Genomic DNA, 50,829 nt, shown 5'->3' with positions numbered 1-50,829 from the left:
AATTGATTTTCCGATGTAGCGGTTTCCGACGTCTCGGAAAACCAAGTAGTTCTCTCAAAGTTACTTCTATTAACGACTCGGATTTCAGAAGCTTTAGAAAAAAATCAAAAAAAGTGTATTTGCGAGATTTGGCTAGAAAAATGAGAGAAAAGTAGAAAAAAAGCCTCAAGTTTCTGCAGCTTAAGCCGAGCGCTCTAAATTGAGCAAAGAACAACCAAAAACAGCTAGAAAGCAGTGAGTTAGATGAAAGAAAGGAATGTTTTATCTGGGAGGTAGAAAAGAAAAAGCCCCTTTTCCTTTGAGAGAACTGGGGCTAGGTTGGTAGCCAGAGCCTATGTGGAGATCAAGAGAAATGAACACATAACCGGCACACCGGGTGCAACTTTACATTGAAAATGATTGGCAGGTGAGAGATGAGAGAGCCGCACATTCTATTATAAAGTTGCTTGCCATAAGCCTGCATTCCCATCCACGTCTGAATGTATTGAATACAGGCTAGGTAAACTACTGCAATAGTGACATCGCAGAGTTTGGCAACTGTTTCGCTTGAGCAAGAATCGAAGTACCTGCTTGTTGCAAAATTTGAGCTTTGGTCATTTGCGTCGTTTCTTTCGCAAAGTCTGTATCTTTAATTCGGCTGTTCGATGCATCAACGTTTTCTTGGATGTTTGCCAAGTTATTGATGCTGTGGCTTAGACGGTTCTGCTTCGCACCTAGGTCAGCACGTTGTGAATCAACATACTTAAGCGCTGAATCCAGTACAGAAATCGCGTTCTGAGAACCTTGCACGGTTGTCATGTCGATATCTTGCACTGATGTGCGTACCGCTTCATCACTTAGACCTAGATCCGATGCTAGGCCACCAGAGATTGAAATCTCGCCTTGAACGTTCGGGTGCGCAACAAACACTTGTAGTTTGCCGTCTTCACTTACCGACGCATTGATCATATCAGATTGGCCGTTGATGTACGTTGCCAACTCTTCAATATCATCACCTGCTTTCGCATTGATGCTGATTTCTAGATCGTCTGGGTTGCCGTCTTCGTCTTCACCCATGCCTGGAAGCGTGATTTTTAGATCCGCTTTAGTTGGATCCACGCCCCAATCTTTGTCTTTGCCATTCTCAGAGAAGAAAGTCACACCGCCCATACGCTGGTCATCCGCACGGATGCTGGTTAGTGCCATGATCATCGCTTCACCAGAGCTTGAACCGATTTGGAATGCCGCTTCACCGAACGAACCGTTCAATAGACGACGGCCACCAAATGATGTCGTTTCTGCGATACGATTTAGTTCGTCAATCAATGCCGATGATTCTTCGTTTATCGCTTGGCGCTCTGCTGGAGAGTTAGTACCGTTTGAAGATTGGATCGCCAAGTCACGCATACGTTGCATGACTGACGTCGCTTCGTTCATCGCCCCTTCTGCCGTTTGGGCAATCGAGATACCGTCGTTTGCGTTGCGCATTGCCACATCTAGACCACGAGACTGAGCCGTTAGACGGTTAGAGATCTGTAGACCTGCCGCGTCGTCTTTTGCACTGTTAATCTTGTGACCAGATGATAGACGCTCCATCGAGGTGTTTAGCTCGTTGGTCGCCTTGTTTAAATAACGCTGCGCGGTCATCGCGGAGACGTTAGTACTAACTGTTACAGCCATTTTGCTCTCCTGTTGAGTTCGCAAGCTTTTGCGAAGCGGCCAGCTTTACTCTCATTTGGATAAGCACTGACCGTAAAAAATTACTTGCTAAATCTGCCCTATGGCAGGGTTTAGAATCTCGTAAGTCTGTTCTGACAACATCAATACAATTTGTGTGCCAACTTGTTTCAAACTATTTGCTCTTTTAATAATGAACAAATAAACAACAAGTTATTGGGCATACGGGGCAAGAGCCTTGCCTTACTCATATTTTGTTGTGTTGCCGAATCGCTGTTTCTTTATTGCCGCCTAGATTACCGTTGGTCTGATTGCCGCTTTCGGTCAAATCATGCCGCTTGGATCGCATTACTCAGTATTTTTCGTTGATTTCTCGCACTTAAGGCTTGGCACATAAGGCATTAAAATCGAACGGTTGAAATACCGAGCTCACCGCATAAACGGTAGGCGCATCAAATATAGTTAAACAACGTCAGGTCTTTGGTTTTACCAAATGCCTGTTGTGAGGCTTGCAACGCACGTGAGTTCTCACTGAACTCAATCACTGCCTTGGAGTAATCCAAGTCCTCAAAATTGCTCTTCGCTTTCGCCAGAGACAAATTAAAATCTTCGTGGTTTTGCTCTTGAATATCGAGCGTGCTCAACTTAGCACCCAAGTCGGTTCTGACTTTGTTCATGTGAACAAACGCCGCTTGGAATTCTTCCGTCATTTGATGCAGCTTTGCTGTCGCCGACGCGTCAGATACTGAGCTTTCCGACCACTGCATGGTTTCTTTGAATGCATCAAAAACACTGAAGGTTTGGCGCGGCTCTAGCGTAATGCTATCCCCTGCGGAAACCTGCCCTTTCAGTTGAATATTGATGCCTTCGTATTGGATGCCATCAATTGGCGAGTAGTCATCGACTTGTACGATGCTGCCATCTTTTTCCAATTGGTAACCAAACTTGCCGTTACTCATGTCCACAAAGGTCACTTTGTAGTTTGAGTTATCTTCTGACGCACTCGTTGCTTGACCAAGCAACAGCTCAGAGCCTTCTTGTAAATCGTATTGCGGCTCGAAATCACCAAACGGGTTTGGGATCTCCGAAAACAGATGATTACCCGGATAGTTGATGCCGAGCTCAATGTTGCTGGCGATCTTCATCTTGCGTTGGTAATCGTCACCGGTATAAACCACGCTGCCATCGTAATCACGAAAGAAAGGCTGCGATTTTGGCTTCGTGCCAGCAAAAACGTAGTTGCCCGATTCGTCTTGCGTATTCACTAACGCCAAGAAGTTGTTTGCAATCTCTTCCAATTCGCGCTTTTTCGCCGCACGGTCTTCCGGAGAAAACGCACCGTTGATCATTTCCATCGAGATACGTTTCGACTCATCAGTAAATTGCTCAGCGTTGGCAATCACCACTTCTTGGTTTTCTAGTCGGTTACGAACCAGAACAATGGCATCAAGATATTGTTTTAACTGCTCTTCTTGTTGACCAATGCTCTGAATATAGTGCGTCGCAAGTGGATCATCACTCGGCTTGGTCAACTGTTTACCAGAAGCCAATTGCTCCTGATTATGGTGAACTTTGTTTTCCTGACGGCGCAGGTCGTTCTGCACCGACTGGTAGTTATGGAAGCTAGAAATTCGCGTTAACATCTAAGGCCTCCTTTATCGCAACTGCAAGATGGTGTTGAAGGTGTCATTGGCCGCCTGCATCACACGAGAAGAGGCCATATACGCCTGTTGGAACTTCATCATGTTTGCCGCTTCTTCATCGAGGTTTACCCCCGATATCGACGCCACGCGCTCTTGTGCCGCTTCACTCTCTAACTGAGCAACATCGGCGAGTCGACTTGCGGTTGACGTTTTCAAACCCACATCAGTGTTCAAGTTGAAGTACAAGCTCATGATCGTCGATTCATTGCCGTTCATCTTCTTGTCGGTTTGGATGTTTTGCATCTTACGCAAGTTGCCGTTGTCACCTTCAGATGGCACTAGGTTCGCGGTAAATTTATCGTTCGCTAATGCGCCCGCACTTAACTCAAATACGGTTGCGCCGCCGTTTTTATAAGCGGGATGATTGCTTGGCAAACTGACTGAAACCGGTCCGGTCGGTGGATATGGCTGGGGCGCCATGATTACGTTGCCTTTGGTATCGGTTACCGCAAATTGGTCTCCGGTTGGAGAAACAACCACTTCAAATTCACGTAAATCACCCGCATCAACAATCTCAAATTTGGCATTACCTTGAGCAAAGGTCGTCGACGCTTCATAACTTTGCGCAGCAATGGCTTTCGGATCCGTGGTTTCAACTTTCATTTGCGCTGCACTACTACGGGTAGGACGAAGTAACACATGCTCACCGACTTTAGGCTCATTACGAACTTCAACCCGCATTCCGTCGATGTAGAGCGCATTACCAGCATCGGTATTAAGCTTAACGGTTTCACCATTTGGCTTAGTCACGGCGTAGCTGTCGCCATCGTAGCGTAATGAGTATTCGCCACCTTTCAGCGCGCTGATATCATTGATGTAAACCGCCATATCAGCCGTCGATTGAGGGCCTGCAACGACACGGGATTTCGCTAGTCGCTCTGAGTTCACATCAGTAAACAATGGGTCACCCACATTACCGTAGTGATCCAAACCTTGCGATTGCAGGTGGTTTACTTCACTAGAAAACGCAGTCGCTAAGCGGCCAAGCTCATCCATCACTTGTGGAATGTGTTCGTCACGCATCTTAAGTAACGCGCCAATTTTGCCGTCAATATCGTCTGATTTGATGGCTTTAATGCCACCACCTTCAACCATAGCAAGGCGACGTTGATGAACATCTGGTGAGCCATCAATCATCTTCAATTGGCTGGCTTCTGTTCCCGAAACAAGGGTGTGCCCATTACCGATATGGACATTAAAACCTTCCGAATTTTTACGTGGCGTTACCGTCACCTTGGTGTATTCAGAAAGCTCTTTGATCAGTTTCTCATGTTGGTCCATCAAGTCGTTATGAGGACCAGGAGTACGCATCATCAATCGATGAACATCGCGGATCTCAACAGCAAGTTGGTTCACGCGTTCAATGCCCATATCCAGTGATTTATTGGCCACATCGGATTGCTGACGCACAGTTTCATGAAATTCGTTTAGGGTATCGCTGAGTAACTTGGCTTTTTCCAACACGACTTTGCGCGCCCCCATGTCATTTGGGGTATCCGCCATGGTTTTTACCGCATCAAACCATTCGTTCATGTTTTCTGGGATTTTTTTCGATGCCACCGAAGACAACATGCTTGAGAGCAGATCGAGGTTCTTCTCGTTATCAAGCTTACTGGCGTAATTCGTGGTGGAAAGGTTTAGTTCTTTAACGGCAAACTCATCCCAAGAGCGGCGAACATTTTCCACATGCACGCCCATGCCGTAAGTTGACCCACCAAATTGACGCGGATCGTTGGTGCCTTGGATAACAGACTGACGGCTGTAACCCTCTGTATTCGCATTAGAAATGTTATGACCAGTCGTATTCAACTGTCGCTGAGCGGTAAGCACACTTTGTGTACCTACATTCAACAAATCTGACGCCATACATGCCCCCAAAAACGAAATAAAATCGGTATTGACCGATTACCTAGTTAGCAATTAGCAAAAGGTGTGCCAGTTTAGAAAAGAAAGAGAAAGCACGAAAAAAGAAAGGCTTGCACTGTGGCAAGCCTTCTCAAAATATCTATCAAGCATTCGTAATCGGATGAATCACATACTCTCGATTTTTTGTTTTACCTGCAGCACTTTGTCTGCGTAGCTTGGGTCAGTTGCGTACCCTGCGCTGTGAATGCCACGAATGAAGGATTCAGAATCACCACCTTGCTGAAGGGCAGTCTCGTAGCGCGGGTTCTCATTCAAGAAGCGGACGTAGTCGTTAAAGCTGTCTTGGTAATTGGAGTAAGAACGGAATGCCGCCGTCTCTTTCACAGGCGTGTTATCGTGGAACTCTAGCGTTTGAGTCGTCACTTTATCACCCTGCCAACTACGGTCAGCTTTAATGTTAAACAGGTTGTTACTGCTACCACGTGCGTTCTTAACGACTTTTTGTCCCCAGCCTGTTTCTAGCGCGGCTTGGGCCAATAGCAATGAAGGTTCAACACCCAAGGCTTTTGCTGCACGGTCTGCGTATGGCTTCATTGAATTAACAAAAGACTCTGGCGAATCAAAACGTGATGGCTCTGAGCCTGGTCGTGATAGCTGACCTGACTCAATCAAACGCTGCTCGATTTCACGCGCTTTCTTCGGATCCACACGACGGTATTCCACAGCATTGTTTGCTGCATCGCGCATGGCAGTTTCAGCCTTGTCGTCGCCTTGCCCAACCGTCAACTGCTTAACAATCATGTCAGCCAAACCCATCGAACCCGATGCACTTAAGTTACTCGCCATTTGCTCGTCCAGCATTTGACGGTAGAACTTTTCGTTTTGGCTGTTCATCAAGTTCGACTCAAAGCCTTCGTTCGCTTCGCGCATCGACTTCAACATCATCGAAGTAAAGATCGATTCAAACTGGCGAGCGGCCGCTTGCAATGCTTCATGCTCACCATCTTTGCCCTCTTTCACCGCTTTTTGACGAAGGGTATCAAGGGAACTGATGTCATGAATGAAACCGATATCGTTAGGATTGTTGACCATGGTTTCTCTCCTAATCGATTAGATGATGATCAGCTGGCCTTCAATGGCACCAGCTTGTTTCAATGCTTGCAGAATCGCCATCAAATCCGACGGAGCTGCACCGACTTCATTCACCGCACGGACTAGGTCATCTAGTGTCAAACCCGGTTCGAACTTGAACATCTTGCCTTTCTCTTCATTCACTTCGATATCAGAGTCCGGCACAACAACCGTTTGGCCACCAGAGAAGCCGTTTGGTTGGCTCACATTAAGGTTTTCTTTGATTGCTACCGTCATGCCACCGTGCGTCACTGCCGCAGGTTTCAGACGAACATGCTTGCCGACCACAATCGTACCAGTACGAGAATTCACAATGATTTTCGCCGCGCCATCTGCAGGGTCGAACTCTAGGTTTTCGATTGCCGATAAGAAGGCAACACGTTGGCTCACATCACGTGGAGCACGAACACGAACAGACGTCGCGTCAACCGCACTGGCCATTTGAGGACCAAGGAAGTTGTTTACCGCATCCGCCATACGTTGCGCAGTGGTAAAGTCAGAATCAAGCAGGTTGAATGTGATGTAGTCACCACGTCCGAATGGGTTTGGAATTTCACGCTCTACGGTTGCACCGCTTGAAATAAGACCAACCGTTGGGTTGTTGCCGACGATTTTAGAGCCATCAGCGCCTTCTGCACTGAAACCACTCACGACTAAGTTACCTTGTGCGACAGCGTACACTTGGCCGTCTAGACCTTTTAGGAAGGTTTGTAGCAAGGTGCCACCACGCAAGCTTTTTGCACTGCCGATCGAAGAGACCGTAACGTCCACTTGCTGACCCGGTTTTGAAAATGGCGGCAATGTTGCCGTTACCATAACCGCGGCAACGTTCTTAATTTTTGGTTTGGTACCCGGCGGCATTTGAATGCCGAAGTTTTGCAGCATTGCCGCGAAGCTTTGTTCTGTAAACGGGTTTGATTCACCCGTACCCGGTAAGCCTGAAACCAAGCCATAACCCACAAGTTGGTTGCTACGCACACCTGCCACTTGCGCGACGTCTTTGATACGTGCGGCTTGGGCTGTGGTTGCAAATAGCGCAACGCTCAACAGTGCTAATAGGATTCTTTTCATGCTTACTCAATCTCTTGCAGTCAATTTGCCGTCATTTCGACGTCTTACAGGGCTACATTAAAGAATCGTGCCAAGAAACCTGGCTCTTGCATATCTTGTGGTGAGCCTGTGCCAGAGTATTGGATTCTTGCGTTAGATACGCGATTTGACGCAATAGTATTGTCAAAATTGATGTCATCAGGGCGAATTGTGCCGCTTAGACGAATGTACTCATCACCCGTATTCAGCGTCATCCACTTCTCACCGCGGATCACTAGGTTGCCGTTTGCCAGCACCTCAATGACTTCTACCGTGATGTAACCGCTGATGCTGTTGCTTTGCTTAGCCGAAGAGTCGCCTGCAAAGGTGTTGGTGTTGTTCAGATCGTACGAGAAGTTGTATTTGCCGCCAATTTGCAGCTCTTGACCACCGACAGACAGAGGCTCCATCTTCGCATCGTTGGTTTTTGATAGATCGGCGTTGGCACTCTTAGTCGCACGAGTCGTTTCGTCGAGTGTTACGGTAATGATGTCGCCGATGCCACGTGGCTTAGAATCGTCGTATAGGTCGGTAATGTGCTCGGAGCTAAACAAAGAACCCGTTGCTGCCGCATAGTGCTCTGGTTTTTGTTTAGGGTGAATCGGTGCCCATGCCGGATCGCCTGCCACCGGATCGGTTCTGCCGCGCAAAGTATCAATGATGCCGCTGCTCTCTTCTTTCGACTTATCGCCTTCAACCGCATCCACCACCGTTGTCGCTTGGCTGACTTCGTCGGTTTCAATCGGCTCTAGCATCGCACAACCAGACATGGTCGTGATAAGTGCAAGTAGACAAATACGTTTCATCATTGGCTCCCTAAATCCCGATCTTAGTGATTACAACTGCTGGTTAACGAAGCTCATCATCTTGTCGACCGATGAGATTACTTTTGAGTTCATTTCGTACACGCGCTGCGCTTCGATCATGTTGACCAGCTCTTCCGTCACGTTCACGTTAGATGCTTCCAGCATGGATTGACGAATTTCACCCAAACCATCAAGACCAGGGACACCTTCTTGTGGGTCACCACTTGCGCCAGTTGGTAGGTAAAGGTTCTGACCGATTGGCTCAAGACCACCCGGGTTTACGAAGTCAGTAATGGTTAGCTGACCAACCACAACGTTGTTTTGCTCACCACGAATACGCACAGAGACTTCACCGTCTGTACCAACCGTGATAGAAATTGCATCTTCAGGAATCACAATTTCCGGCTCTACTGGGTAACCAGAGCCAGAAGTCACTAACGTACCTTCACCATCCAACGTGAACTGACCATTACGGGTGTAACCGATGTTGCCGTCTGGCAAAGTTACTTGGAAGAAGCCATCACCTTCCACCATCATATCGAGTGCATTAGTGGTGGTTTGCGCGTTGCCGTGCGTGTGCACTTTTTGCGTCGCAACCACTTTAGAACCAGCACCCAGCATCAAACCACTTGGCAGTTCCGTGTTCTGAGAAGATTGGCCGCCTGGCTGGTTGATGTTTTGGTAGAACAAATCTTCAAATACCGCACGGCTCTTTTTGTAACCAACGGTTGAGGCGTTCGCCAAGTTGTTCGAAATCGTTGCGATGTTGGTCTGTTGGGCGTCTAGACCTGTTTTACTTACCCATAGTGCTGGATGCATTGTGAACCTCTAACTCTGTTAACTCATACGAAGCAATGAATCTGAAGACTTATCCATCTCTTCAGCGGTGCTCATCATTTTGACCTGCATTTCAAACTGACGTTGAAGGTCAATCAGAGCGGTCATTTCACCTACGGCATTCACGTTACTACCTTCAATAGCACCAGTTTGGATGCTGATAGAGCCGTCTGCTTCGTAAGGCTGGTTTGGAGTTTTATGGCGGAATAAGCCATTGGTATCTTTAAACAAGTTTTGATCGTCTGTGCGTACAAGCTTGATACGATCAACCACTTCTAATTCTTCAGCCGGCGCACCTTGAGGCAGTACAGAGATGGTGCCGTCACGACCGATTTCGATTTTGGAGACTGGGATTGGCAAAGTGATTGGCGCATCGTTTTCGCCCAACACCACATGACCACTTGCATTCGTTAGCAAGCCGTTTTGATCCACTTTTAGGTTACCGTTACGCGTCAAACCTTCTTTGCCAGTTTGGTCCATAACAGAAATCCAGCCGCTGCCTTCTACCGTAATATCGAGGTCACGACCGGTTGTGATCACACTGCCTTGCGCAAAGTTATGTCCTGGACGTTCTGTCATGCTGAATACACGTGAAGGCAAACCTTCACCATAAGCTTGCATAGAGCGAGCTTGTGCTAAGTCAGCACGGAAGCCAGTTGTACTCACGTTTGCCAGGTTGTTGGCACGCAATTGCAGGGCCTGCATATTTTGCTTGGCGCCGCTCATTGCGAGAAACAGTGCGCGATCCATAAATTACTCCAAAAGTTCTCTGTACAAGGGAGTAAAAGCAATAGTTATGCCAACATGAAAATAATGTTATTAATCAAAAACTTGAATATAAATTGAGGGTTTTCAGATGGCAATTCAGGATGAATCAGCCAAGAGAGAGGCAATGTTTTGATCCGCCTAGCGGCAACAGCGGCAAGCTAGAGATCAAAGCATGCCCAACCTAAACTGAGGTATTTTCAGGTTGAGCACCAGATGAATGTCATGATGTCATCAAACGATACGGCAAGTGCACGCAGCGTTTGATTAAGCAGATGATAGAGCTATCTAACGAGCGCTCTAGCGAATCTGCAGGATATTTTGTTGTAGCTGGTTGTGTACTTCTAGCGCACGTGAGTTCGCTTGGAAGTTACGCTGAGCAGAGATCAGATCCACCAGCTCCTGAGTCATATCAATGTTTGATTGCTCTAGCATACCGTTGTTGATAGTACCGAAAGAGCCTTTGTTTGATTCACCCCAGATCTTGTCACCAGAGAACTGAGTTGAATCCCATTGAGTGCCGCCTTTCTTATCCAGACCTTGCTCGTTTGGAACACGCACTAGCGCCACACGACCCAATGTTACGTTTTCACCGTTTGAGTAAGTACCCAATACGCTGCCGTTTTCATCAAAGTCTACTTTAGTCAGGAAGCCCGTTGTCGCGCCATCTTCATCGAACTTAGTCAGTTCAAATGGTGCAGCAAACTGAGTCGCTGAGCCTAAACCAAAGTTAAGTGTTTGCGCAGGATCCGCACCGTTTAAATCCACTGGGTTAGTGTTTGTCGCAGGATCGCCCAACGCTACCGATGTGATTGGCTGACCGTTGTTTAGGCTTGCCAACGTACCATCGTTGTTGAACTTCATCGTGTGACCAACGTGACCCGTTGGCGTTGCAGCATCACCGTTAGCAACGTTCAATGGCTTCTCACCGCCTTTGTCTGTCACTGTGTAGTAAGTTTGCCACGTGTTCGGCTGAGTTTGGTCTTTCAAGTAGTAAGTCGTTAGCTTGTAAGACTGACCCATCGAGTCATAAATCGTTGAAGAAGTCGAACGGTTGTATGTATCTGGATCTGAGAAATCAAACTGCGTTGGATCTTTCAAATCACCATTAGCCGGTAAGTTCACACCCACTTCAATGTTCGCTGTTTGCTTTGGCTTACCAAATTCTGCAGGGATATTGATTGGTTGTGGCTCGTAAGACGATACCTCACCAGACTCAGGATTTACTTGGTAACCAAGTAGGAACTCATCGTTCGCTGTTACCATGTAGTTTTCTTTGTTCAAATGGAACGCACCGTTACGTGTCATTTCATTTTGCTGTGGGATAAGGCGATCTTTCGCTACTGCGAAGAAACCTGTACCCGACACACGCAAATCCATTGGGTTGTTGGTGTAAATGCTTGAACCTTCGTGGAACTGTTGTGCCACTTGGTTCGCTTGCGCACCGCCACCCGGAGTGGTTTTTGCGTTAGTGAACAAAGAGTTTGAGTACACATCGCTGAATTCCGCACGAGACTCTTTAAAGCCGTACGTGTTGGCGTTCGCAATGTTGTTACTGGTGGTGTTCAAATCCAGTTGAGCGGAGGACAAACCGCTTAAAGATACATATGACATTCCAAAATCTCCTAACCTGACGCGCTATTGAATTACGCTTTGCCGACTTCCAATACTTCTGCAAGTCGAACTGGCGATTCAAAACCTGCCAGATTGAGTAATACGTTTCCGTCGCCCTTACCTAGCAATACACTGTTCACGTTCGCGTAAGTAGACACTGGGAACTCTTGAGACTCCCCATCTACCAAGCCAGACGCTTTCACATTGTATTTGCCAGCAGGCATTGGATTTCCGTTTTCATCATTACCGTCCCAAAGCACACGAGTGTCGCCGGCTGGTTTCGCACCTACCTCAAAAGTACGCACCAATTGGCCCGCTTCGTTTTCCACTCGAACAAACAGGTTGTCGAGAGGTTGTGCAAGCTTAACCATTGCCGCCATTGTTGCATTGTCTTGCTTTACACCCGCCGCGCCTGGGACCAACACGTCACGACCAACCAAAGAGGAAGCTTGTAACGCTTGGTTTGATGTCATTGACGAGTTCAAACTCTCGAACTGAGAGTTCATCTTGCCGATGCCATCTACGGTCGCAAATGACGCCATTTGCGCAATCATCTGGTCATTACCTACCGGCTTAAAAGGGTCCTGTTGAGACAATTGCTTAGTGAGCAAAGATAGGAAGTCTTCCTGTTTCAGGTCCTGCTTACCTGTGCTCTCTTCAGTCTTCTTGTTCTCTTGTAGGCTCTTAAGCTGGTCGATATAGGACAAGCCGCTTTGACCAACGTTGTTAATTCCGGCCATACGCTACCTCCTTATCCTTATTGACCCATCTGCAGCGTACGCAGCAGCATTTGTTTACTAGAATCCGCTACTTGCACATTGGTTTGGTATGCGCGAGAAGCCGAAATCATGTTTGCCATTTCTTCCATTACATTCACGTTAGGCTTGTAGATGTAGCCTTCGTCGTTTGCAAGGGGATGGTCTGGGTTGTACTCCGCATTCAGCGGTTTATCGCTTTCTACAATACCCATCACTTTCACTGGCACCGTATCACCGCCACGCATGGCGTTACTTAACTCAGCACCAAATACAGCATGACGCGCTTTATAAGTGTCTTTCGCAGAGCTGCTGACACTATCGGCGTTCGCCAAGTTGCTTGAGGTAGTATTCAGACGAACGGATTCAGCGCTCATTGCGGAACCTGTCACATTGAAAACGTTAAATAAGCTCATCTAAATTATTCCCCTTTGATTGCTTTGGTTAAGTTCTTGAATTTGCTGCCTAGAAAGTCGAGTGATGCTTGGTGTCTGATTTGGTTTTGCATAAATAAGTTACGCTCTAAATCCAAATCTACCGTGTTGCCATCGCCCGTATCTGGTTGCGTAGGAAGACGATATAGTTTGTCCCCGACCAACGTCGTAGTGGCAGGAATGTGCCGACCATCTGTACGGCTAAGACCAATGCTTGCCCCAGATGTTGCCGCCTGCAATTCCTTAGCAAAATCTAAACCTCTTGATTTGTAGCCAGGCGTGTTAGCTTGCGCGATGTTGGTGGAAATCACCTCCGCATTGCGCTCACGTACGCCCACCGTGTACTGGTGGATGCCTAGTGCGTTGTCAAAAGATATAGCCATGTTTGCCTCTACATTAAGAACTGACCGTTATTAATAACTAAAAAGCAATTAGCGTGCCAAAAATAGAACATGCCGTTTTGCCGCTTCAGTTATCGAGGTAATGGATTGCAATAAGCAAGCCAAAGTGATTGATGAAATGTCATATCGAGCCAAGTAATCAGCTCGGCTCACTAAAAAATATACACCCGATGCCTGCCCATAGGCAAAAATGACGCTGGCTTTTACAGCAGAGAGGGAGAAAAAGGAAGCAAGAATGAAACGAGAAAAGCGGGAGAAAAAAGAAAAGCCTGACACAAAGGTCAGGCTTTTGAAGTGGTTAAAAGAGTCCGCTATTTTAGCTTGTAAATAATACCTGGGTTGCAGCGCACCATCTCAAATTTGTCTGTCAAACCCGTCAGTGATTCTGACGCACCCAGCAGTAGGTAACCGCCCGGGTTTAGGCTGTTTGCCATTTGGTTCAGTACTTTCGATTTCATCTCTGGTGAGAAGTAAATCAGTACATTACGACAGAAAATGATGTCGAACTTACCCATTAACGCGTAGCTCTCCATCAAGTTTTGTGGACGGAAGTTCACTAGGCGTTTTACGTTGTCTTTCACTTTCATGCGGCCATCACCTGCATCTTCAAAGAAGGTGCGACGACGCTCAGGCGAAAGACCACGACCTAAGGCAAGATTATCGTAAACACCCGCACGGCACATATCCAACATACTTGCAGAAATATCCGTCGCGGTGATCGACACGCTTGGCAATAGACCTGGCTTACGCTGCTGCGTTTCCAGAATGGTCATTGCCATTGAGTAAGGTTCTTGGCCTGAAGAGCTCGCAGCCGACCAAATTTTGATTGGTCGTTTGTTTGCCGCCATCTCCGGCAACAGTTTGTCAGCTAATACCGTGAACGGATAAGTATCTCGGAACCACAATGTTTCGTTAGTCGTCATCGCATCAACAGCGGCAATGCGTAGTTCACGATTGCGGCCTGTCACGACATCACGTAGCAAATCCGACAGCGACGCCAGCTTGAATTTTGTCACAAGCGGGCTCAGTCGGCTGCGCACTAGGTATTGCTTACTGTCACCTAATACGATGCCACATTGTGATTCTAGAAAACGGCTAAAGTCACGATACTCTTGATCACTGATTGTAATAGCAGTCATTAATGTCTCTTTTATTGTGTTAATGCAGATTTAACCGCGTTACCCAATTCATCTGGGTTAAATTTCGCAATGAAGGTGTTAGCACCTACGCGCTCAACCATCGCTTGGTTGAAGACGCCACTCAATGAGGAGTGCAGGATAACATAAAGGTTCTTCAAATCTGCATTTCGGCGAATTTCGGCCGTTAGTGTGTAGCCATCCATCTCTGGCATTTCGATATCTGAAATGACCAAAGAGATCTGATCGTAGATGCTACCTTCTTGTGCCATTTCAAGCAGCTTATTGTACGCTTCTTTACCATCTTTCACAGAGACAACTTCAAAACCGATTGAAGTAATTGCACGCTCAACCTGTTTACGCGCTACCGTCGAGTCATCCGCGATCAATACGCGGCGCACGATTGGCTTCTCTTGTTCAGCAACTGCGATCTCTTCGCCGATGCTTGAATCCATGGTTTCGTCTACTGGTGCAATCTCTGCCAAGATTTTCTCAACGTCCAGAATTTCTACTAGCTCGTTGTCGATGTTTGTTACCGCTGTTAGGTAGTGCGCTTTACCAGCACCATCAGGCGGCGGCAAAATCGCTTCCCAATGCATGTTAATAATGCGCTCAACCGAAGACACCAAAAACGCTTGGATAGTACGGTTGAATTCAGCAATCACAACAAAACACTTATCGATATCTGTCGTTGGACGGCCACCGATTGCCAAACTTAAGTCAATCACTGACACGGTATGGCCACGGATATGAGCGACACCTTTCACTAGCGGGTGTAGGTTTGGCATTGAAGTCAGCTTAGGGCACTGTAGTACTTCTTTTACTTTGAATACGTTAATGCCGTAGCGCTGTCGTCCCATCAACCGAAAAGTGAGTAGTTCCAATCGGTTTTGGCCGACGAGTTGCGTACGCTGATTCACCGAGTCAAGAATCCCCGTCATATGCTCATCTCCATCTCAAACTTTTTGTTTTTAAATGATACTCTACGACTGGCAGGCATAATACCAGAGAAACAGTATGGCGTATCATAATATGAATTCAACACCATTTACTATGACAATATGTAGAGCGTTATTTACAAAGTACGCTAAGTCTATCGGCATTTTGCTCAGTATGTTTAGCTTTTTTGTTCATTCAGCAACGGAAAGTCAGATCGAGCAAATCCGAACCGCCGCCGAGCAGCACATTCTTAGCACGGTAGAGCAACCAGCGGGAGGAAATTTGTCCGTCAATGCGGCAAATATTGATCCACGTATCAAAGCCACCGATTGCCCAGAGCCCCTTGATACATCTGCATCTTCAACCAGTAGCACACGCAGTAACATCAACGTATTGGTTGAATGCCCCGTCGATGACTGGAAGGTTTATGTTCCTGTGAGGATCTCAGCATCGGTTCCGATGATCGTTTCAACGCGTCAACTCGGCCGTGGTGAGATCATCAGCGCTTCTGATGTGACAACTTCAATGATCGAATTACAGCGTTTTCGTAAAAATGGTTTTAGCAATATGGATCAAGTGATCGGTTCAAAGCTAAAACGTAACGTTCGCCTTGGCGATGTTGTAGAACGCAATGATGTCTGCGTGGTATGCCGCAATGAGAAAGTCACGATCAAAGCCGTAAAATCTGGTATGACGATCACCACGCAGGGCACGGCATTACAGGACGGATCCGCTGGAGATCAAGTAAGAGTGAAAAATGATAAGTCCCAACGTATAATAGAAGGAATTGTGACAGGCATTGCGGAAATCACCATCACCTTCTAGGGTTGGTTGGTGTACGGCAAATCGATCAATAAAAATGCAAAAAATCACTAAAGTTATTTTGCCCTTGGTCGATAGTCTGGATACCAGTATTACGATACGAGTTTAAGGTTGAAACATGGCAGGTATAGATAATATACGTTCAGGTCAGATGATGACGACAACAAGTCGCGCACCTGCACGAACGGATTCTAGTGCAACCAGCACAACGGAATCGAAAAAAGCGCCAGCACAACAAGACGCGGTATCACTAAGCCAACAAGGCAAAGCAGTCAGCAAACTCCAGAAGGACATGGCAGCTTCTCCGGCTTATGACAGCGCAAAAGTGGCGGCAATCAAAGAAGCAATTGCAAACGGTTCATACAAAGTTGACCCAGAGAAACTGGCGGACAACATGATCAAGTTTGAAAACGAATTGCAAGGCAAAAGCTAACTGACTTAGGCCCAAGGTAAGAATTCATGGCAGCATTAGTCGATCTTGTTAACTTCCAGCTAGAAAATGCAAAAGCACTTTCTGGTGTGTTACGTCAAGAAACACAGGCGATCAGCGCACGTGTATCTACTGAGATCGAGAAACTTGCCAAAGAAAAGATGACACTCATTAGTCAATTAAGAACAACTGACCAGCGAATCGCCTCTCACCCGCACGTCAATCAACTTACCGAAGATGCAAACCTAAGTCAGGTTGTCGCACAGATCCAATCTATCATTCTCGATTGTCAGCAAGTAAACCAAATGAACGGTGAATCGCTCAATCGTGCTCAATCCAGTTTCAATAAACTTAACAACATGCTTCAGCGTACCCACGGTAAGGTCGGTATGACCTACAACGCCGGCGGCAAAACGCACACTATTTCGACTCTAGGCACTAACATTAAAGCCTAACTCTTTGAGATCATCCCACGACAGCTCTATTGACGTTGTCTTTTAGCCAGTAACTCTCTTCCCCAAAATATCGTCAGAACGTAACCCAAACCTAACGTTCATAAAGCCTAACGCGCATAAAACTCACACGTATAAAAAAGCGACCGATTGTTGCCAACCCGTCGCTCAAATAGATTATCTGTTTGTGAAGTTGTATTAGAACAAGGTCTGCTGACGCTTCTCAGGCACCTGTTGTACTTCACCGTAGTCACGCAGTTTATCCATCTTACGGATATCCAAACGCAACTCTGTCACATAGCTATCTTCTACTAAGTAACTACGTACCACTTCTGCACCTCGAATAACGCCATCGACCGCGCCCGACGTGCTTTCAATGCCTAGACGTTGATCAGCAAGTTCTGCACGCCCACTCACTCGCATACCATACACTTGCTCAGCAAGTTCACGGTAGGCATCAATCTTAGACGCACGCATTGCACGAACACGTTTCTCTTCGACAGTACGGCCAGTTTGCTCACTTACGCTTGCATAACCCACCGCCAATAAAATCTCATCTTGGCGCATCTGTTGTAGAGGCTGACATCCCACCAGCACCAATGTTGCGATAATAAATAATAACTTCTTCATGCTAGTTTCCTACGGGCGGAGAATCACAGTGTATGGCTGACGAATAGTAGGGTCAGAACGAATAAGCACGCCATCTTGGGTGCGGATGCTGTTCAGCGTATCCAAATCACGACCAATACGATCCGCAGGTAAGAAACCTTGCGCCGTTGCAACCACGATGCGGCTCTGCATGCCTACAACACGAGCATTCACGAGCACACCACCTTCTTGGCGAAGCATAGTGCCTGTCAGCACGTACTGGATCTCTTGCTCTTGTGCCAAATCTTGCCAATCACGACTCAGTGCGAAATCGCCTTGCTGAGTCACTTGGATTGAACCTGTGGTTTTGAAATCCACGACTTTAAAACCACGGCGTTGGAATTGGTGAATAAACCCTTCCGATACCGAGTTACCAAGCCAGTTGGTTGCATCCATGTTTTGCAGATCGACAAAAGAAGTAATCGCAATCGGTGTACGCGACGATACTGCAACGTTCGAAACCATCAGCTCTTCCGTCATGCTCTCAATGAAATAGTCCATCGTGTGACGCGGACTGTCCATCAGCATGAATTGGCTGCCAGAATACGGTTCTTTACCATTGTAAATTGGTGAGTACGCGCACGATGTTAAAAGCGTCATCATCGATGCGGCAACAAGCCATCTTTTCATGGTTTGATTCTCCAGATAATCTTAGGTGTTACTGCTCTTTTTCGACTTCATTTCAATAAAACGTAATCTTGGAACAGTCTTTGCTTTTCTTCTGTTTGTCGAACGAAAGAAAAGCCCACCAAACTTCACTGAAATTGGTAAAGCAATATTTATACCCGAACGGTTACTAACAATGAAAAAATTATTTTTTAGCCTAATATCAATCACTTTTATATTGATGACGCCATTTCGTGCGGCGGCATCTTGGTATGAAGTGACAGGCGTTGCCACTATCGTTTCTTCTGAAGAAGCGGCAAGGCTGCATGCGTTGGAAGACGCGCTCTTCAAGGCTGTCAACTTTTCGGGCGCAGACATTGGCAGCATCAGTAACTTGATGCCATTGCTGGAAGAAAACCGCAAAGAGTACCAATTCACCAACCATGAAGTACGTTACATCCTGGTCGAATCAGAGCGTAAACGCAGCGGCAAAGTGGAAATGAGGATCCGAGTGGACATTTATCCATCGGCAACGGGTTGCCACGTGGATCAATACAAGAAGACGATCTTAGTCGGCAACATCGACGTCGCCTCTCCTCAACAAGCGGTCATGGGCCAAATTTACAATGTTGGTGATGACTTTAGCCACGTGGTCAATCGTCAGCTTGATCAAACCTCACGCAGTTTTGTGTCTGTTGGTACTACCGATTACTCCATCAGTGCTAATTACCCAGAGCGCACTAAGATGATCGCGCAAGACAATGGCGCGCAATACATCATCGGCGGTGTGATTACCGATTTGACCGCCACGATCGATGCCAAGCTGCTTAAAGATGACGTGATCAACCGCCAGTTTGCGATGGAGATGAAAGTCTTCGACGGAAAGACAGGCCACGAGGTGTACCACAAGAACTATCGCGAAGTGGCGCGTTGGCCATTTGCTAAAACCAGCCAAGTCGATACTCGCAGTGCTCGTTTCTGGGCATCGACTTACGGTGAGATGATGCTGCGCGTTAGCCGCAACATTATGTTGGATTTGGAATCAGAACTGTCTTGTAAAATCACTCTGCCAGAAGTCGTGGCTGTATTTGGTAATACTGTAACCATGGATCTGGGTCGTATGCACGGCGTACAAGAGGGTGACCAGCTGCAATTGTGGCACACAGCGTCTTTCATCGACCAAAACGGCTTACCGCGTAATAAGGTCTCTCAGAGCGATATTACCCTAAGAGTGACTCGTGTTTACGAACACGAAGCGGAGCTGACTATTGAGCAGCCAAACCTTGCCTCTAGTGTGCAAATTGGCGACGTAATGAACAAGATGCTTTAGCAAAGCGTATAAAGCTTTGCGATATGCCTGCTTTTGAATATCATAGGCAACGCATCTTATTTGATTACGCCCCCATGGCACAGCTGGATAGCGCAGTCCCCTCCTAAGGGACAGGTCGTAGGTTCGAATCCTACTGGGGGCGCCACTCATCGCCTTAGCTTACTTTACTTAAGCTAAGGCTTTTTTATGTCTTTTGATCAGAGAAAGGAAAACAAGAGAAGCTAACCGTATCGTTATTTGAGGTCGATGCTGTTTAGACGCCCCATAAAGGTCAATATTTCGAGATTATCTTTGTGTGCATCAAGCAAGGCTTTTTTGGTTTGCATATAAGCCGCAAGCTTGCCGTACTTGTTGATAGACCGCACGACCGTTTTGTACTTGTATTCGCCCGCGTCATTGAACTCACGCCACTTTGCAATGTAACAAGTGTCACGGTTGTCTGGGTCATCCAGCGTCGGATTTGGTTTGTGGACTATCTTAGGCTCCACACTGTGTGGCAACCGCGTCATTAAGTACGGGTCTTTCAATAGTCTCCGCCAAAACTTCCCCCACATCTCACGCCCGAGCTCATTACGCAGTTTGATGGCCTTCTTAAGACCTCTCTTTTCTCCAATGCGCACGAATCCAACGGAACGATGCAAAACGGTATCTTCCGGTGTGTGGATATGAATCTTAAAGGCTGTCTTGCCTTTCGAAATGAAGCGGTGTCCAGTATTTGTAATTAAATTGCTCTTAGACATAGTGCTAACTAATAATTCTATTAATAGCTAAAAGGGTAAGCAAAACTCATAGATAATTAAAGTAATAAAATACAAAACTGTAAATAGCATCAGTGTTGATTCTTTTTTGAAACATCTAAATTCAGATGTAAAAAAGCCCCAAAGAGCGAACTCTTTGGGGCATTCAGCGCTTAAGGCTTCTAACGGTCAGATAGGAGCTTATTGCTGAACTTGGTATTCGAACTCAGGAACAACAACTTCTACGCGACGGTTTTGTTCACGGCCTTCACGAGTCTCGTTTGAAGCGATTGGGTTGTTTTCACCTTCGCCACGAGCGTGAATGCGATCTGCGTCGATGCCTTTTTCTACAAGAGCGTTAGCTACAGATTCAGCACGCTTCTCAGAAACTTTTTGGTTGTAAGCTGCTGGGCCTGAAGTATCTGTGTAACCAATTACGTCAACGTTCGCTTGTGGGTACTCGTTTAGGAATGCTACTAGGTCGTCTAGTTTCGCAGCGCTCTCTGGTTTAAGAGTAGTGCTGTTTAGCGCGAAGCTACCAGTACCGATTGTTTGAGTTTCGAAAGTCTTAGTTACTACTACTGGAGCAACTTCTTCTACAACCACTTCTTCAACTACTGGCTCTTCTTCAACAACAACTTCGTCGTTACCGCCGAATTTGAACGCAACGCCTAGAGTTGCAGAGTTGCCCATTGCTTTCACTGAATCGTTGCTGATGTCAGTGATTGTTTGGTATTCCGCACGTGCTGTTACGTTTTCGCTGATGTTGAATTCAAGACCAGCTGCACCTAGGTAAGAGTAGTCATCTTTACCATCGTTCATCATTAGGTAAGCACCACCCACTTTACCGTAAAGTGCGATGTCTTCTGTGATTGGTAGGCTGAATTTAGGAGCAAGAGTGATTGCTTCTACGTGGCCACCGAAAGAAGTTTGGTCGAAATCACCTAGGTTGTCGAAACCAGCTTCTACTGAGAAGTAGTCATTCATTTCGTAACCAACAAAAGCACCTAGAGTAGAGCCATCTTTGTCACAAGCTTGACCAGCTACACAAGCGTCTTCCATCCAAGACTTACCCATCTTACCGCCCACGTATACTTCTGCGTGTGCTGCTGAAGCCATAAGTAAAGAAGCTGAAATTACCGCTGCTAGTTTTTTCATTATTGATTCCTCTAAAAGAAGTTCTCTTGTTCGTAACGAAATGCGCCGCCTGACTGACGTTGTATTTCAATTCTTTTATTCAGTTCCTTTGAGTTTGATACCGAAGTAACTTCCGACTGTTTGCATAAAAGTCACTTGGGTATGCCTCCTGGTCAGTGGTGCATATCGCTCCCTCACTGACGGCGAGCACTATAACTCCAAGAAATCCCGAGACAAATCCCAAAACTGTCAATTTAATGTCATCGAAAAGCATGACTTAATGTGATCTAGAGCACTCTAAAACGAGCTGCGACAATGACGCAAACGTTTGCGCGACATTTCGAAAAAGAATAGGTAAAGCAAATTAACTTCTCATTAATGAGACGATAAATGGGGAACTTTATGGATTGTGTTTTTAATTCAGAGAGATATTTCGTATGAAACAAGCAAATACGCATTTACAAAGGTTATATTTGGATAAGTAAAACTTATCAATTTTTGAGCAACTTGATGATAAAAGATACACAAAGGACAACCGACCTTGGTGAAATTAGGCCGTTTTCCTAGCAGAAGATACAAAAAAGCCGCGAAGTTTATCGCGGCTTTTGACTATTTATTCAGGCAATTATGCGTTTGCTTCACGCTCAGCGATGAACTCAAGCGCCATCTTGATGCGAGCAACACAGCGCTCTTTGCCAATCAGTTCCATTACTGCGTCTACAGAAGGAGACTGACCGCCACCTGTTACTGCTACGCGCAGTGGCATACCGATTTTGCCCATGCCGATTTCTAGCTCTTCACATACTGCTGCGATAACGCCATCTTTGATGTTCGCTGTCGTCCACTCAGTCACTGCTTCTGCTTTCGCTAGAGCAAGCTCTAGAGGCTCTTTAGCAACGCCGCGTAGGTGTTTCTTCGCCGCGCCCGCTTCAAACTCAGCGAAGTCTTCGTAGAAGTAACGGATTTGCTCAGCTAGCTCAACTAGCGTGTTGCAACGCTCACCCACTAGCTTGATCACTTCAGTGATAGCTGGGCCGTTTGTTACGTCTAGTTTTTGTTGATCTAGGTGCCATTGTAGGTGCTGTGCAACGTACGCTGGATCTGAGTTCTTGATGTAGTGGTTGTTCAACCATTGCAGTTTGTCAGTGTTGAATGCTGACGCTGACTTAGATACTGCGTTTAGGCTAAATAGGTTAATCATTTCTTCTTGAGTGAAGATCTCTTGATCACCATGAGACCAACCAAGACGCACTAGGTAGTTGTTTAGTGCTGCAGGTAGGTAACCCATATCGCGGTATTGCATTACTGATACAGCGCCGTGACGCTTAGACAGTTTCGCACCGTCATCACCTAGGATCATTGCACAGTGTGCGAATGTTGGTACTGGCGCACCCAGTGCTTCGTAGATGTTGATCTGACGAGGCGTGTTGTTGATGTGGTCTTCACCGCGCACTACGTGAGTGATGCCCATATCCCAGTCGTCAACCACTACACAGAAGTTGTACGTTGGCGAACCGTCAGTACGACGGATGATCAGATCATCCATTTGTGTGTTGCTGATTTCGATACGGCCACGGATTTGGTCATCAAATACTACGCTGCCTTCTTTCGGGTTACGGAAACGGATAACACATGGATCGCCATCTTTTGCCGCTTCGTTTGCCGCTTTGATCTTTGGATGGTTAGCATCGTAACGAGGCATTTCTTTGTTTGCTTCTTGCTCTGCACGAACTTCGTCTAGCAGCTCTTTAGATGCGTAACATTTGTATGCTTTGTCTTCTTCTAGAAGCTTATCAACCATCTCGTTGTAACGATCAAAACGTTGAGTTTGGAAGTAAGGACCTTCGTTCCACTCAAGACCTAGCCATTCCATGCCTTCTAGGATCGCATCAACCGCTTCCTGAGAGTTACGCTCAAGGTCAGTATCTTCGATACGTAGAACGAATTCACCACCTTGGTTTTTAGCGTATAGCCAAGAGTAAAGTGCAGTACGCGCACCACCAACGTGTAGGTAGCCAGTTGGGCTAGGAGCAAAACGAGTTTTAACCGTCATCAGAGTTCCTTAGGGGTAATGAGCAACGAGAGGGCTCTCGTTGTAATATCAAGGATAAAAGTGGCGACATTTTACCACCGTAAGTCGATTCTACAATCCTTCCGTGTGGTTTAACGCCAGAAATACAAACAGGGCAGCACCGATTAAGGTACTGCCCTCTTATTTATAGCGACAAAATACTTAGAACAACAGAAAAGCTATCGCAAAAGAAAGTTACGAATGCCGATTATTTTAGATTCTGCATCGCCCACTGCATGAATTCTTGTTGCTCTTGACGGCTTAGTTCACTGAATGACTCTTTCAATGTCTTAGTGACAGCCGGAGACGCCGCGATGCTTGCTTTCGTCGATTGTTTGTTCATTGCTTTGTTGTAATCAGCCACTTCACGTTCATAGTCGCGGAACCCTTGTAGGCCGCCTTTGCGAAGTTGAACCATTGAAAACTCAACATCTTTACCGCTTGCATCTTTCAGCGTCAGTTTCGGATCCATTTCAAATGCTTTGGCTTCTTCAATAGTGCGGAACTTATTGTATGTCAGTGTCAGCTCTGCATCTTTCGGTGCATCGAACTCAAGTAAAAGCGGCTGTGAATCAAACTTACGACGCTTGCCATCTTCAAACACAATTTGACCAACATTCACAGCAAGTTGATTTGCACCATCTTCAACTTTGATGCTGTTGTTATCAGAGATCCACTCAGGGTAGACGAACTCACTGTTGAGAACGCGAGGAACCAATTCCGCTTGCAGAGTCAGTTGAGCAGCAAATGCAGGCGCAGAAAGGATTGCGCAAAGTCCTAATAGTGTGGTTGTTTTTTTCATCATGGTTTTCTCGTCTTATACCAATTTAGATAAGCCACTGAAACTAACAGGCCGGTCATTCCAATGGCTTATGTGAATAAGTATCAAGACAAAAAGGGCGTTTCCGCCCTTTTAGCTGCTTCTATATTAGAAGTAGTATTCAACACCTACAGAGAACTCGTCGTAGTCAGCAGACTTCCAACGTGCTTTAGTGTTATCGTCTAGTTGAGACGCACCGTCACCGAAGTCTAGAGTACGTGCACGAGCGTAAAGTACTGCAGATGGGTCTACGAAGTACATGATCTGTGCAGATAGTACATCATCTGCTGTGTTGTCGATTGTCTTACCGTCACGTTCTAGGTCAAAGTTTGCTGCGTAACCCAGTTTGTACTGCCAGTCACCTGTTGTGTACATCAGACCTGCAGACATCGCATCTTGCTTCTCGTTTACACCGTTGCTTGCGTCAGCTTCCATGTATTTGTATTGAGCGAAGAAAGAGATACCGTTTTCAAACCAACCTTGAACACCTACTAGGTACGTGTTGTTTTCCCAAGTTTGACCTTCACCTTCGATGTTGCGGTTACCTTCGTATGCAGCATCCAATTGTAGTGGACCTAACTTGTAGTGAGCCGCGATGCCGCCCCAGTAATCGTCGCCTTCACCTAGACCAGCTTTGTCACCTGCACCCGCTGCAATATCTAGAGAGAATTTGTCAGCAAACATTGGAGAGTCCCAACGGATTGTGTTTGATTGACGGTCTTGGTACTTAGCACCACCGATCGCACCACCCCAGTCGTAAACATCGCCTAGACCTGGGTTAGATGCTGGCCAGTCAACCAACTCGTACATTGGAGTAAGAACACGACCTAGACGAACTTGACCCCAAGACGCGCTTTCAAAACCTACGAATGTGTCACGCTCACCAAGACCTGCACCTTCACCACCGAAGCTTGGGTCTACGTAGCCACCTTCGATTTGCCAAATGAACGTTGGTTCAAAGTTAGCGAATTGCTTTTTACCACGGAAGCCGATACGTGATTCGTTGTTTAGCTGCATGCCGCCCAAATCGTCGTCAGTTGCTTTGCTACCAGAATCGTAATCGCGGTACGCGGCCTGCATCGCGATAATGCCGTAAACTTCGTAAGAGAAAGAGTCTTTAGTTAGGTACTCTTTCGCTGCATCACTGTTTGCACCATCAGCAAAAGCTGAACCACTGAACATCATGCCTGTGATTGCAGTAGCAAGTAGGCTTTTCTTTAGGTAAGACATTTTTAACCCCTATATTTTTAGTTTTTTCCATTTTCAAATTCGCTAACTAGGACATTGCAGGAACTTGAAACAATGTGTGGACGGGGCAAATATGACAAACTTTTTTCGCAGTAAAAAACTTTCCAAACCGCAATCTGAGCAAGTTCAAAATCAGAAGATCAAAAGCAATATAAACCAATAATAAACAACAACTTATAGTGACAAATAAAAATATAAAAACGTCAAAACCACTCAATCTCTCTCTGTTTTTATATAAAAAGCTCAAAAATCGTGAGCGCCCTCACTCAACTTTTAGGCGTTTTAACGGAACTTTATATTCAGAGAGAAAAAACTTTGAGATAACTCGCAACAATCCCTGCACAAAGGCTGTGCAATAACGTCGATTTTGACGAATTTGTTTCGCGTCGAAAAACTTGACCTTCCCCTTGCAGGAAGGTTTATGCTCTGCTCATTACTATTATTGAGGACAAATTATGTATCAGTTCGTTGTACCTATGTCAGGGCTCAACTGCATGGGCTGTGCGAGAAAAGTTGAGAAAGCTTTACATGCCAATCACAGTGTTGAGATCATCAATTTGTCCCCGACCATGGTTGAGGTGAAAACCGAGTCCCCTCTTTCTTCTATTGTTGAATCGATCGAGTCCCTGGGTTATCTCGCTGGTCATCAATTTCAGTTCCATCTAGCTGGATTAAGCTGCGGCGGCTGCGTGAAGAAACTCTCTTCTTTATTAGAGGAGAATCAAGACGTCATTGCGTTTCAAGCGTCGACAACCCAACTCGATATCACGACCCTACTCTCAGAGCAGCAAGTGATCGATCTTGTGGCAACTCTTGGCTATACCGCTAGCCTTGATTCTATTGAAGTAGAAGAAGAAAGCTCACCAGAGATTGAACAGGCAGAAAAGCAAAGCAATATTAAAGATGCACAGGTGCCACCAGCGAGTATTCAATTGCAAATGCTGATTCAAGGCATGACGTGTGCGAGTTGCGTCTCTTCAGTAGAGAAAGCACTTACTAACGTAGAAGGCATTGAGAAAGCACAAGTAAACCTTGCTGAGCAAAGTGCATTAGTGTTCGCCACTCAAGATACAGAAGCCCTTCACCAAGCGATCGTTGAATCCGTAAAGCAAGCCGGTTACCAAGCAGAGATCTTGCAAGACGCAGCAACCCAACAAGAAAAGCAAGCAGCTCAGCAACTTGCCCAACAAAAACGCTTCAAGCTAGATGCCATTGCTGGCTTAGTTGTCGGTGCGCCACTGATGTTGTGGGGAGTGTTTGGTGGCAACATGGTGATTCGCAATACGAACGACCAGCTAGCTTGGGGCGCGATTGGTATTCTGTGTCTCTTACTGCTTGCAACCGCGGGTAAGCACTTCTTTACTAACGCATGGTTAGCAGCCACTCACAAACGGGCCACCATGGATACGTTAGTCGCGCTAGGTACTGGTGCGGCATGGTTCTATTCAATGCTTGTGGTGATTTTCCCAGACTGGTTCCCTCTTGCTTCACGCCATGTGTACTTTGAAGCGAGCGCAATGATCATCGGCTTAATTTCTCTTGGTCACTATATAGAGGCAAAAGCCAAAGCGAACACCACACGCTCACTGCAGGCTCTGATTAACCTGCAACCTCAACAAGCGACTGCGATTACAGAACAAGGTGACCAGCAGATCGCAGTCGAGCAAATCACGCTAGGCATGAAACTGCGCATCAAACCGGGCGAGAAAGTGCCAGTAGATGGCGTTGTGATACAGGGTGAATCGTACATTGATGAGTCGATGCTAACCGGTGAACCCGTACCAGTGTTAAAAGCGCAAGATGCGCAAGTGTCTGCCGGTACATTAAATACCGATGGTGGATTAGTCATTGAAGCAACAGGCATCGGCGCGAACACTATGCTGGCTCGAATCATTCGCATGGTACGCACAGCGCAAAGCAGTAAGCCTGCCATTGCCAAATTAGCAGACCAGATTTCATCGGTATTTGTTCCGGTCGTAGTCGGCATCGCAATCCTTGCCGCTTTGGTTTGGTTTGCCGTAGGTCCAGAACCTAAAGCCAGTTACATGCTTGTAGTAACGACCACAGTGCTGATCATCGCCTGCCCTTGTGCGCTAGGCTTAGCAACGCCATTGTCGGTTACCGTTGGTGTAGGTAAAGCCGCAGAGCTCGGCATTCTGATCAAAGACGCTGACGCACTGCAGTTGGCGAGCAAAATTGACACGGTCGTATTCGATAAAACTGGCACGCTTACTCAAGGTAAACCGAGTGTGCAGCAAGTGTTTACTCACGCCACCAGCCAAGAGCACATGCTTGCTCTGGCATACGCGGCAGAACGTCAATCGGAGCACCCGTTGGCAAAAGCCGTGTGTGATTACGCGAGAAAGAACAAGACTGAAAGTGTTGAATTGAGCGCATTCGAGAACATTCGTGGCCGTGGCATCACCGCGACTTACCAAGCACAACCGCTACTCATCGGCTCATTGCAATTTATGCAAACCGAGCAGATTGATACCAGCTCAATGAAGCAAGCAATTGAAGATTGCGCAAACAACGCTTGGACACCAGTAGCTGTAGCGCTGAACAACGAACTGATTGGTTTAATTGCCATCGCTGACCCGATTAAATCTGATGCCAAGCAAGCGGTGTCTGCATTAAAATCGCAGGGCATAAAAACCGTCATGCTCACAGGCGACAACCAACACGTTGCCAATGCCATCGGCAAAGAGCTCGGCATTGATGAAGTCATCGCTCAAGTGATGCCCGACGAGAAAGCACAACATATTGAACTGCTGCAATCTCAAGGCCGCACAGTGGCGATGATCGGTGATGGCATCAATGACGCACCAGCCCTTGCGTTGGCGGATCTTGGTGTCGCAATGGGAAGTGGCAGTGACGTGGCAATCGAAAGCTCACAAATGACCATTCTCAATACATCACCAATGGCCGTTGTGCATGCGATTGAACTCTCGCGCGCGACACTTAAGAACATGAAACAAAACTTGTTCGGCGCCTTTGTTTATAACTCGTTGGGTATCCCTATCGCCGCAGGCGTACTTTACCCAGCGTTTGGATTTTTGCTCAGTCCTGTCGTTGCAGGTGCAGCGATGGCACTGTCTTCAATCACGGTCGTCAGTAATGCAAATCGACTACGACTGTTTACCATTAAGTAAGCGACACTTCTTCTCGAGGATATTATGAAGTTGAAACTATTGACCTTTACAATGCTTGCTGTCACATCGGCGAACGTATTAGCCGCTGATGTCATCAACCACAAATCGCCATACTGTGGCTGCTGTGGCGAATGGACAAAACACATGGAAGAGAACGGCTTTACTGTGGAAGAGAAGCTGCATGATGACATGAATGCGATCAAACGCGATTTGGGCATCAAGAACGAACAGCTTTACTCTTGCCACACCGCAGAGATCGATGGCTACGTATTTGAAGGTCATATTCCTGCAGACGACATTAAAGCGTTTTTGGAAAACCCACCTCGAAATGCGAAAGGCCTGACTGTACCGGGTATGCCAATGGGCTCTCCGGGCATGGAGTACGGCGATAAGAAAGACAGCTACGCTGTTTACGCCTACAACGAGAAAGGTCAGGTTTACGAATACCGCTACCACAAAGGTAACGACCAATAAAAACAAAGCCCAGCGATTCAAACCGCTGGGCTTTTTCTTAATGGACAGTTAAGACAAACTTTTTAATTAGAAGCCGTAAGACGCACCGAACACGAACGCGTTGTTCACTAGGCTGTCACCCGCTGAGTTTTCTGCACCGTGAGCTTGGCTACGGAACTCAAAGTATGGCTGTACGCCTTTACGAGTCCATGTTGCACGCAACTCGTGGTCCATAGTCTCTGCTTCAATCATGTAAACGTTGTTGTAGCTGAAGGTCACGTCTTCGTTCATCGCGTAACCAATGCGGTTATCCATGCGGTAATCTGTATCTGCATCAGCGTCTGTTGCATCAATGTGTGCACGAGTACGGTTGCTTAGCGAGATGCCGTTATCGAAGTTGTAGCCGATTTTAACCAAAGGACGGTATTGGATACTCTCACCCGCAGAGAATAGGTGTTGGTAACCTGCTGCAACCCATAGGTGATCAGTGATGTTAAATGCTTGCTCACCACCCACAGTGATTGCTGGAGTTGTGTTACCTGCGCCGCCGTTTTCAGTTTCTAGTTTACCTAGTTGAATGCCGTCAAACTCAGTGTAAACCGTGAAGCCGCCGAATTGGTTATCGAAAGTGTGGCCTGCTTCTAGCGTTGATGTCATGTCCGAACCGTGGATTCGGCCATCATCGTGGAATTGGATGTTACCCGTTACGTAAGATGAGCCTGCGAAAGCGCTTGATGCGAAAACAAGAGAAAGTGCACTTAGTGCAAAAACGTTTTTCATAATTACTGCCTTTATTTGTTCACGTTATGCGATGAGATGTCCGGCTATCACTTGCCCTTCATCGCAAACATTGGGATGTGCCTCCCTGGCGACAGCAATACTGCGCAATTTAATTCGCATTGAAAAATAAATCGTTTAAAACAGTGATCCAATTCAAATCGACATTTTCGAAATCCAAAAAAGTTTATTAAATACAGCATCTTGCTATAAAACCTAAAAATTTGTCAAAAAAATAAAGTGTGAACTCAGGCTAGTTACACTCTTAAATCAAGCATTAAACAAGCATCGAGATCACACTATTCTTTTCTTTCTAAATTACGAACTTAATTATCAGTAAAAAATAATCAGACATTGATCACGCTTATTTTCCGCAGAAAAATAAACAAAGCCCTCAACATAAGTTGAGGGCTTTGAGTAAGGAACAATGATTTTAGTGAATGATTAGCAGAATTACTTCACGCTAGTCACGCGGCTTGTCTTCTCGCCTGTTGCAGATACAGAGCGAATAAACACTTCACCTTTCACATTTGGACGAGCATTGTCTGCGTAAGTTAGCCAGTTCTTGCCGTCTAGAGAGTATTGAAGCTTCACACCTGGGAACTGAACGTTCATTGCTAGCTTGCCATCTTCTACTTTCGCACCTGGTACAGGTAGGCGGTAGTCGATACCTGATTTCTCTAGCTTAGCCAGTTCACGTTGGCCAAGTACGTTCGCAAAGCGGTTGTAGTCTTGGTTTAGCGCAGCTTTGTCTACTAGGTTAGAGTTTTGCGAGTATTCAACACCCACTTTGTAGTCGTTTTCCCAATCAGCACGGTGCCATGCACGCTCAGCGGCTGCTAGTACGCGAGGGAATACCATGTACTCGTATTGCTCGTCGTTACGTACTGTCTCAGACCAAAGCTGTGCTGATAGACCGTAGAAAGGTTTCGCTTCGATTTCACCTTTACCAGTGAAGCCGTTACCATCGCGGTCTACAGAGGTTTCTGCGTTCTGAGGCATGTTCTCTGGTGCAAAACCAAACATCTTACGAGTGTCTGTTGCACGCGTCGCCCAGTAGTAACCACGCTCTTTCGGGTCAACTTCGTATGGCATGTCCATGTACACGTAGTCTGGGTTAGAAACGATCACGTCGTAACCTTTCTTAGACCACTCGTACACTGATGATGTGCCGCCCCAGTAAAGAACGTCCCAGAAGTTAACACGTGTGTTTTCTGTAGCGAACGCTTTCTCACCTTCACTGTATTTAAGACCATCTTGCCAAGCTTGGAAGTTTGGAATGCCCTTTTCTGCCACAATCTTAGACACTTCTTCTGCAAAATGGCTTGGTAGATGAGCAAAGTCGCTTACCGTACCGTCTGCAATTAGCGTCTGACATTGTGGAGATTGTGCGAATGGCTTGTCTTGTTTAGACAGATCTATCGTACCTTTCCAGCTTACTTTGTCTTCAGCGTTCACGTCTTGGAAACCAGCACCTAGCTTGATGTTTTTCGCTTCGTCACCACCAAAGTGCCATGTTGTTAGCGGCGTACCCGCTTCTTGGTGCATTGCTGCTACTTCTGAAATCACTTTATCAACAAAGCGAGTTGAAGATTCCATACATGGGTTGATGAAGCTTTGCTTGTTGTAGAACTGAACCGTCGTCACGTTCGATGTATCTTGAGGATCCATCAGGCGGTACTCGTTCGCTTCTGCTTCTTTACCTTCTTCCATTAGACGGTCGTAACGTGCTTCCATTGATACCACTGCTGCACGAGCGTGTGCTGGCATATCGATTTCAGGAATCACTTCGATGTTACGCGCTTTCGCGTACTTCAAGATGTCCACGTAGTCTGCTTTGCTGAAGAAGCCAGAACCAAAGTTGTCTGTCGTTGCACCTGAGCCAAGCTGAGGCAGTAAACAGCTTTTCTCTTCCAAATCGAAACAACGGTTAGCACCCACTTCCGTCAGCTCAGGCAGACCCGGGATTTCTAAACGCCAGCCTTCATCATCCGTTAGGTGAAGGTGTAGTTTGTTCATCTTGTACGCTGCCATTTGGTCAAGCGTTGCAAGAATTGCGTCTTTAGAGTGGAAGTTACGAGCCACGTCCACCATCACACCACGGTAATCAAAACGCGGCGCATCTTTAATAGACAGTTGTGGTAGAGAATCAGCATTTTGGCTATCTACCAGGCCAAAGATAGATTGTACTGCGTAGAAAGCACCTGCTTGGTCAAACGCTTTAATCGCAATACCGTCGCCTTTGATGCTCATTTCGTAAGCACCAGATTTTGCTAATTCACCGGTGAAGTCTGCAGGAACAACAGTGATGCTTACAGGAAGATCACCACGAACATCCACACCTACCACTTCTGCACGATCTTGAATTGCTGCGTATTGAGTCGCATCGAATGCGTCTTTAGGCAGCGCAATACCCGCCGCGATATCTACCGTACCTTTACCTGCTTCAACAGACATTGGCGTTGGTAGTAACGTGGTTGATACGTCTTGTTTTGCTAGGTCTTCGTTCTTCTCGAAACGAGACACAGCGTTTGCAAATACGTTGTTGTCATCTGGCGTACGTTTTAGGTTGTTACCCTCAAGGCCAGTCACGAAAGATGCAACGTCTTCTGTGTTAAGAGAAGCGATCATCTTTGGCTCTGCATTTGGTGCAGCAACAAACGCGCCTGGCATGAAGTCAGTTTCAAATAGCTGCCAGTATTCAGCAACAAGAGGAAGCACAACCTCTTCACCCGCAGCAAAACCATCAAACTTATCTGTTGGTTCTAGTTTGTGTAGGTCACCCGTTACGCGAGAGATTTTGAACTGTTCGTTTTCAACATCCAGAATCAGACGAATGCTGTGGAAGTAAATAGCCCAATCTTTAGAGTCAACCGCTTCACCTTGGTTAACTAGCGTCATGTTTACTTTGTTACAAGACGCCCACTCAGCACCCATGTCTTGACATGCAAGACCTTCATTTGCGCCGTGGTTAGTCAACACTTCATATTGAATATCAAGGTTGTCAGCCAATGAGTTTACAACTTGTTGCTCAGAGTTCTGTAGTGAAGAGCAACCTGCCAATGTAGCGATAACAGAAGCAGCAATCAGACTATGTTTCAACATCTTACTTTCCCCAAAAAGTCAGTGGTTCAAAACGACATTTATCAAAAATGGTGAGCACCTAAATGCGAGGCGCTTAACAGTTGCATTCAACATACAAGCAGTTATTTCTAAGCGTAAAATTAATGGAACTAAGAAGTGATCCAGCTCAAATTCAGCTTCAAGCAGAAAAATATAAACACATTAATTTCAATCACTTAGTTAAAACGTTAAAAACGACCAACTTTTTTTGACGAGTTTGTTGCGATCTCAATCACGAATATTGATGGGGTTCGACTGGTTTTATAGGATTTTGATCACTATTGGTTATTAAGTGAACCATTAACAACAAACTCAATTGAAACGCTTTCGTGAATTAGCTCTCATTTCTCCGCCGTTAAAACTCGTCAATATTTTTAAAAATGACGATTTTGCCGAACCGTGTTATAGATAAGATGCATATTGAATTCGAGGAGCAAAATATGTTTCGACTCTTGTCCGTAATGTCATCTCTGATCGTCTTTTTTACTTCTTATTCAGTTCAAGCCGAGCCACAGCATTGGCTAGCAAAGAAAGGCGACATGGAATACATGATTATTGGCTCCGTCCATGTGGGTGACAAAACCATGTATCCACTGCCAAAAGCCGTCACTCAGTTCCTCAAAACCAGTGATGGCTTAATCATCGAAGCCGATGTTCGAAATACTGAAGGCGTGACCTACCCAAAAACTGCATTTATGGCCAAAGATGTTTTAGATAGAACCCAGCGCAAACATCTTGCTGAGATAGCCAATGACTTAGGCCTACAAGAAGCACAGTTACTCAATGCGCCGCCATGGTCTGCGGCTTTAACCATTCAATTGATGTTGGTAAACAAACTGGGTTATGCATCCGACCAAGGCGTCGACATGCACTTGATTAACCTAGCCGATAAAAAGCAAGTGCCGGTGCTGCCTTTGGAAAGTGTGCAGTTTCAGTTGGATTTAATCGCGGGACAAAAAGATGGTGGCAAAGAGCTACTGCTTTCTTCGATTGAAGAATACGATGGCGGTGAAAAACTGGTGCAATGCTTGATCGACAGCTGGAAGAGCGGTGACGGCAGCACATTAGAAGAAGCATCGATGAGTGAACAATCGAGCGATGAGTTCAACGAAGCTTTCTTGTATGACCGCAACCGAGATTGGGCTAAGAAATTAGATTCTGGCAGCGTGCTACCGAAGAAGTCAGGCCAATACACAATTGTTGTCGGCAGCTTGCACTTGGTCGGTAAAGACAACCTCATTGAACTGCTCGAAAAACGCGGCTTTACGATTGAACCACTTGGCAATACACGTAAGGCAGACTGCGATATCTAATCAATAGCTTTTTATATGTGGGATTCGGGAACAAGTCCCGTCAACCCCCTTCTTAATAAAGATACCTTTTATCTTCATTCTCAAAGAGTACCCCTCGATTCCCAAAGCGAAGCGCTCCCGACTCTCGGAGCGTAGCGTTTCTAACTGAGAGATTCCCGACTGCGCTCCTTCGTCGCTTTCGGGAATGACGCCTTTGAATTCAGCGCTTTTTGTTCGTCATCCTCAAGAGCGAGGGACGAGCGAGTTGGGGATCTCTTCCGTTTTCATTTACAAATGGACGAAAACTAATTTGCTTCAAAGCGTTCCGTCTCTCACATCTCGAAGGACGGAGTCCGGTCCCACGCGAAGCGTTCTCGATTCGAAAGCCTCAAATGCAAAAAAGCCGTAGCATTTCTGCTACGGCTTTCTCTAATACGGTCGATGAAGAGCCATATTCTAACTTCAGGCGAACCCCATTTGGTTCGCTACTATCAAAGCCAAATTTGCAACCGCTGAAACGACGAAAGCCTGCTAATTGAGCAGGCTTTCTGAAAGTGGTCGGTGAAGAGGGATTCGACGCGGCTGGGCTTCCAGACCCCGACCCGCAGGTCCCAAATAAATATCACCAAATACGAAAAAGGCTCTACATTTCTGTAGAGCCTTTTTCTCAATATGGTCGGTGAAGAGGGATTCGAACCCCCGACCCTCTGGTCCCAAACCAGATGCGCTACCAAGCTGCGCTATTCACCGAGATGTTTAACTGAGGACTTATCCCCGTCAACGGATGCGTATATTACGGATTCTTTAGAGAGACGCAAGCGCTTTTTACAAAAAAACCTAATGTCTTAATTCGATTGACGATTTACTGAACACTAGCACGTGAAATGTGACTAAGAACCCACAATAAAATACAGATTATTAACCTTGGCAACATAATTGATCCAGATCAGTGTGCAAAAAATCACCACCCATTAACGTTGTCCATGTCGGGAACATCTTGGAGGAAACATATGGACTTTTGGCTTGAACTCCTATTTGGTAATGCGGTGGGACTATCGTCAATGATAGTAATCTTTGGGACAATTGGACTGATGTTGTTTTTCAGCGGTTTCTTCATTTACAAGATAATGAACGACAAATCTCCTCACTAGATCTCGCTTAGCTCTAGAAACGCTTTGCACCGGAGTTGGTAACCTGCCTGCTCCGGTTTTTTATTTGATCCCAGTACACCACTCGTTGATATAATCTAACTATTCCTACCCTGTTCTTTATGAGATTGCCGTTATGTCTCAAGACAACGATTTTGATCTGTTCCAACAGATGATGGGCGATGTAAAGCCTATCGACCAAGACACTGCCGAGCATAAAAAAGTGCACCAAGTGACGGATGCTCAACTGGCGAAACGCGAAGCTGCAATTTGGCTTACGGAAGATGATCCAGAATACTTATCGATTGACCATGCAGAAATGCTCAAACCCGATGACTTTATCGAGCTCAAACGTGATGGAGTACAAGATGGCGTATACCGCAAACTGCGCCTTGGTAAGTACCCGATCCAAGCTCGACTTGATCTGCACCGTAAGACGCTAAAAGAAGCGCGCGACGAAGTCGTTAAATTCCTCAAACAATGTATCGAGATGGACATTCGAACGGTCGTCATCGTGCATGGACGTGGTGAACGTTCAAATCCACCAGCATTAATGAAGAGTTTTGTCGCGAGTTGGCTACAACAAATTCGTGAAGTGCAATGCGTTCACAGTGCTCAACGATTCCACGGTGGCAGTGGTGCTGTGTACGTTCTATTAAGAAAGAGTGCTGAAAAGAAAATGGAAACCCGTGAACGTCATCAAAAACGTTTAGGCTAACCGGATTCTCGGTGCTAGAATGCCCGACCTTATCTCGCCTTGCTGCTTTAATTAGCAGCAGGCACTTCAATTAACCGCCGTTGTGAAACGTTAGGAGACTTACATGTCACAAGACAACGCAAAACGCTTAAACAAATACATAAGCGAAACGGGCTTCTGCTCGCGTCGTGAAGCAGACCGCCTTATCGAGCAAGGCCGTGTCACTATTAATGGTCAACAACCAGAGATGGGCACAAAAGTACTGCCAGGCGATGATGTGTGCGTGGATGGCAATCCTGTTGCAGCGAAAGAAAAACCAATTTATATCGCGTTGAACAAACCAACCGGTATCACTTGTACTACTGAGCGTGATATTCCGGGCAACATCGTTGATTTCATCGGCCACAAAAAGCGTATATTCCCTATCGGCCGTCTGGATAAACCTTCCGATGGTTTGATCTTCCTAACCAACGATGGCGACATCGTAAACAAGATTCTGCGTGCGGGTAACAATCACGAGAAAGAATACGTAGTGCGTGTTGATAAGCCCATCACCGGTGAATTCCTCAAGCAGATGTCGAGCGGCGTGAAGATCCTTGATACGGTTACTCTGCCTTGTAAAGTAGAGAAAGAAACCAAATTCTCTTTCCGTATCGTACTGACTCAAGGTTTGAACCGTCAGATCCGTCGTATGTGTGAAGCGCTAGGCTATGAAGTATTCAAACTGCGTCGCGTACGTATTATGAACATCTCACTTGATGGCATTCCTAACGGTAAGTGGCGTTATCTGAATGACGATGAAGTGGCAGAGATCCTAGCAATGTGTGAAGGCTCTGTGGGCACAGAAGAAGCATCAAAAACAGATTCTAAAGGCCGCAACATTCGTAAAGCGACCGACGCGAAGCTGTACGATAGCCGTGAAGAGAACCAAGGTTCAACGGCGCGCCGCAACCAGAAAACACGAACTTTCCGTGGTAACAACGCAGATGAATTCCGTCATGCACCGAATTCGAAGAAAGGCCAACAGCGTCGTCAGCGTGATGATGAAGGCGGACGTCCCGCAAAAGAACATTACAAAGCGAAACCACAAGGTGAACGCAGCAGACCGCAAGGCGAGCATGGTAAATCGCAGCGTAAGCCAGATGCATCGAGCAATACGCACTCAGCAAACAAACCTCAATCACCGAGTAAGCCTAAGCAGCATTACATGAACCCAAATGCCGCGAAGCCAAGCAAACCAGCTAAACGCACTGGTGGTACATTGAGTCTGAAGAAGTAACGCTTCACTGACTGACAAAATCAAAAAAGGACGCTAATGAGCGTCCTTTTTATTTGTCATGTATTTAGAGACAAAGAGGGGCAAACTGACCGCGAGTTAAGCTCAGCAAATCTTTCGGGGCTAACTCGATTTCTAAGCCACGTTTACCTGCACTCACACAGATTGTGTCTTGCTCTGTTGCGCTTTCGTGCAAAAAAGTCGGTAGTGCTTTCTTCTGCCCCAGTGGGCTAATCCCACCAACAACATACCCTGTGGTTTTTTGCGCGATTTCGGGATCGGCCATATCAGCCTTTTTTCCCTTCGCTGCTTTCGCCGCCAATTTTAGGTTCAGCTTTTGATCAACAGGGATAATCGCAACCGCAAGGTTCTTTGGCTCGCCGTTCAAACAGAACAACAAGGTTTTGAATACTTTCTTTGGATCTTGTCCCAATACCTCAGCCGCTTCTAATCCATAGCTGTCTGCTCTTGGATCGTGCTCGTATTGGTGAATGGTGTGTGTAACTTTTTTCTTTTTCGCAAGATTAATGGCCGGAGTCATCAAGATTCTCCTTATAAAACAAAAAACGCTGCACCTAGTAAGGAGCAGCGCTTTAAGTTAATGGTATCAGCGACTTTGAGTCAATCGCTTTTTACTTGTAAACGATGTCACCAGAAGGCGCGTACTCATTTACATCAATTGGACTATGTGATTCCAAGAACTCTTTCAGTACCTCTGCATCTGTAAAGCCCGTGTTGACGTAACCCGGATGAGTATTCACTTTCGGATAACCATCACCACCTGACGCGTTGTAGCTTGGTACGGTAAAGCGGTATTGACCATCTAGGCGAAGCTGTTTTTCACCGATGAAAACATTCGATACTTTGCCATTTTCAACCGTCATGGTAATACCTGCAAACTGAGCGTAAGCACCAGAGTCAACAGGCTTTGTCGCTACGACGTTTAAGTAATCGAGCACTTCTTTACCCGACATATCGACGTAAGACACCATGTTGCCAAATGGCTGAACCGTCAGCACGTCTTTGTAGGTGATGTCGCCTGCTTCAATCGAATCACGAACACCGCCTGAGTTCATCACAGCAAAATCCGCTTTAGCGCGCTCCATGTGAGCTGTTGCAATCAAACGACCAAGGTTAGTTTGTTGGAAACGAACAACGTTGCGGTCACCTTCCAGTTTGCCGTTAGATTCGGCAATTTTTACATTCAACTGGCCCTGACCTTTTTCTTGGTAAGGGCGAAGGAAATCCAGCATTGCCGAGTCTTGTGCGATTTCATCTTGAACCAATACACGTTGAGACTCGCCGTTCACTTTGATTTTCTTCTTCAAGTTAACCGGAATCAGATCGTAGCTCACCATCGACAATTCGCCGTTGCGGAACTCGTAATCAGCACGACCAACATACTTACCCCACTCGTACGCTTGCACGATGTAAGTACCGTTTTGCTCATCTGGCTTACATTCGTCACCCGGCTTAAAGTTCTTCTTAATGACGTTAGGGCCTTCCATACAAACTGGCTCTTGTGAGTGACCACCCACAATCATGTCCAAATCACCTTCATTTAGGTAGCGAGCCAAGGCAACGTCACCGGGAGCATTTACACCACGGTTGCCGTTTTCGTAGTGACCCATGTGTGTCACTGCAAAGATAAGATCTGGCTTTTCAGTTTGCTTTAGTTCAGCAATCAGCTTTTTCGCTTCTTCTTTCGGATCGCGGAAATCAACCTCGCCGATGTACTCTGGGTTACCCAGTTTTGCCGTGTCTTCTGTCGTAAGGCCAATCACGGCAATCTTAATGCCTTGCTTGTTGAACATGGCATAAGGTTGGAACAATCGCTCGCCGGTTTCTTTGTCGTAAATGTTGGCAGACAGCATCGGGAAATTTGCCCACTCTTGCTGTTTGAACAACACTTCCAGTGGGTTATCGAATTCGTGGTTACCCAGCGCCATTGCGTCGTAACCAATCTTACTCATGCCTTTGAAGTCAGGCTCAGCATCTTGTAAGTCAGACTCAGGAACACCAGTGTTGATATCACCACCTGATAGTAGAAGCACGCTACCGCCTTCGGCTTGAATCTCTGCACGCAGTTCATCAATCAGCGTCTTACGTGCCGCCATGCCGTACTCACCGTACTTGTTTTGCCAAAAGCGACCGTGGTGGTCATTGGTGTGCAGTACGGTCAGTTTGTAAGTTGTGTCTTCATTCCATTCGTGTGCTGGTTGCGTGGCACATCCGGCAAGAGTTGCCAAGATAGCTGCGCTCAAAGCGGTTTTTACAATCAGGCGTTGCTTCATTGTTTTACCTTTTTATCGTCTGGGGTCCACTGCATTGCGCGCTCAGCAACCAAGAAACGGGGTTCTCATTGTGCTAAAACGCGCAAACTTGGCGCTAGTGTAAATCACTAAGGTATTGATTTCATGTTTCTGCGACGCACTTTACTCATAGCAAACCAATTCGCCGCAAATCTAAGCAAATTATAGACATAATCAAGGTGGTGTAAGGGAGAAGCGAGAAGCGAGAAGCGAGAAGCGAGAAGCGAGAAGCGAGAAGCGAGAAAAGGATAGTGAGACAGAATCAATGTGTCGATACAAAAATGGCCAGCACACAGGCTGACCATTTCATTTAAACATTCACAACAACCGATTATTTGATATCGATGTCCGCAAAGCTCTTGATTAGATCGTCTAGCGATTTCATTTGCGCTAGGAACGGCTCTAGTTTGTCTAGCGGTAGCGCAGATGGGCCATCACAACGTGCTTGATCTGGGTTCGGGTGCGCTTCAATAAATAGACCTGCAATACCTGTTGCTAGACCTGCTTTCGCCAGTTCAACCGTTTGCTCACGACGACCGCCAGATGCCGCGCCCGATGGGTCACGCATTTGTAGTGAGTGCGTTACGTCAAAAATGATTGGGCTGCCTTTCGATGCGTTTTTCATCACACCAAAACCAAGCATATCAACCACTAGGTTGTCGTAACCGTGGCAAGAACCACGCTCACAAAGGATGATGTTTTCGTTACCACACTCTGCAAACTTCTCAACGATGTTACCCACTTGACCAGGGCTCATGAACTGAGGTTTCTTAACGTTAATCACCGCACCTGTTTTTGCCATTGCTTCAACAAGGTCAGTTTGACGAGCAAGGAATGCAGGAAGCTGGATAACGTCTACTACGTCAGCCACTGGTTGAGCTTGTGCTTCAGTGTGAACATCAGTGATGATCTTCACGCCGAACGTGTCTTTCAGCTCTTGGAAGATTTTCATGCCTTCTTCTAGACCTGGGCCACGGTATGAGTGAACAGAACTGCGGTTCGCTTTGTCGAACGACGCCTTAAACACGTATGGGATACCAAGCTTGTCCGTTACTTTTACGTAGTGCTCACAGATCTGCATAGCAAGATCACGAGACTCAAGAACGTTCATACCTGCAAATAGGGTGAATGGCTTGTCGTTAGCAACTTGAATGTCGCCAATATTAACGATTTTCTGTTCCATTTTGATTCTCTTTTATCTGTCTTCGACATGCCGTTTGAGCATGCCGATAAAATTAGTGAAGCGTAACGTGCTTTTCGCTCATGGCGTTAACTTGTGATTTTAGTAGCTCTGATGCCGGATCGTCTGGGCATTGGTCAATAAAGTACTGAAAATCAGACACGGCTACCTGATGGCAATCCAACTGCTGGAAGATAAAACCACGGTCACGAATCTCGTATGGGTCATCAGGTACAAACGTCAACGCAAGATTGGTACAGCGCAGCGCCAATGTGTAACGCTCTTCACGTAGCATGGCGCTCTTAATCAACGCCAACCAACGACCAATCACAGTCGGGTTGTCCGCTTCTTCAAAGTGTTCTGGCTTTAATGTTGCCAGCGGGCCTTCTTGACCAATCAACCAAGCTTGGAGGATTTTCTCACCGACATACTCACCGTTAAACGGGTTAATGTAGTCTGGTGTTTTGTGCATCCAATCCACTTTGATCAAAAACTGAGTCGGGAATGTCACCCCTTTCATCGGGAAGCCAAGACGATTGCCCAAGTAAAGCAAGATGGCACCAAGACTGACCGGAATGCCTTTTTTGCGCTCCAACACTTTATCGATAAAGCTGTTGTCAGAGATAAAGTACTCTTGCTCGTCGCCTTTAAAGCCCCACTCATAAAAGAATAAGCGCAGAAACGATTCGAAACGTTGTTCTTCATCCGTCTCGTGAACCAAGATAGCTTCCGCTTCTTTATAAAGGCGTTCTAGTTCCAGTTTTGCCCAATGGACATTGGTGTCTGGATTGATGGAATGGTTTAGCTCTAACGCGCCTTCCACCAACGCCATGTTGTCAAAATCTTCGTCAAAAAACTCAAGCATGAAGATTACCCAAATAGGTTTGGATTTTTAGATACTGCAATATTGGCGGCCATGACTAACCAGCCCAGAGCGCCAAAGAAGGCAAAAATTCTCAGCAGCTTGTTTTTCGCCATTTTCAGAGCGAAGAAACCAAGAGCGATGTACGCCAGCACACAAGTGATTTTGTTGGTTAGCCAAGGTGCAGCATCCGTAAATGGAATGAAGCCAGTCACCATAATTAGGCCGATACCTGACAGCAATAGCGCCGTATCAACAATATGTGGGATAACTTTCAAGAAGCGATTGTTGCGCTTTGGAGAATCCATCATCAACAATACAAATCGGATCGATAGTAGCGTCGCGCTCAATGCGATCGTTACTAAGTGAATGTGTTTTAGAGCTACGTACATTTTCTTTCTCTTTTATAAGTTACTGCTGACTTGCTCGTTATTATTGCGGTTTGTAACAACCGAGCGTCACTCGATCGTTATCACCATAGTCTTTTTCCGTAACGACTTGTTCAAAGCCAAAGTGCGTCATGATCTCACGAACGGCTTCGCCCTGATCATAACCATGTTCGAAAGCGAGCCACCCACCTTCTTGCAAATATTGACGCGCAAGATCAGAGATATGGCGAATATCGGCCAAACCATTTTCATCAGCGACCAACGCCGATTTTGGTTCAAAGCGCACATCTCCTTGAGAGAGGTGTGGGTCTTTTTCGTCGATGTACGGTGGATTGGAGACAATTAAAGCAAACTTTGTTCCGCTGGCAATAGGTTCGAACCAACTACCTTGATCAAACGTCACATTTTTGATGTTTAATCGCGACGCATTGTGCTCAGCCAGCTCTTTCGCCTCTTGCTTAAGATCAATCCCCATCACTTGGCGATTTGGCATCTCAGACGCCAATGCTAAAGCTATCGCGCCAGTTCCTGTGCCAAGGTCTAAGATCGGTCCCGTTTGTCCAAAAGTCTTATCTAGTGCGACTTCAACCAAACGTTCAGTATCTGGTCTTGGGATCAATGTGGATGGCGAGACTTTAAGAGGTAAAGACCAAAACTCACGTTCACCAATGATGTAAGCCACGGGCTCACCAGCGATGCGTCGTGCCAAGAGTGCATCAAATTGAGCTTGTTGCTCGGTTTCTAATGCTCTTTCTGGCCAGGTCAGTAGGTAGGTTCTTGGTTTGCCAAGGACATGGCAAAGAAGGACAGCTGCATCGAGAGAAGGCGACTCTTTGCCGCCTTCTGTCAGAATTGCCGTCGCACTTTTCAGTGCTTGCTCAATAGATTGAACTTGGCTCATCGATTAGCCGTTCTCAGCTAGCGCCGCTAGTTGGTCTGCTTGGTGCTCTTGAACTACTGGATCGATCAGGCTTTGTAGATCACCTTCCATCACTTCGTTCAAACGGTAGATGGTTAGGTTGATACGGTGATCAGAAACACGACCTTGTGGGTAGTTGTAAGTACGGATGCGGTCACTACGGTCACCAGAACCTAGTAGGTTACGACGTGTGTCAGACACTTCTGCCGCACGACGCTCTTGCTCCGCTTGAACGATACGCGCAGCAAGTACTGCCATCGCTTTCGCTTTGTTCTTGTGTTGTGAACGCTCGTCCTGACACTCTACGACTGTACCAGTTGGTAAGTGAGTAATACGGATTGCAGAATCCGTGGTGTTAACGTGCTGACCACCCGCGCCAGATGCACGGAAAGTATCGATTTTCAGGTCTGCCGCTTTGATTTCTGGCAGATCCGCTTCAGGGATTTCCGCCATAACCGCTACGGTACACGCAGAAGTATGAACACGACCTTGAGATTCTGTAGCAGGAACACGTTGTACACGGTGACCGCCTGACTCAAACTTCAATACGCCGTATGCACCGTCGCCGCTCACTTTCGCGATCATCTCTTTGTAACCGCCGTGTTCTGCTTCGTTAGAAGACATCACTTCGATACGCCAACCACGCTTCTCTGCGTATTTGCTGTACATGCGGAACAAGTCACCCGCGAAGATGCCTGCTTCATCACCGCCTGCGCCAGCACGGATTTCAAGGAAACAGTTACGGTCATCGTTTGGATCTTTTGGAAGAAGAAGAATTTGTAGCTCATCAGTCAGACGCTCGATCGCATCTTTTGCTTCTTTGATTTCTTCCTGCGCCATTTCACGCATTTCTTCGTCGTCTTCGTTAGCCATATCTTCAGCAGCGATGAGATCATCTTGCGCTTGTTGATACGCTTGGAAGCAATTAGTAACTTCTTCTAGCTGAGAGTACTCTTTTGATAGAGCGCGGAATTTATCCTGATTTCCAATTACATCAGGATCACCAAGAAGATGTTGAACTTCTTCGTAACGTTCTACTAGCGTTTCTAGCTTAGTCAGAATAGAGGCTTTCATAGTGTCGTTTTCTTAATAAAAAGCGTGAGTTACAGATCATCCAAACCAAGGGTCTGGCGGATAACCGTTAATTTTGCTGGTTCGCCCTGCTCGGCCGCACTTTGCAGCGCACGAGTTGGAGCGTGAATCAGTTTGTTGGTGAGTTTATTACTAAGCTCGCGCAGCACTTTCTCTGGGTCTGCGCCCGTTGCCAATGATTGTAGGCTCTTACTTAGCAAATCTTCACGAATTTCGTTGGCCGATTTACGATAATCACGAATACTGTCCACCGCTTGGAGTGAACGTAGCCACGTCATAAATGCCGCGCTTTCTTCGCTGACGATCGCTTCTGCTTGAATCGCTTCTACTTTACGTTGTTCAATGTTGCTATCGATGATCGACTGCAAGTCATCCACCGAATACAAGTAAGCATCATTCAATTCACTGACCTGCGCTTCCACATCACGTGGTACCGCAATATCCACCAAGAGCATCGGTTGGTGACGACGTTTCTTCAACGCAGTCTCAACCATCCCCTTACCAATAATAGGCAGTGGGCTCGCCGTTGAGCTGATCACGATGTCTGCTCTTGATAAATGGTCCGGAATTTCATTCAAGCTGATCACTTCTGCCCCAAATTGCTCCGCTAACACAAGAGCACGCTCTCGAGTACGGTTTGCAACAATCATCTTAGTACAGCCGTTCGACGCCAAGTGCTTCGCCACCAATTCGATGGTTTCACCTGCGCCAACCAACAATACTGTTGAGTCAGACAGTGATTCAAAGATGTGTTTCGCCAGTGTACATGCAGCATAAGCCACCGACACGGCGTTACCACCAATATCAGTTTCTGTTCGAACACGTTTTGCGACTGAGAAAGTCTTTTGGAACAACTTATCAATCGACGCATCCACCGCCTGATGATCTCGGGAATCAGAAAACGCTTGTTTTACCTGACCCAAAATCTGAGGCTCACCTAGTACCAGTGAATCAAGGCCGCAAGAAACACGCATCAAGTGCTTAATCGCCGCTTGCTCTTCATGGACATAAAGGCTGGGCATCAAGTCTTCTTGATTAACTTGATGGAACTGGGCTAGCCAGTCGATAAGCTTATTTCGCGCTCCTTGCTTCACGTCGCAGTACACTTCGGTACGGTTACAGGTAGAAACAATCACACTGCCATTTACGGCTTCATGGTCTCTGAGTTGCTCAAGTGCTGGGCCCAATTTATCGGGTCCGAACGCCACTTTCTCTCGCAAGTCAACAGACGCTGTATTGTGATTGATTCCAATAGCAAGCAAGGACATCTAACGTGGTATCTCTGAGATCGGTTATAAAATAGGTTCAGAATTTTACTGTAAGCACGCATTTATTGAAAGGGTAAGCCGGATTTGTTTTCCTTCGCTCGGCTTTTCAATGCTATAGTTGTGAGCGATTACCGATGAAACTGATTAATAAGCCATCAAACATGACCTTACGCTCCTTTCTCATCTTGCTCTTATCGAGCCTAGTACTCGCGGGTTGTAGTTCTGTTCCTGAAAGTGTCACCAGCGTAGAGTGGCAAGCGCACGAACAGCGACTGGAAACCATTGATAACTTTCAAGCTACAGGCAAACTTGGCTACATTGGCCCTGATCAAAGACAAAGCCTGAACTTTTTCTGGAAGCACTCTTCCGCCTTAAGCCAATTGCGCTTAACCACTCTGCTTGGTCAAACCGCATTAAAGCTCACGATTACCCCGCAAGGCGCGACGGTCGAAACGTACGATGACCAAGTGCTCTCTGCTCGTGATGCTAACCAACTCATTTTCCGTTTGACCGGTTTGATGATGCCAGTCGACCACATGCCAGACTGGCTACTCGGCTTACCAACCGATGCAGACTCTTTCCAGCTTTCACCAACCAATACATTACAAGCCCTCGATAAACAGATCGGCCTGAATGATTGGAACATCGCGTATCAACGTTACGGTGACATTGAATGGCATCAACAGACATTGCCTCTACCAAGCAAGTTAAAGTTGAGCACAGCAGACGTAAAAATTAATTTAGTGATCACAAAATGGAACATCACCCAATGATCGATATTTCAACCCGCTGGCCATCTCCGGCGAAATTGAATCTCTTTCTTTATATCAATGGCCGCACTGAAAACGGCTACCACGAGCTACAAACACTATTCCAATTCGTCGATCACGGCGATGAACTCACCATTCAAGCGAACGACTCTGGTGAGATCACCATTTCACCTGAGATTGAAGGTGTTCCTCTAAAAGATAACTTGATCTGGAAAGCTGCCACGGCGTTGCAACGCTACGCAAATTGCTCCTACGGTGCCCATATTGATCTTCATAAGATCTTACCGATGGGTGGTGGCATTGGTGGCGGCTCTTCAAATGCGGCAACAGCGCTGGTTGCACTGAACTACCTATGGCAAACCCACTTAAGTGATGATGAATTAGCCGAAATCGGCCTTGCGCTTGGTGCGGATGTACCCGTTTTTGTTCGCGGCTTTGCTGCGTTTGCGGAAGGTGTTGGCGAGAAACTTTCTCCGGCTCATCCAGATGAGAAATGGTATTTGGTTGTTCACCCAAATGTTTCCATTGCAACCGCCGACATATTCGGTCATCCAGATCTGACCCGAAATACGCCGAAACGCGATTTAGAAACGCTTTTAAACGCGCCAAGCGTAAACGATTGCGAAAAAATTGTACGAATGCTCTACCCAGAGGTTGATAAGCAACTTTCATGGCTGCTACAATACGCGCCGTCAAGATTGACGGGGACAGGATCTTGCGTTTTTGCTGAATTTTCGAGCAAAACCGAAGCGGAAACTATCCTTGCACAACTCTCTGATAAAGTCTCGGCATTTGTCGCTCAAGGGCGCAATGTTTCGCCACTGAAAGAGACTTTGGCTGAATACCAATCAGCCTCACACCGACCTATTTAAAACTGGACGCAAACCCGAGGTTTCCACCGTGCCTGATATGAAGCTATTTGCTGGTAACGCAACACCTGAACTAGCCCAACGTATTGCTGATCGTCTTTACATCTCTCTAGGTGATGCATCTGTTTCTCGCTTTTCTGATGGCGAAGTTGCAGTTCAAATCAACGAGAATGTTCGTGGTAGCGATGTTTTTATCATTCAATCCACTTGTGCACCGACTAACGACAACCTAATGGAACTGGTTGTTATGATTGATGCAATGCGCCGTGCTTCAGCAGGCCGTATCACTGCAGTTATTCCTTACTTCGGCTACGCTCGCCAAGATCGTCGTGTACGTTCTTCTCGTGTGCCAATTACTGCAAAAGTTGTTGCTGATTTCCTATCTAACGTTGGTGTTGACCGCGTTCTGACTATCGACCTACACGCAGAGCAAATCCAAGGCTTCTTCGATGTACCAGTTGATAACATCTTCGGTACGCCAGTACTTCTAGAAGACATGCAATCTCGTGGTCTAGAAAACCCAGTAGTGGTTTCTCCTGACCTAGGTGGCGTTGTTCGTGCTCGTGCAACAGCAAAAGCGCTAGGCGATATCGACATCGCTATCGTTGATAAGCGTCGTCCACGTGCAAACGTTTCTGAAGTAATGAACCTAATCGGTGACGTTGAAGGTCGTGACTGTGTGATCGTTGATGACATGATCGATACAGGTGGCACACTATGTAAAGCAGCTGAAGCGCTAAAAGAACGCGGTGCTAAGCGTGTATTCGCTTACGCAACTCACGCTGTTTTCTCTGGTAACGCTGCAGACAACATCAAGAACTCAGTTCTTGACCAAGTTATCGTAACTGACTCTATCTCTCTATCTAAAGAGATGGCTGCAACTGGCAAAGTAACTACACTGAGCCTATCTCGCATGCTAGCTGAAGCGATTCGTCGTATCAGCAATGAAGAGTCAATCTCTGCAATGTTCAACTAATACGAACATTTCAGTTAGACTGATTTTAAAAGCACCCCTCTTTGGGGTGTTTTTTTATTTGTATCGATAGGCAGAAAATCCCTTGGTCGCCCACTGTGAGAATTCTGTGCTATCATACTGCGCTTTTTGAGATTCCAGAGAGATCCTAACCTTGACTCAACCAATCAAACTTCTTGTTGGTCTTGCTAATCCGGGACCAGAATACGCCAAAACTCGCCACAATGCGGGCGCTTGGGTTGTAGAAGAATTAGCTCGCGTTCACAACGTTACCCTGAAGAACGAACCAAAGTTCTTTGGCCTAACAGGACGCATTATGGTCAATGGCCAGGATCTCCGTTTGCTAATCCCAACCACCTTCATGAACCTATCTGGCAAGGCGATCGCAGCACTTGCGAAGTTTTACCAAATTAAGCCAGAAGAGATCATGGTTGCTCATGACGAGCTAGACTTACCGCCAGGTGTCGCTAAGTTTAAGAAAGGTGGCGGTCACGGTGGCCATAATGGTCTGCGTGACACGATTAGCAAACTGGGCAATAACAAAGATTTTTATCGTCTTCGTATCGGCATCGGCCATCCGGGACACAAAGATAAAGTGGCAGGTTTTGTACTAGGCAAAGCTCCAGCAAAAGAGCAAGAGCTACTAGACGCCGCAGCTGACGAATCAGTGCGCTGTCTAGATATCCTAATTAAGGATGGTCTATCAAAAGCACAAAATCGCCTCCACACGTTCAAAGCTGAATAAGGTTACTATCATGGGTTTTAAATGTGGCATCGTTGGTCTTCCTAACGTTGGTAAATCAACTCTGTTTAACGCACTAACTAAAGCGGGTATTGAAGCAGCAAACTTCCCGTTCTGTACCATTGAACCAAACACTGGTGTGGTTCCTGTGCCAGATCTACGTCTAGATGCTCTAGCAAAGATCGTTAACCCACAGAAAGTTCTGCCTACTACAATGGAATTCGTAGACATCGCTGGTCTAGTTGCAGGTGCATCTCGCGGTGAAGGTCTAGGTAACAAATTCCTAGCGAACATCCGTGAAACTGACGCAATCGGCCACGTTGTACGTTGTTTCGAAAACGACAACATCGTTCACGTTGCAGGTAAAGTATCTCCAATCGAAGATATTGAAGTTATCAACCTTGAGCTAGCAATGGCTGACCTTGATTCTTGTGAGCGCGCGATTCAGCGTAACGCTAAGAAAGCAAAAGGCGGCGATAAAGACGCAAAATTCGAACTAACTGTTCTAGAAAAACTGCTTCCTATCCTAACGGAAGGTGGCATGGCGCGTACTGTTGAGCTTACGAAAGAAGAACTAGCAGCAATTGGCTACCTAAACTTCCTGACGCTAAAACCAACTATGTACATCGCTAACGTGAACGAAGATGGTTTTGAAGACAACGCTTACCTAGACGCAGTACGTGAGTTTGCAGCAAAAGAAAACAACGTTGTTGTTCCTGTATGTGCAGCGATCGAATCAGAGATGGCTGAACTAGAAGACGACGAGCGTGAAGAGTTCCTAGCTGACCTTGGTATCGAAGAACCAGGTCTAAACCGTGTTATCCGCGCGGGTTACGAACTGCTAAACCTACAAACTTACTTCACAGCTGGCGTGAAAGAAGTTCGTGCATGGACAATCCCTGTTGGTGCAACTGCGCCAAAAGCAGCAGCGAAGATCCACACTGACTTTGAAAAAGGCTTCATCCGTGCAGAAGTTGTTGGTTACGACGATTTCATCCAATGCAACGGTGAAAGCGGTGCGAAAGATGCAGGTAAATGGCGTCTAGAAGGTAAAGAATACATCGTTAAAGATGGCGATGTTGTACACTTCCGCTTCAACGTATAATTAAGTGAATGAATTTTAAACACTTCATTTACATAAAAAGCCAGCCGTAGTGCTGGCTTTTTTTATACCTTTCATAAACAACAGAAAATAAACTCCCTCACTCCAAGCCAATTTATTTCCAGTTTTAGATCATAAACGCGCCTCTTTGTTTAAAAAGGAAGCGAACGATGGATTTTGCGGGATTTATTGAAAAAAACTGTTGACGGATCTCACTCAACTTCGCATAATGCGCGCCGTTCCCGACAACAAGGCAACTTAGCGACGAGAACGAAAAATATGGTAATGGCTACGTAGCTCAGCTGGTTAGAGCACATCACTCATAATGATGGGGTCACAGGTTCGAATCCCGTCGTAGCCACCATTCCTAAACATTCTTTTATTAGAATAGTTAGGAATAGATGCGGTCGTGGCGGAATTGGTAGACGCACCAGATTTAGGTTCTGGCGCCGCAAGGTGTGAGAGTTCAAGTCTCTCCGACCGCACCATGTTTTAAGTAGTAGAAATACTACTGCCTGCAGGTCTATCGCCAAGCGGTAAGGCAGCGGCTTTTGATGCCGCCATTCCCTGGTTCGAATCCAGGTAGACCTGCCATTATTCCAAAGTGAGATTCCTTTAAGAAAAAGGGTTGTCACTTAGAGCGTGAAGGTTTATATTGTCTCGCTCAAAAAGATGGCTACGTAGCTCAGCTGGTTAGAGCACATCACTCATAATGATGGGGTCACAGGTTCGAATCCCGTCGTAGCCACCATTCTTTCTTTAATGAAAGAAAAAATTCAACGATTAGTTTTTACCAATTAACTAATGGTTAATAGATTTCAAGATGCGGTCGTGGCGGAATTGGTAGACGCACCAGATTTAGGTTCTGGCGCCGCAAGGTGTGAGAGTTCAAGTCTCTCCGACCGCACCATCTTGAATCGAAAATAAATAAATATATGCGGTCGTGGCGGAATTGGTAGACGCACCAGATTTAGGTTCTGGCGCCGCAAGGTGTGAGAGT

At 46.3% G+C, this 50,829-nt stretch carries 46 protein-coding genes and 7 tRNA genes; 21 read left to right on the top strand and 32 right to left on the bottom strand.

Going from position 1 to position 50,829, the window contains the following annotated elements:
- Positions 1–504: 504 nt before the first annotated feature.
- From VCHENC03_RS15015 to VCHENC03_RS15080, 14 genes are all read right to left on the bottom strand, one after another.
- The gene (locus VCHENC03_RS15015; protein WP_009705676.1) at positions 505–1,659 is read right to left on the bottom strand and encodes a flagellin; all 1,155 of its coding nucleotides are present in this window, start codon (positions 1,657–1,659) and stop codon (positions 505–507) included.
- A 449-nt stretch (positions 1,660–2,108) separates the two neighbouring features.
- Entirely contained in the window at positions 2,109–3,299 is a 1,191-nt protein-coding gene (gene flgL / locus VCHENC03_RS15020) for a flagellar hook-associated protein FlgL (RefSeq protein ID WP_005438657.1), read from the bottom strand.
- Between the two features lie 12 nt (positions 3,300–3,311).
- On the bottom strand, positions 3,312–5,225 hold the full coding sequence (flgK, locus tag VCHENC03_RS15025; RefSeq protein WP_005438656.1) for a flagellar hook-associated protein FlgK: 1,914 nt from the start codon (positions 5,223–5,225) through the stop codon (positions 3,312–3,314).
- A 165-nt stretch (positions 5,226–5,390) separates the two neighbouring features.
- Positions 5,391–6,317, bottom strand: a complete 927-nt coding sequence (flgJ, locus tag VCHENC03_RS15030; RefSeq protein ID WP_005438655.1) for a flagellar assembly peptidoglycan hydrolase FlgJ — start codon at positions 6,315–6,317, stop codon at positions 5,391–5,393.
- A gap of 18 nt (positions 6,318–6,335) precedes the next feature.
- A complete protein-coding gene (locus VCHENC03_RS15035) occupies positions 6,336–7,427 on the bottom strand; it encodes a flagellar basal body P-ring protein FlgI (protein ID WP_005425633.1) in 1,092 nt (363 codons plus the stop codon).
- Between the two features lie 44 nt (positions 7,428–7,471).
- Entirely contained in the window at positions 7,472–8,251 is a 780-nt protein-coding gene (gene flgH / locus VCHENC03_RS15040; RefSeq protein WP_009705675.1) for a flagellar basal body L-ring protein FlgH, read from the bottom strand.
- 30 nt (positions 8,252–8,281) lie between these two features.
- A complete protein-coding gene (gene flgG, locus VCHENC03_RS15045) occupies positions 8,282–9,070 on the bottom strand; it encodes a flagellar basal-body rod protein FlgG (protein ID WP_005425600.1) in 789 nt (262 codons plus the stop codon).
- 18 nt (positions 9,071–9,088) lie between these two features.
- Positions 9,089–9,838: a flagellar basal body rod protein FlgF gene (locus tag VCHENC03_RS15050; protein ID WP_005425588.1), complete on the bottom strand. Its 750-nt coding sequence runs from the start codon at positions 9,836–9,838 to the stop codon at positions 9,089–9,091.
- Between the two features lie 315 nt (positions 9,839–10,153).
- On the bottom strand, positions 10,154–11,467 hold the full coding sequence (gene flgE / locus VCHENC03_RS15055; protein WP_009705674.1) for a flagellar hook protein FlgE: 1,314 nt from the start codon (positions 11,465–11,467) through the stop codon (positions 10,154–10,156).
- Between the two features lie 32 nt (positions 11,468–11,499).
- Positions 11,500–12,207, bottom strand: a complete 708-nt coding sequence (gene flgD, locus VCHENC03_RS15060) for a flagellar hook assembly protein FlgD (RefSeq protein ID WP_005425626.1) — start codon at positions 12,205–12,207, stop codon at positions 11,500–11,502.
- A 17-nt stretch (positions 12,208–12,224) separates the two neighbouring features.
- On the bottom strand, positions 12,225–12,638 hold the full coding sequence (gene flgC, locus VCHENC03_RS15065; RefSeq protein ID WP_005425613.1) for a flagellar basal body rod protein FlgC: 414 nt from the start codon (positions 12,636–12,638) through the stop codon (positions 12,225–12,227).
- 5 nt (positions 12,639–12,643) lie between these two features.
- Positions 12,644–13,039 (bottom strand): flagellar basal body rod protein FlgB, encoded by a 396-nt coding sequence (flgB, locus tag VCHENC03_RS15070; RefSeq protein WP_005425594.1) that lies wholly within the window; start codon positions 13,037–13,039, stop codon positions 12,644–12,646.
- A 329-nt stretch (positions 13,040–13,368) separates the two neighbouring features.
- Entirely contained in the window at positions 13,369–14,196 is an 828-nt protein-coding gene (locus VCHENC03_RS15075) for a protein-glutamate O-methyltransferase (RefSeq protein ID WP_005438646.1), read from the bottom strand.
- An 11-nt stretch (positions 14,197–14,207) separates the two neighbouring features.
- A complete protein-coding gene (locus VCHENC03_RS15080) occupies positions 14,208–15,134 on the bottom strand; it encodes a chemotaxis protein CheV (protein ID WP_005425637.1) in 927 nt (308 codons plus the stop codon).
- Between the two features lie 76 nt (positions 15,135–15,210).
- Here VCHENC03_RS15080 and flgA point away from each other — a divergent pair, with 76 nt between their 5' ends.
- The 3 genes from flgA (at position 15,211) to VCHENC03_RS15090 (ending at position 16,839) form a co-directional block, all read left to right on the top strand.
- Complete coding sequence (gene flgA / locus VCHENC03_RS15085) at positions 15,211–15,957, top strand: flagellar basal body P-ring formation chaperone FlgA (protein WP_032802620.1); 747 nt, start codon at positions 15,211–15,213, stop codon at positions 15,955–15,957.
- A gap of 115 nt (positions 15,958–16,072) precedes the next feature.
- On the top strand, positions 16,073–16,387 hold the full coding sequence (flgM, locus tag VCHENC03_RS0125705) for a flagellar biosynthesis anti-sigma factor FlgM (protein WP_005425628.1): 315 nt from the start codon (positions 16,073–16,075) through the stop codon (positions 16,385–16,387).
- A 26-nt stretch (positions 16,388–16,413) separates the two neighbouring features.
- On the top strand, positions 16,414–16,839 hold the full coding sequence (locus tag VCHENC03_RS15090) for a flagella synthesis protein FlgN (protein ID WP_009705670.1): 426 nt from the start codon (positions 16,414–16,416) through the stop codon (positions 16,837–16,839).
- Positions 16,840–17,034: 195 nt separating this feature from the next.
- On the opposite strand, the gene flgP is transcribed toward VCHENC03_RS15090, so the two are convergent.
- Positions 17,035–17,466 carry a flagellar assembly lipoprotein FlgP gene (flgP, locus tag VCHENC03_RS15095; protein ID WP_005438638.1) on the bottom strand — a complete coding sequence of 144 codons (432 nt, stop codon included), beginning with the start codon at positions 17,464–17,466 and terminating at the stop codon, positions 17,035–17,037.
- A gap of 9 nt (positions 17,467–17,475) precedes the next feature.
- A complete protein-coding gene (locus tag VCHENC03_RS15100) occupies positions 17,476–18,114 on the bottom strand; it encodes a FlgO family outer membrane protein (RefSeq protein ID WP_005425606.1) in 639 nt (212 codons plus the stop codon).
- A gap of 172 nt (positions 18,115–18,286) precedes the next feature.
- Between VCHENC03_RS15100 and VCHENC03_RS15105 the strand changes: the two genes are divergently transcribed.
- Both VCHENC03_RS15105 and VCHENC03_RS15110 read left to right on the top strand, forming a co-directional pair.
- Positions 18,287–19,420: a flagellar assembly protein FlgT gene (locus VCHENC03_RS15105; RefSeq protein WP_032802617.1), complete on the top strand. Its 1,134-nt coding sequence runs from the start codon at positions 18,287–18,289 to the stop codon at positions 19,418–19,420.
- Between the two features lie 68 nt (positions 19,421–19,488).
- Positions 19,489–19,565, top strand: a tRNA-Arg gene (locus VCHENC03_RS15110).
- A gap of 88 nt (positions 19,566–19,653) precedes the next feature.
- Here VCHENC03_RS15110 and VCHENC03_RS0125700 read toward each other — a convergent pair.
- The 5 genes from VCHENC03_RS0125700 to chiP form a co-directional block, all read right to left on the bottom strand.
- Positions 19,654–20,160, bottom strand: a complete 507-nt coding sequence (locus tag VCHENC03_RS0125700) for a hypothetical protein (RefSeq protein ID WP_027726697.1) — start codon at positions 20,158–20,160, stop codon at positions 19,654–19,656.
- 198 nt (positions 20,161–20,358) lie between these two features.
- Positions 20,359–21,315, bottom strand: coding sequence for an OmpA family protein (locus tag VCHENC03_RS15115; protein ID WP_005438630.1), 957 nt, complete (start codon positions 21,313–21,315; stop codon positions 20,359–20,361).
- Between the two features lie 604 nt (positions 21,316–21,919).
- Entirely contained in the window at positions 21,920–23,347 is a 1,428-nt protein-coding gene (gene gltX, locus VCHENC03_RS15120) for a glutamate--tRNA ligase (protein WP_009705668.1), read from the bottom strand.
- Positions 23,348–23,573: 226 nt separating this feature from the next.
- Positions 23,574–24,170 carry a YccT family protein gene (locus VCHENC03_RS15125; protein WP_009705667.1) on the bottom strand — a complete coding sequence of 199 codons (597 nt, stop codon included), beginning with the start codon at positions 24,168–24,170 and terminating at the stop codon, positions 23,574–23,576.
- A gap of 123 nt (positions 24,171–24,293) precedes the next feature.
- A complete protein-coding gene (chiP, locus tag VCHENC03_RS15130) occupies positions 24,294–25,415 on the bottom strand; it encodes a chitoporin (RefSeq protein WP_005438625.1) in 1,122 nt (373 codons plus the stop codon).
- A gap of 473 nt (positions 25,416–25,888) precedes the next feature.
- On the opposite strand from chiP, the gene VCHENC03_RS15135 reads away from it, so the two are divergent.
- Together VCHENC03_RS15135 and VCHENC03_RS15140 are read left to right on the top strand one after the other, a co-directional pair.
- Positions 25,889–28,585, top strand: a complete 2,697-nt coding sequence (locus VCHENC03_RS15135) for a heavy metal translocating P-type ATPase (RefSeq protein WP_009705666.1) — start codon at positions 25,889–25,891, stop codon at positions 28,583–28,585.
- 24 nt (positions 28,586–28,609) lie between these two features.
- A complete protein-coding gene (locus VCHENC03_RS15140) occupies positions 28,610–29,059 on the top strand; it encodes a DUF411 domain-containing protein (RefSeq protein ID WP_009705665.1) in 450 nt (149 codons plus the stop codon).
- Between the two features lie 66 nt (positions 29,060–29,125).
- Here the strand turns inward: VCHENC03_RS15140 and VCHENC03_RS15145 are convergent, their stop codons facing one another.
- Positions 29,126–29,818: an oligogalacturonate-specific porin KdgM family protein gene (locus VCHENC03_RS15145; protein ID WP_005438618.1), complete on the bottom strand. Its 693-nt coding sequence runs from the start codon at positions 29,816–29,818 to the stop codon at positions 29,126–29,128.
- Positions 29,819–30,268: 450 nt separating this feature from the next.
- Complete coding sequence (locus VCHENC03_RS15150; RefSeq protein ID WP_005438615.1) at positions 30,269–32,920, bottom strand: beta-N-acetylhexosaminidase; 2,652 nt, start codon at positions 32,918–32,920, stop codon at positions 30,269–30,271.
- 458 nt (positions 32,921–33,378) lie between these two features.
- Between VCHENC03_RS15150 and VCHENC03_RS15155 the strand changes: the two genes are divergently transcribed.
- The gene (locus tag VCHENC03_RS15155) at positions 33,379–34,251 is read left to right on the top strand and encodes a TraB/GumN family protein (protein ID WP_009705664.1); all 873 of its coding nucleotides are present in this window, start codon (positions 33,379–33,381) and stop codon (positions 34,249–34,251) included.
- 652 nt (positions 34,252–34,903) lie between these two features.
- Here VCHENC03_RS15155 and VCHENC03_RS15160 read toward each other — a convergent pair.
- Positions 34,904–34,980 (bottom strand) — tRNA-Pro (locus tag VCHENC03_RS15160).
- Between the two features lie 260 nt (positions 34,981–35,240).
- On the opposite strand from VCHENC03_RS15160, the gene VCHENC03_RS26830 reads away from it, so the two are divergent.
- The 3 genes from VCHENC03_RS26830 to rluF all read left to right on the top strand — a co-directional run bounded on the left by VCHENC03_RS26830 (position 35,241) and on the right by rluF (position 37,354).
- Positions 35,241–35,381 carry a DUF3149 domain-containing protein gene (locus VCHENC03_RS26830; protein ID WP_020198127.1) on the top strand — a complete coding sequence of 47 codons (141 nt, stop codon included), beginning with the start codon at positions 35,241–35,243 and terminating at the stop codon, positions 35,379–35,381.
- Between the two features lie 133 nt (positions 35,382–35,514).
- Positions 35,515–36,096, top strand: a complete 582-nt coding sequence (gene smrA / locus VCHENC03_RS15165; RefSeq protein ID WP_009705663.1) for a DNA endonuclease SmrA — start codon at positions 35,515–35,517, stop codon at positions 36,094–36,096.
- A gap of 103 nt (positions 36,097–36,199) precedes the next feature.
- The gene (rluF, locus tag VCHENC03_RS15170; RefSeq protein WP_009705662.1) at positions 36,200–37,354 is read left to right on the top strand and encodes a 23S rRNA pseudouridine(2604) synthase RluF; all 1,155 of its coding nucleotides are present in this window, start codon (positions 36,200–36,202) and stop codon (positions 37,352–37,354) included.
- A gap of 64 nt (positions 37,355–37,418) precedes the next feature.
- On the opposite strand, the gene ybaK is transcribed toward rluF, so the two are convergent.
- The 8 genes from ybaK to hemA all read right to left on the bottom strand — a co-directional run bounded on the left by ybaK (position 37,419) and on the right by hemA (position 45,373).
- On the bottom strand, positions 37,419–37,892 hold the full coding sequence (ybaK, locus tag VCHENC03_RS15175) for a Cys-tRNA(Pro) deacylase (protein ID WP_005438610.1): 474 nt from the start codon (positions 37,890–37,892) through the stop codon (positions 37,419–37,421).
- A 91-nt stretch (positions 37,893–37,983) separates the two neighbouring features.
- Complete coding sequence (gene ushA, locus VCHENC03_RS15180; protein ID WP_009705661.1) at positions 37,984–39,645, bottom strand: bifunctional UDP-sugar hydrolase/5'-nucleotidase UshA; 1,662 nt, start codon at positions 39,643–39,645, stop codon at positions 37,984–37,986.
- Between the two features lie 349 nt (positions 39,646–39,994).
- Positions 39,995–40,846, bottom strand: coding sequence for a 3-deoxy-8-phosphooctulonate synthase (gene kdsA / locus VCHENC03_RS15185; RefSeq protein ID WP_005438608.1), 852 nt, complete (start codon positions 40,844–40,846; stop codon positions 39,995–39,997).
- A 52-nt stretch (positions 40,847–40,898) separates the two neighbouring features.
- A complete protein-coding gene (locus VCHENC03_RS15190; RefSeq protein ID WP_005438607.1) occupies positions 40,899–41,708 on the bottom strand; it encodes a SirB1 family protein in 810 nt (269 codons plus the stop codon).
- 5 nt (positions 41,709–41,713) lie between these two features.
- The gene (locus VCHENC03_RS15195) at positions 41,714–42,097 is read right to left on the bottom strand and encodes a SirB2 family protein (RefSeq protein ID WP_005438606.1); all 384 of its coding nucleotides are present in this window, start codon (positions 42,095–42,097) and stop codon (positions 41,714–41,716) included.
- Between the two features lie 40 nt (positions 42,098–42,137).
- Complete coding sequence (gene prmC, locus VCHENC03_RS15200; protein ID WP_009705660.1) at positions 42,138–42,995, bottom strand: peptide chain release factor N(5)-glutamine methyltransferase; 858 nt, start codon at positions 42,993–42,995, stop codon at positions 42,138–42,140.
- 3 nt (positions 42,996–42,998) lie between these two features.
- Complete coding sequence (gene prfA, locus VCHENC03_RS15205; protein ID WP_005438604.1) at positions 42,999–44,087, bottom strand: peptide chain release factor 1; 1,089 nt, start codon at positions 44,085–44,087, stop codon at positions 42,999–43,001.
- Between the two features lie 29 nt (positions 44,088–44,116).
- The gene (gene hemA / locus VCHENC03_RS15210) at positions 44,117–45,373 is read right to left on the bottom strand and encodes a glutamyl-tRNA reductase (protein WP_009705659.1); all 1,257 of its coding nucleotides are present in this window, start codon (positions 45,371–45,373) and stop codon (positions 44,117–44,119) included.
- Positions 45,374–45,507: 134 nt separating this feature from the next.
- Between hemA and lolB the strand changes: the two genes are divergently transcribed.
- The 10 genes from lolB to VCHENC03_RS15260 all read left to right on the top strand — a co-directional run bounded on the left by lolB (position 45,508) and on the right by VCHENC03_RS15260 (position 50,739).
- Positions 45,508–46,146, top strand: coding sequence for a lipoprotein insertase outer membrane protein LolB (gene lolB / locus VCHENC03_RS15215; protein ID WP_009705658.1), 639 nt, complete (start codon positions 45,508–45,510; stop codon positions 46,144–46,146).
- On the top strand, positions 46,143–47,015 hold the full coding sequence (ispE, locus tag VCHENC03_RS15220; protein WP_009705657.1) for a 4-(cytidine 5'-diphospho)-2-C-methyl-D-erythritol kinase: 873 nt from the start codon (positions 46,143–46,145) through the stop codon (positions 47,013–47,015). The genes lolB and ispE overlap by 4 nt, the downstream gene beginning before the upstream one ends.
- A 28-nt stretch (positions 47,016–47,043) precedes the next feature.
- A complete protein-coding gene (locus VCHENC03_RS15225; RefSeq protein ID WP_010446481.1) occupies positions 47,044–47,988 on the top strand; it encodes a ribose-phosphate pyrophosphokinase in 945 nt (314 codons plus the stop codon).
- Between the two features lie 151 nt (positions 47,989–48,139).
- Positions 48,140–48,730 carry an aminoacyl-tRNA hydrolase gene (pth, locus tag VCHENC03_RS15230; RefSeq protein ID WP_005438598.1) on the top strand — a complete coding sequence of 197 codons (591 nt, stop codon included), beginning with the start codon at positions 48,140–48,142 and terminating at the stop codon, positions 48,728–48,730.
- A 10-nt stretch (positions 48,731–48,740) separates the two neighbouring features.
- Complete coding sequence (ychF, locus tag VCHENC03_RS15235; protein WP_009705656.1) at positions 48,741–49,832, top strand: redox-regulated ATPase YchF; 1,092 nt, start codon at positions 48,741–48,743, stop codon at positions 49,830–49,832.
- A 284-nt stretch (positions 49,833–50,116) separates the two neighbouring features.
- Positions 50,117–50,193 (top strand) — tRNA-Met (locus tag VCHENC03_RS15240).
- A gap of 39 nt (positions 50,194–50,232) precedes the next feature.
- A tRNA-Leu gene (locus VCHENC03_RS15245) sits at positions 50,233–50,317 on the top strand.
- 31 nt (positions 50,318–50,348) lie between these two features.
- Positions 50,349–50,423: transfer RNA gene (locus VCHENC03_RS15250), tRNA-Gln, on the top strand.
- Positions 50,424–50,503: 80 nt separating this feature from the next.
- Positions 50,504–50,580: transfer RNA gene (locus VCHENC03_RS15255), tRNA-Met, on the top strand.
- A 74-nt stretch (positions 50,581–50,654) separates the two neighbouring features.
- Positions 50,655–50,739 (top strand) — tRNA-Leu (locus VCHENC03_RS15260).
- Positions 50,740–50,829 lie beyond the last annotated feature (90 nt).

It is taken from the genome of Vibrio sp. HENC-03, from assembly GCF_000305755.2.
GTDB classification, from domain to species: Bacteria; Pseudomonadota; Gammaproteobacteria; order Enterobacterales; family Vibrionaceae; genus Vibrio; species Vibrio owensii.
This window is presented reverse-complemented; position numbering and strand designations above follow the sequence as displayed.

Bases quoted from the DNA above. Each gene is read 5' to 3' on its own strand.
- VCHENC03_RS15015 (WP_009705676.1), bottom strand. From the start codon at position 1,659: ATGGCTGTAACAGTTAGTACTAACGTCTCCGCGATGACCGCGCAGCGT.
- flgL (WP_005438657.1), bottom strand. From the start codon at position 3,299: ATGTTAACGCGAATTTCTAGCTTCCATAACTACCAGTCGGTGCAGAAC.
- flgK (WP_005438656.1), bottom strand. From the start codon at position 5,225: ATGGCGTCAGATTTGTTGAATGTAGGTACACAAAGTGTGCTTACCGCT.
- flgJ (WP_005438655.1), bottom strand. From the start codon at position 6,317: ATGGTCAACAATCCTAACGATATCGGTTTCATTCATGACATCAGTTCC.
- VCHENC03_RS15035 (WP_005425633.1), bottom strand. From the start codon at position 7,427: ATGAAAAGAATCCTATTAGCACTGTTGAGCGTTGCGCTATTTGCAACC.
- flgH (WP_009705675.1), bottom strand. From the start codon at position 8,251: ATGAAACGTATTTGTCTACTTGCACTTATCACGACCATGTCTGGTTGT.
- flgG (WP_005425600.1), bottom strand. From the start codon at position 9,070: ATGCATCCAGCACTATGGGTAAGTAAAACAGGTCTAGACGCCCAACAG.
- VCHENC03_RS15050 (WP_005425588.1), bottom strand. From the start codon at position 9,838: ATGGATCGCGCACTGTTTCTCGCAATGAGCGGCGCCAAGCAAAATATG.
- flgE (WP_009705674.1), bottom strand. From the start codon at position 11,467: ATGTCATATGTATCTTTAAGCGGTTTGTCCTCCGCTCAACTGGATTTG.
- flgD (WP_005425626.1), bottom strand. From the start codon at position 12,207: ATGGCCGGAATTAACAACGTTGGTCAAAGCGGCTTGTCCTATATCGAC.
- flgC (WP_005425613.1), bottom strand. From the start codon at position 12,638: ATGAGCTTATTTAACGTTTTCAATGTGACAGGTTCCGCAATGAGCGCT.
- flgB (WP_005425594.1), bottom strand. From the start codon at position 13,039: ATGGCTATATCTTTTGACAACGCACTAGGCATCCACCAGTACACGGTG.
- VCHENC03_RS15075 (WP_005438646.1), bottom strand. From the start codon at position 14,196: ATGACTGCTATTACAATCAGTGATCAAGAGTATCGTGACTTTAGCCGT.
- VCHENC03_RS15080 (WP_005425637.1), bottom strand. From the start codon at position 15,134: ATGACGGGGATTCTTGACTCGGTGAATCAGCGTACGCAACTCGTCGGC.
- flgA (WP_032802620.1), top strand. From the start codon at position 15,211: ATGGCGTATCATAATATGAATTCAACACCATTTACTATGACAATATGT.
- flgM (WP_005425628.1), top strand. From the start codon at position 16,073: ATGGCAGGTATAGATAATATACGTTCAGGTCAGATGATGACGACAACA.
- VCHENC03_RS15090 (WP_009705670.1), top strand. From the start codon at position 16,414: ATGGCAGCATTAGTCGATCTTGTTAACTTCCAGCTAGAAAATGCAAAA.
- flgP (WP_005438638.1), bottom strand. From the start codon at position 17,466: ATGAAGAAGTTATTATTTATTATCGCAACATTGGTGCTGGTGGGATGT.
- VCHENC03_RS15100 (WP_005425606.1), bottom strand. From the start codon at position 18,114: ATGAAAAGATGGCTTGTTGCCGCATCGATGATGACGCTTTTAACATCG.
- VCHENC03_RS15105 (WP_032802617.1), top strand. From the start codon at position 18,287: ATGAAAAAATTATTTTTTAGCCTAATATCAATCACTTTTATATTGATG.
- VCHENC03_RS0125700 (WP_027726697.1), bottom strand. From the start codon at position 20,160: ATGTCTAAGAGCAATTTAATTACAAATACTGGACACCGCTTCATTTCG.
- VCHENC03_RS15115 (WP_005438630.1), bottom strand. From the start codon at position 21,315: ATGAAAAAACTAGCAGCGGTAATTTCAGCTTCTTTACTTATGGCTTCA.
- gltX (WP_009705668.1), bottom strand. From the start codon at position 23,347: ATGACGGTTAAAACTCGTTTTGCTCCTAGCCCAACTGGCTACCTACAC.
- VCHENC03_RS15125 (WP_009705667.1), bottom strand. From the start codon at position 24,170: ATGATGAAAAAAACAACCACACTATTAGGACTTTGCGCAATCCTTTCT.
- chiP (WP_005438625.1), bottom strand. From the start codon at position 25,415: ATGTCTTACCTAAAGAAAAGCCTACTTGCTACTGCAATCACAGGCATG.
- VCHENC03_RS15135 (WP_009705666.1), top strand. From the start codon at position 25,889: ATGTATCAGTTCGTTGTACCTATGTCAGGGCTCAACTGCATGGGCTGT.
- VCHENC03_RS15140 (WP_009705665.1), top strand. From the start codon at position 28,610: ATGAAGTTGAAACTATTGACCTTTACAATGCTTGCTGTCACATCGGCG.
- VCHENC03_RS15145 (WP_005438618.1), bottom strand. From the start codon at position 29,818: ATGAAAAACGTTTTTGCACTAAGTGCACTTTCTCTTGTTTTCGCATCA.
- VCHENC03_RS15150 (WP_005438615.1), bottom strand. From the start codon at position 32,920: ATGTTGAAACATAGTCTGATTGCTGCTTCTGTTATCGCTACATTGGCA.
- VCHENC03_RS15155 (WP_009705664.1), top strand. From the start codon at position 33,379: ATGTTTCGACTCTTGTCCGTAATGTCATCTCTGATCGTCTTTTTTACT.
- VCHENC03_RS26830 (WP_020198127.1), top strand. From the start codon at position 35,241: ATGGACTTTTGGCTTGAACTCCTATTTGGTAATGCGGTGGGACTATCG.
- smrA (WP_009705663.1), top strand. From the start codon at position 35,515: ATGTCTCAAGACAACGATTTTGATCTGTTCCAACAGATGATGGGCGAT.
- rluF (WP_009705662.1), top strand. From the start codon at position 36,200: ATGTCACAAGACAACGCAAAACGCTTAAACAAATACATAAGCGAAACG.
- ybaK (WP_005438610.1), bottom strand. From the start codon at position 37,892: ATGACTCCGGCCATTAATCTTGCGAAAAAGAAAAAAGTTACACACACC.
- ushA (WP_009705661.1), bottom strand. From the start codon at position 39,645: ATGAAGCAACGCCTGATTGTAAAAACCGCTTTGAGCGCAGCTATCTTG.
- kdsA (WP_005438608.1), bottom strand. From the start codon at position 40,846: ATGGAACAGAAAATCGTTAATATTGGCGACATTCAAGTTGCTAACGAC.
- VCHENC03_RS15190 (WP_005438607.1), bottom strand. From the start codon at position 41,708: ATGCTTGAGTTTTTTGACGAAGATTTTGACAACATGGCGTTGGTGGAA.
- VCHENC03_RS15195 (WP_005438606.1), bottom strand. From the start codon at position 42,097: ATGTACGTAGCTCTAAAACACATTCACTTAGTAACGATCGCATTGAGC.
- prmC (WP_009705660.1), bottom strand. From the start codon at position 42,995: ATGAGCCAAGTTCAATCTATTGAGCAAGCACTGAAAAGTGCGACGGCA.
- prfA (WP_005438604.1), bottom strand. From the start codon at position 44,087: ATGAAAGCCTCTATTCTGACTAAGCTAGAAACGCTAGTAGAACGTTAC.
- hemA (WP_009705659.1), bottom strand. From the start codon at position 45,373: ATGTCCTTGCTTGCTATTGGAATCAATCACAATACAGCGTCTGTTGAC.
- lolB (WP_009705658.1), top strand. From the start codon at position 45,508: ATGAAACTGATTAATAAGCCATCAAACATGACCTTACGCTCCTTTCTC.
- ispE (WP_009705657.1), top strand. From the start codon at position 46,143: ATGATCGATATTTCAACCCGCTGGCCATCTCCGGCGAAATTGAATCTC.
- ychF (WP_009705656.1), top strand. From the start codon at position 48,741: ATGGGTTTTAAATGTGGCATCGTTGGTCTTCCTAACGTTGGTAAATCA.